General features: G+C 73.3%; 49 protein-coding genes and 4 pseudogenes (1 of these 53 running past the window's edge). 24 read left to right on the forward strand and 29 right to left on the reverse strand.

Annotated elements, in window-relative coordinates; genetic code table 11:
* Window positions 1–260: the beginning of a glycoside hydrolase family 65 protein gene (locus tag B086_RS0133910; RefSeq protein WP_018570889.1), read on the reverse strand. 2,128 nt of this gene lie to the left of the window's left edge; only the first 260 of its 2,388 coding nucleotides appear in the window; its start codon is at window positions 258–260; its stop codon lies beyond the left edge, outside the window.
* 284 nt (window positions 261–544) lie between these two features.
* On the opposite strand from B086_RS0133910, the gene B086_RS0133915 reads away from it, so the two are divergent.
* Window positions 545–754 carry a DUF2945 domain-containing protein gene (locus B086_RS0133915; protein WP_026253052.1) on the forward strand — a complete coding sequence of 70 codons (210 nt, stop codon included), beginning with the start codon at window positions 545–547 and terminating at the stop codon, window positions 752–754.
* Between the two features lie 4 nt (window positions 755–758).
* The gene (locus tag B086_RS0133920) at window positions 759–1,298 is read left to right on the forward strand and encodes a DUF488 family protein (RefSeq protein ID WP_018570891.1); all 540 of its coding nucleotides are present in this window, start codon (window positions 759–761) and stop codon (window positions 1,296–1,298) included.
* Here the strand turns inward: B086_RS0133920 and B086_RS0133925 are convergent.
* Window positions 1,288–1,920, reverse strand: coding sequence for a DUF1345 domain-containing protein (locus B086_RS0133925; protein WP_018570892.1), 633 nt, complete (start codon window positions 1,918–1,920; stop codon window positions 1,288–1,290). The genes B086_RS0133920 and B086_RS0133925 overlap by 11 nt on opposite strands.
* A 299-nt stretch (window positions 1,921–2,219) precedes the next feature.
* Between B086_RS0133925 and B086_RS0133930 the strand changes: the two genes are divergently transcribed.
* On the forward strand, window positions 2,220–3,200 hold the full coding sequence (locus tag B086_RS0133930; protein ID WP_018570893.1) for a S41 family peptidase: 981 nt from the start codon (window positions 2,220–2,222) through the stop codon (window positions 3,198–3,200).
* A 131-nt stretch (window positions 3,201–3,331) separates the two neighbouring features.
* Here B086_RS0133930 and B086_RS41445 read toward each other — a convergent pair whose 3' ends face one another.
* The 4 genes from B086_RS41445 to B086_RS0133950 form a co-directional block, all read right to left on the reverse strand.
* Entirely contained in the window at window positions 3,332–4,564 is a 1,233-nt protein-coding gene (locus B086_RS41445; protein WP_018570894.1) for an MFS transporter, read from the reverse strand.
* A gap of 2 nt (window positions 4,565–4,566) precedes the next feature.
* Window positions 4,567–5,178, reverse strand: a complete 612-nt coding sequence (locus tag B086_RS0133940) for a winged helix-turn-helix domain-containing protein (RefSeq protein WP_018570895.1) — start codon at window positions 5,176–5,178, stop codon at window positions 4,567–4,569.
* Window positions 5,179–5,227: 49 nt separating this feature from the next.
* Window positions 5,228–5,893: an SGNH/GDSL hydrolase family protein gene (locus B086_RS0133945; RefSeq protein ID WP_018570896.1), complete on the reverse strand. Its 666-nt coding sequence runs from the start codon at window positions 5,891–5,893 to the stop codon at window positions 5,228–5,230.
* Between the two features lie 77 nt (window positions 5,894–5,970).
* Window positions 5,971–7,506 (reverse strand): FAD-dependent monooxygenase, encoded by a 1,536-nt coding sequence (locus B086_RS0133950; protein WP_018570897.1) that lies wholly within the window; start codon window positions 7,504–7,506, stop codon window positions 5,971–5,973.
* A 192-nt stretch (window positions 7,507–7,698) separates the two neighbouring features.
* On the opposite strand from B086_RS0133950, the gene B086_RS0133955 reads away from it, so the two are divergent.
* Window positions 7,699–10,971 (forward strand): BTAD domain-containing putative transcriptional regulator, encoded by a 3,273-nt coding sequence (locus B086_RS0133955; RefSeq protein ID WP_018570898.1) that lies wholly within the window; start codon window positions 7,699–7,701, stop codon window positions 10,969–10,971.
* Window positions 10,972–11,019: 48 nt separating this feature from the next.
* Here the strand turns inward: B086_RS0133955 and B086_RS0133960 are convergent, their stop codons facing one another.
* From B086_RS0133960 to B086_RS45795, 4 genes and pseudogenes are all read right to left on the reverse strand, one after another.
* On the reverse strand, window positions 11,020–11,937 hold the full coding sequence (locus B086_RS0133960; protein WP_018570899.1) for a DUF6891 domain-containing protein: 918 nt from the start codon (window positions 11,935–11,937) through the stop codon (window positions 11,020–11,022).
* A 119-nt stretch (window positions 11,938–12,056) separates the two neighbouring features.
* Window positions 12,057–14,666, reverse strand: coding sequence for a YfhO family protein (locus B086_RS0133965; RefSeq protein WP_018570900.1), 2,610 nt, complete (start codon window positions 14,664–14,666; stop codon window positions 12,057–12,059).
* A gap of 147 nt (window positions 14,667–14,813) precedes the next feature.
* Entirely contained in the window at window positions 14,814–16,235 is a 1,422-nt protein-coding gene (locus tag B086_RS45790; protein WP_420712611.1) for a polysialyltransferase family glycosyltransferase, read from the reverse strand.
* 660 nt (window positions 16,236–16,895) lie between these two features.
* A pseudogene (locus tag B086_RS45795) lies at window positions 16,896–17,237 on the reverse strand (glycosyltransferase family 2 protein); the annotation flags it as partial.
* A gap of 461 nt (window positions 17,238–17,698) precedes the next feature.
* Here B086_RS45795 and B086_RS42165 point away from each other — a divergent pair.
* On the forward strand, window positions 17,699–21,073 hold the full coding sequence (locus tag B086_RS42165) for a trypsin-like serine protease (protein ID WP_158690448.1): 3,375 nt from the start codon (window positions 17,699–17,701) through the stop codon (window positions 21,071–21,073).
* Window positions 21,074–21,142: 69 nt separating this feature from the next.
* On the opposite strand, the gene B086_RS0133990 is transcribed toward B086_RS42165, so the two are convergent.
* The 5 genes from B086_RS0133990 to B086_RS41465 form a co-directional block, all read right to left on the reverse strand.
* Window positions 21,143–22,180, reverse strand: a complete 1,038-nt coding sequence (locus B086_RS0133990) for a hypothetical protein (protein WP_018570903.1) — start codon at window positions 22,178–22,180, stop codon at window positions 21,143–21,145.
* A gap of 147 nt (window positions 22,181–22,327) precedes the next feature.
* Window positions 22,328–23,458 carry a CynX/NimT family MFS transporter gene (locus B086_RS0133995; protein WP_234029423.1) on the reverse strand — a complete coding sequence of 377 codons (1,131 nt, stop codon included), beginning with the start codon at window positions 23,456–23,458 and terminating at the stop codon, window positions 22,328–22,330.
* Between the two features lie 137 nt (window positions 23,459–23,595).
* Window positions 23,596–24,306, reverse strand: a complete 711-nt coding sequence (locus tag B086_RS0134000; RefSeq protein ID WP_018570905.1) for a FadR/GntR family transcriptional regulator — start codon at window positions 24,304–24,306, stop codon at window positions 23,596–23,598.
* Between the two features lie 111 nt (window positions 24,307–24,417).
* Entirely contained in the window at window positions 24,418–25,023 is a 606-nt protein-coding gene (locus B086_RS0134005) for a response regulator transcription factor (protein WP_018570906.1), read from the reverse strand.
* Window positions 25,020–26,345: a sensor histidine kinase gene (locus B086_RS41465; RefSeq protein ID WP_078531294.1), complete on the reverse strand. Its 1,326-nt coding sequence runs from the start codon at window positions 26,343–26,345 to the stop codon at window positions 25,020–25,022. The genes B086_RS0134005 and B086_RS41465 overlap by 4 nt, the downstream gene beginning before the upstream one ends.
* Window positions 26,346–26,542: 197 nt before the next feature.
* Here B086_RS41465 and B086_RS0134015 point away from each other — a divergent pair, with 197 nt between their 5' ends.
* Together B086_RS0134015 and B086_RS0134020 are read left to right on the forward strand one after the other, a co-directional pair.
* Complete coding sequence (locus B086_RS0134015; RefSeq protein ID WP_018570908.1) at window positions 26,543–27,022, forward strand: hypothetical protein; 480 nt, start codon at window positions 26,543–26,545, stop codon at window positions 27,020–27,022.
* Window positions 27,023–27,153: 131 nt separating this feature from the next.
* Entirely contained in the window at window positions 27,154–28,065 is a 912-nt protein-coding gene (locus B086_RS0134020) for an aldo/keto reductase (protein WP_018570909.1), read from the forward strand.
* A 77-nt stretch (window positions 28,066–28,142) separates the two neighbouring features.
* Here the strand turns inward: B086_RS0134020 and B086_RS0134025 are convergent, their stop codons facing one another.
* Together B086_RS0134025 and B086_RS0134030 are read right to left on the reverse strand one after the other, a co-directional pair.
* Window positions 28,143–28,394 carry a hypothetical protein gene (locus B086_RS0134025; protein ID WP_018570910.1) on the reverse strand — a complete coding sequence of 84 codons (252 nt, stop codon included), beginning with the start codon at window positions 28,392–28,394 and terminating at the stop codon, window positions 28,143–28,145.
* A gap of 167 nt (window positions 28,395–28,561) precedes the next feature.
* Entirely contained in the window at window positions 28,562–29,287 is a 726-nt protein-coding gene (locus B086_RS0134030; RefSeq protein WP_026253056.1) for a peptidylprolyl isomerase, read from the reverse strand.
* Window positions 29,288–29,521: 234 nt separating this feature from the next.
* Here B086_RS0134030 and B086_RS0134035 point away from each other — a divergent pair, with 234 nt between their 5' ends.
* Window positions 29,522–30,418 (forward strand): LysR family transcriptional regulator, encoded by an 897-nt coding sequence (locus B086_RS0134035; RefSeq protein ID WP_018570912.1) that lies wholly within the window; start codon window positions 29,522–29,524, stop codon window positions 30,416–30,418.
* 31 nt (window positions 30,419–30,449) lie between these two features.
* On the opposite strand, the gene B086_RS0134040 is transcribed toward B086_RS0134035, so the two are convergent.
* Together B086_RS0134040 and B086_RS0134045 are read right to left on the reverse strand one after the other, a co-directional pair.
* A complete protein-coding gene (locus tag B086_RS0134040) occupies window positions 30,450–31,013 on the reverse strand; it encodes an RICIN domain-containing protein (protein WP_018570913.1) in 564 nt (187 codons plus the stop codon).
* 181 nt (window positions 31,014–31,194) lie between these two features.
* A pseudogene (locus tag B086_RS0134045) lies at window positions 31,195–31,520 on the reverse strand (metallophosphoesterase family protein); the annotation flags it as partial.
* Between the two features lie 28 nt (window positions 31,521–31,548).
* Here B086_RS0134045 and B086_RS41470 point away from each other — a divergent pair.
* The 3 genes and pseudogenes from B086_RS41470 to lysA all read left to right on the forward strand — a co-directional run bounded on the left by B086_RS41470 (window position 31,549) and on the right by lysA (window position 34,395).
* Window positions 31,549–32,308, forward strand: a pseudogene (locus tag B086_RS41470) (phosphotransferase).
* A 381-nt stretch (window positions 32,309–32,689) separates the two neighbouring features.
* Window positions 32,690–33,046 (forward strand): SAV_915 family protein, encoded by a 357-nt coding sequence (locus B086_RS0134055; RefSeq protein ID WP_018570914.1) that lies wholly within the window; start codon window positions 32,690–32,692, stop codon window positions 33,044–33,046.
* Window positions 33,047–33,060: 14 nt separating this feature from the next.
* Window positions 33,061–34,395: a diaminopimelate decarboxylase gene (gene lysA / locus B086_RS0134060; RefSeq protein ID WP_018570915.1), complete on the forward strand. Its 1,335-nt coding sequence runs from the start codon at window positions 33,061–33,063 to the stop codon at window positions 34,393–34,395.
* Between the two features lie 317 nt (window positions 34,396–34,712).
* Here lysA and B086_RS0134065 read toward each other — a convergent pair whose 3' ends face one another.
* Window positions 34,713–35,585: an aldo/keto reductase family oxidoreductase gene (locus B086_RS0134065; RefSeq protein WP_018570916.1), complete on the reverse strand. Its 873-nt coding sequence runs from the start codon at window positions 35,583–35,585 to the stop codon at window positions 34,713–34,715.
* A 136-nt stretch (window positions 35,586–35,721) separates the two neighbouring features.
* Between B086_RS0134065 and B086_RS0134070 the strand changes: the two genes are divergently transcribed.
* On the forward strand, window positions 35,722–36,165 hold the full coding sequence (locus tag B086_RS0134070) for a winged helix-turn-helix transcriptional regulator (RefSeq protein ID WP_018570917.1): 444 nt from the start codon (window positions 35,722–35,724) through the stop codon (window positions 36,163–36,165).
* A gap of 128 nt (window positions 36,166–36,293) precedes the next feature.
* Here B086_RS0134070 and B086_RS0134075 read toward each other — a convergent pair whose 3' ends face one another.
* Entirely contained in the window at window positions 36,294–37,142 is an 849-nt protein-coding gene (locus B086_RS0134075) for a helix-turn-helix transcriptional regulator (RefSeq protein WP_018570918.1), read from the reverse strand.
* Window positions 37,143–37,281: 139 nt separating this feature from the next.
* Between B086_RS0134075 and B086_RS0134080 the strand changes: the two genes are divergently transcribed.
* From B086_RS0134080 to B086_RS0134105, 6 genes are all read left to right on the forward strand, one after another.
* Entirely contained in the window at window positions 37,282–37,572 is a 291-nt protein-coding gene (locus B086_RS0134080) for an Atu4866 domain-containing protein (protein WP_018570919.1), read from the forward strand.
* Window positions 37,569–39,008: an MFS transporter gene (locus B086_RS0134085; protein ID WP_018570920.1), complete on the forward strand. Its 1,440-nt coding sequence runs from the start codon at window positions 37,569–37,571 to the stop codon at window positions 39,006–39,008. The genes B086_RS0134080 and B086_RS0134085 overlap by 4 nt, the downstream gene beginning before the upstream one ends.
* 95 nt (window positions 39,009–39,103) lie before the next feature.
* On the forward strand, window positions 39,104–39,889 hold the full coding sequence (locus B086_RS0134090) for an SDR family NAD(P)-dependent oxidoreductase (protein ID WP_018570921.1): 786 nt from the start codon (window positions 39,104–39,106) through the stop codon (window positions 39,887–39,889).
* 78 nt (window positions 39,890–39,967) lie between these two features.
* Entirely contained in the window at window positions 39,968–40,594 is a 627-nt protein-coding gene (locus tag B086_RS41475) for a TetR/AcrR family transcriptional regulator (protein ID WP_026253058.1), read from the forward strand.
* A 159-nt stretch (window positions 40,595–40,753) separates the two neighbouring features.
* Complete coding sequence (locus B086_RS0134100) at window positions 40,754–41,182, forward strand: hypothetical protein (protein ID WP_018570923.1); 429 nt, start codon at window positions 40,754–40,756, stop codon at window positions 41,180–41,182.
* A 25-nt stretch (window positions 41,183–41,207) separates the two neighbouring features.
* Window positions 41,208–42,353, forward strand: coding sequence for an epoxide hydrolase family protein (locus B086_RS0134105; protein WP_018570924.1), 1,146 nt, complete (start codon window positions 41,208–41,210; stop codon window positions 42,351–42,353).
* A gap of 46 nt (window positions 42,354–42,399) precedes the next feature.
* Here B086_RS0134105 and B086_RS0134110 read toward each other — a convergent pair whose 3' ends face one another.
* Entirely contained in the window at window positions 42,400–43,041 is a 642-nt protein-coding gene (locus B086_RS0134110; RefSeq protein WP_026253059.1) for an MBL fold metallo-hydrolase, read from the reverse strand.
* A 95-nt stretch (window positions 43,042–43,136) separates the two neighbouring features.
* On the opposite strand from B086_RS0134110, the gene B086_RS0134115 reads away from it, so the two are divergent.
* Together B086_RS0134115 and B086_RS41480 are read left to right on the forward strand one after the other, a co-directional pair.
* Complete coding sequence (locus tag B086_RS0134115) at window positions 43,137–43,562, forward strand: MarR family winged helix-turn-helix transcriptional regulator (protein WP_018570926.1); 426 nt, start codon at window positions 43,137–43,139, stop codon at window positions 43,560–43,562.
* 159 nt (window positions 43,563–43,721) lie between these two features.
* Window positions 43,722–44,990 (forward strand): annotated as a pseudogene (locus tag B086_RS41480) (MFS transporter); the annotation flags it as partial.
* On the opposite strand, the gene B086_RS43410 reads toward B086_RS41480, so the two are convergent.
* The 6 genes from B086_RS43410 to B086_RS0134150 all read right to left on the reverse strand — a co-directional run bounded on the left by B086_RS43410 (window position 44,978) and on the right by B086_RS0134150 (window position 51,978).
* Window positions 44,978–47,239, reverse strand: a complete 2,262-nt coding sequence (locus B086_RS43410) for a helix-turn-helix domain-containing protein (protein ID WP_324604708.1) — start codon at window positions 47,237–47,239, stop codon at window positions 44,978–44,980. The pseudogene B086_RS41480 and the gene B086_RS43410 sit on opposite strands and share 13 nt — an antisense overlap.
* Window positions 47,240–47,315: 76 nt before the next feature.
* Window positions 47,316–48,116 (reverse strand): 3-hydroxybutyrate dehydrogenase, encoded by an 801-nt coding sequence (locus B086_RS0134130; RefSeq protein ID WP_018570928.1) that lies wholly within the window; start codon window positions 48,114–48,116, stop codon window positions 47,316–47,318.
* A gap of 54 nt (window positions 48,117–48,170) precedes the next feature.
* Complete coding sequence (locus B086_RS0134135; RefSeq protein WP_018570929.1) at window positions 48,171–48,650, reverse strand: NUDIX hydrolase; 480 nt, start codon at window positions 48,648–48,650, stop codon at window positions 48,171–48,173.
* 79 nt (window positions 48,651–48,729) lie between these two features.
* Window positions 48,730–50,340 (reverse strand): apolipoprotein N-acyltransferase, encoded by a 1,611-nt coding sequence (gene lnt / locus B086_RS0134140; protein WP_018570930.1) that lies wholly within the window; start codon window positions 50,338–50,340, stop codon window positions 48,730–48,732.
* A gap of 193 nt (window positions 50,341–50,533) precedes the next feature.
* Window positions 50,534–51,076: a hypothetical protein gene (locus tag B086_RS0134145; RefSeq protein WP_018570931.1), complete on the reverse strand. Its 543-nt coding sequence runs from the start codon at window positions 51,074–51,076 to the stop codon at window positions 50,534–50,536.
* 116 nt (window positions 51,077–51,192) lie between these two features.
* Complete coding sequence (locus B086_RS0134150) at window positions 51,193–51,978, reverse strand: glutamate racemase (protein ID WP_018570932.1); 786 nt, start codon at window positions 51,976–51,978, stop codon at window positions 51,193–51,195.
* Window positions 51,979–52,047: 69 nt separating this feature from the next.
* On the opposite strand from B086_RS0134150, the gene B086_RS0134155 reads away from it, so the two are divergent.
* The gene (locus B086_RS0134155; RefSeq protein ID WP_106436200.1) at window positions 52,048–53,217 is read left to right on the forward strand and encodes a glycosyltransferase; all 1,170 of its coding nucleotides are present in this window, start codon (window positions 52,048–52,050) and stop codon (window positions 53,215–53,217) included.
* 23 nt (window positions 53,218–53,240) lie between these two features.
* On the opposite strand, the gene B086_RS0134160 is transcribed toward B086_RS0134155, so the two are convergent.
* Window positions 53,241–54,587 (reverse strand): TerD family protein, encoded by a 1,347-nt coding sequence (locus B086_RS0134160; protein WP_026253061.1) that lies wholly within the window; start codon window positions 54,585–54,587, stop codon window positions 53,241–53,243.
* Window positions 54,588–54,886: 299 nt separating this feature from the next.
* On the opposite strand from B086_RS0134160, the gene B086_RS0134165 reads away from it, so the two are divergent.
* The 3 genes from B086_RS0134165 to B086_RS0134175 all read left to right on the forward strand — a co-directional run bounded on the left by B086_RS0134165 (window position 54,887) and on the right by B086_RS0134175 (window position 56,953).
* Entirely contained in the window at window positions 54,887–55,315 is a 429-nt protein-coding gene (locus tag B086_RS0134165; protein WP_026253062.1) for a DUF6643 family protein, read from the forward strand.
* 42 nt (window positions 55,316–55,357) lie between these two features.
* The gene (locus tag B086_RS0134170) at window positions 55,358–56,182 is read left to right on the forward strand and encodes an MOSC domain-containing protein (protein ID WP_018570936.1); all 825 of its coding nucleotides are present in this window, start codon (window positions 55,358–55,360) and stop codon (window positions 56,180–56,182) included.
* A 165-nt stretch (window positions 56,183–56,347) separates the two neighbouring features.
* Complete coding sequence (locus tag B086_RS0134175) at window positions 56,348–56,953, forward strand: hypothetical protein (RefSeq protein ID WP_018570937.1); 606 nt, start codon at window positions 56,348–56,350, stop codon at window positions 56,951–56,953.
* Window positions 56,954–56,988: the final 35 nt, after the last annotated feature.

A 56,988-nucleotide genomic window follows, 5' to 3' on the forward strand; every position in this document is an offset into this window, starting at 1 on the left:
CCCGCCAGGCGGAAGCGCAGCGGCAGCCAGTTGGGGACGTTGACCATGTCCTCGTTCTCCACCTCGCGGCCCGCGACCCGGGAGACGAGCCGGTTGTAGCACCCGGCCACATAGGTGCCCGGGTAGTGCACGGCGTCCGCTGCGCACTCCGGGAGCGCCCCGCGGGTGGCGAAGCGGCCGTTGCCGAGGGTGCACAGCGCCTCCCTCAGGCGCTCGTCCTCGGGTTCGTAGCCGTCGTAGGCCCAGGTCAGCGCCTGCATCTCAGCATCACAGCGCCTTCGTCGCAGCGTTCTCTTCGTGGTCGATCACAGCGTTGTCGTCGTGGTCGCCGGTGGCCGGCGCGGCGCGGGTGCGTCCGCGCCTCCGCCTCCGCCGCGCCTCCGCCTCACGGCCATGGTCGCAGCCGGGCGGCACGGCCGCGAGCGGGAGCCGGGGCGCCGCGCGGGAGACCGCCGCCCCCGGAGCCGACGGGTGGCGCGGGCGCGGCCGGGGTACTCGTGCACGGTCTTCCGGCAGGCGGGAAAGGCGAGGAAGGGGTGCGGTGATGGCGAAGGAATTCACGGTCGGGGACCATGTCCGGTGGAATTCGGAGGCCGGATACGTGGAGGGTGTCATCGTCGGGAAGCACACGCACGACGTCGAATTCAAGGGCCGTACCCGCCACTGCTCGGCGGAAGATCCCCAGTACGAGATCAAGAGCGACAGGACCGATCACCTGGCGATGCACAAGGGAGGGGCGCTGACCAGGCTGTAGGGCGATGAACCGCATCCTCACGATCGGGCACTCGACCCGGGAGTTCGACGACCTGGTGAAACTGCTGCGGGACAACGACGTCACCTGTCTCGTCGATGTACGGTCCTTCCCCTCGTCGAGGAAGTACCCCCAGTGGAACCGGTCGGCGATCGTCGCGTCCCTGCCGCCCGACATCTCCTACCGTTGGATCCCCCGGCTGGGCGGCCGCCGGCACACGCCTCGGGGCGCCCCGAGCCCGAACGGCGCCTGGCGGGTGAAGGCGTTCCGGGACTACGCCGACCACATGGGTACCGAGGAGTTCGCGGAAGGGCTGCGGGAACTGCTGGAGCTGGCGGAGCACGAACGCCCGGCCGTCATGTGCAGCGAGGCGGTGCCCTGGCGGTGCCACCGCCGGCTGATCACCGACGCGCTGCTGGTCGCCGGGGCGCGGGTGGGGCACATCGTCTCCGGCTCCGCGGTGAAACCGGCGACGCTGAACGAGCACGCGCGGGTCCGTGACGGACAGCTGACCTATCCCGCCCCCTCCGGCGGGGTCAGCGCGTGACGATGCCCGCGACGAGGTTGATCGCCGTGGCGAGAATGCTGGTGCCGAAGACGTACGACAGCAGGCAGTGCCGCAGCACCATGGCCCGGATCGCCGGACTCGACACCCCGGTGTCGGAGACCTGGTAGGTCATACCGAGGTTGTAGCTGAAATAGAAGAAATCCCGGTACGCCGGTGGCCGGGGGGAATTGAAGTCGATTCCCCGGGTGGACTCCGGGTAATAGAGGAACGCGTAGCGGGTGGCGTACATGAGGTGCAGCGCGGCCCAGGCCATGAAGACACCGCCGAGCGCCGTCGCGGCGTGCACGGGATCGGAATTGCCGAGCAGCAGCACCGCTATACCCGCCAGACCGCACACGGCCGCCGCGACCACGACGAGTTCCTCGGCGACCGGGCGCAGATCCTCGCGCCGTGCGTGCACATGGGTCTCCTCGGCGTCCATGGGCCACAGCACGATCCATCCGGTCACCACGAAGAACGTCTCCGTCGCGGTGATTCCCGCCAGGACACCGAGCGGTGCGTCCGTCGGCATGGCGACCGCCGCCCCGATCAGCACTCCGGCGACCACCGCGCAGACGAGACGCGGGATCGCGGAGAAGAAGAGCGGAAACCGTCTGCTCATACGCCATGACGGTAGCGGTTTCCCCTATGCGCGGCTTCCGGAGGGATGTGCGGCTTCCGGAGGGCTTCCGGAGTCTCACCGCCTTCCGGCCGACGCTCCCGCCGCCGGACGCCGGTTTTCCACAGGCCGGAACGGCGGACGATCACCGGCGTTAGGGTGCCTTCCAGGACCGGGACCTGCGCGTCCCGGGCATCTGGCCGTGTGGTCATGAGGTCGTTCGGGGCATCAGGGGGGGGGACGGGATGAGGCGAGGACGTTCACCGCGGGTACCGGCGTGGGCCGTCCTGCTCGCGGTCGTCATGGCGGCGACGGCGTGCACCGGCGGCGGTGCGCGTGACTCGGCCGACGCCGCCATGGCGCCCGCGGCACGGACGTATCTGTCGAAGGCGCTGGACATCGTGGAGGAGCACTCGCTCCGCCGTCACCAGGTCGACTGGGCCGCCCTGCGCCGCAGCACGTTCGCACAGGCACAGGGTGCGCGCGGACCGGCGGACACCTACGAGGCGATCGAGGTGGCGTTGAGCCGTCTGGGCGACCGGCACAGCCAGTTCTGGGATCCGGCGCAGGCCAAGGAGCAGCTGGACCCCTCCGCGACGCCCGTCGAGCCACCCCGGAGCCGTTCACTCGGGCGCGGCGTCGGCTACCTCGCCCTGCCCGGCGTGGACGGCGCCCGGCAGACGTACGACACCTATGTGCGACAGGGCCGCGATGCTGTGGCGAGGACGGACCGTGCGGGCGCCTGCGGCTGGGTGGTGGATCTGAGAGGGTCGACCGGCGGCGGGATGTGGCCTGTCCTCGCGGTCGCCGGGCCCCTCCTGGGCGACGGCACGGTGGGCGCCTTCGTGGACGCCGACGGGAAGAAGTCCGTGTGGTCGGTCAAGGACGGCTCCCCGTACCAGGACGGCACGTCGGCCGGCTGGGGCGCCGCGAAGCCCCTCGCCCAGGCCGTGCCGCCGGTCGCGGTACTGACCGGAAGGGAGACGCGCAGCGCGGGCGAGGCGGTCGTGATCGCCTTCCACGGGCGCCCGCACACCCGGTTCTTCGGCGAACCGACCCAGGGCCTCCCGACGGGGAACGCGTCGTACCCCCTCCCCGACGGCGCGCTGCTCCTCCTCACCGGAGCCCGGGAGGCGGACCGGACCGGCCGCGTCCACGACGGCCCGATCCCGCCGGACGAGGAGGTCGTCAAGGACCCCCGCCCGGCGGCCCGCGACCGTGACGACGCCCTGGACGCGGCCCGCGACTGGCTGCTCACCCAAGAAGGCTGCCGCAGCTCATGACCCGACCGCCGAAGCCGGGCCACCGGGCCCGTCCCTCCCGGGAGGGACGGCGGCACGGCGCTCGCGGGCGCGCGGACCTGGGCCGCCCGGACGACCGGCGAGGTCATGCGCGCACGCTTGGTGAGGTCCCGTCAGGGACTCGTCGTGACGGGGTCGGGATGTGGTCCTCCGGTCGCCCGGCGAGCGGTACGAGTGGCCAGGTAGAGCGCCGCGGCCGATGTGAGCACCGCCATCAGGACGAGCATGACGCGGTAGTCGACGAGCGCGACCAGAGCGGCTCCGACGGCGATCGCCGCGGTCTGCGGCAGACCGATCAGTACGCTCAGCGCGGCGTCGGTCCGCCCCATCAGGTGGGCGGGCGTGCGCCGTTGGAGGAGGGTGGTGCCGCCCGCGATGATCCAGGGCAGGCCCGTCCCCATGAGCACGGTGCCGGGCACGACCGCGGGCAGAGCCGGGACGGCGGTCAGGAGGAACCCGGCGGCGGAGAGGACGAGACCGAACACCACCGTCCGGGTTTCCCCCGCGCGCCGCATGAGCACCGCGGCACCCACCCCGGCCACCACGGCCCCCGCGGCCTGCGTCGCCCCCAGCACCCCGACGAAGGCAGGCGGGCGGCCCAGCCCGGAGTCGACCACCGCGAAGAGCACCGACTGCGAGAACCCGAAGGCGATGACCGCGATCATCGTGGCGACGGTGAACCGGCGCAGGGCGGCAGTCCCCACGATGTGCCGGAATCCGGCGGCGAGACGGGCCCCGGTTCCCTGCCCTTCCGCCTCGGGCCCGGGGAGTCGCGGTCCGTTCTCCCGGAGGCGGATCAGGGCCACCAGCAGGGCCACGAGGGCGAAGGTCATGGCGTCGCCCACCACCAGCGGCGCCAGACCGAACACGGACAGCACGCCCGCCCCCAGGAGCGGCGCGATCAGGCGTACTCCCTGGAGCAGCGTCTGGAGAAGGCCATTGGCATCCCCCAGGCGCTCGGGCGGTATCAGCGCCTGGGTGAGCGCGGTCATGGCCGAGCCGGAGGTGCCGCTGGCCAGTCCGTACAGGACCATGACGGCGTAGCAGATCCAGATGCCGTGGCGGTCGTGCACCAGCAGCAACGGCAGCACCAGCACCATCGAGAACAGGTTCAGGGCGATCAGCAACGGCGCGCGGCGCGACCGGTCCACCAGAGCACCGCAGAGAGGTGCGCCCAGGGTCCCCAGGACGAAGGCGAAGAAGGTGAGACCGGCGGCCGAGTCGCTGCCGGTGAGTTCCTTGACGCGGACGCCGAGGGCGATCCACAAGGCGTTGCTCCCCGCCATGTCGATCAGCCGGGCCAGCATGAGCAGCAGGATGTCACGGCGGACGAGCAGGGCGCGCACGGTCAGTCCTCCAGCGGGCGCAGGGCGTCGGCGGGGAACGTGAACTGGATCAGCTCCATCGGGACGGTGCCTTCGGGGCGCAGCGAGGGATCGTCGAGCCGCTCGCGGTAGCGGTGGAGAAGCGCGGTCATCTCTTCCAGGAAGGACTCGGCTTCCTCCGGGGTGAGGTGGAAGACCGCGTCGGCGGAGCTGGTGATCCTGCTCCAGTCCCCGGAGAACCCGGCCCGCATCGCGCCGATCCTGCGGATCCGCTCCAGCCACGACTCCCAGAGCACCGCGCCGAGCGCGGCGGCGGCGGTCGTGGTCTCGGCGTCGCCGGCGTCGGCCGCGTCCTCGAAGCGGAAGCCGATGTGGGTGCGCCGCCAGGGGCGGCTGCGCCCCGCGCCGCCTCCCGCTTCCTCGACGAAGCCGTACTTCGCCAGCGTGCGCAGATGGAAGGCGCAGTTGGTCGGGGACTCGCCCACCATCCGGGCGGCCTCGGTCGCGGTCAGCGGCTCGCGGCGGCCGAGTGCTTCGAGCAGGGCCAGGCGCGTGGGATGGGCGAGGGCGCGCATGGCCTTCGGTTCGGTGAGGTCGCGGGGTTCGCGGGGAGCGGCGCCTGCTTCGAAAGACATGTTTCGAGACTCTACGCTCGAAACATGTCTTTCGAAAGAGCCCGGGAGGTCAGGCGACCAGCCTCAGCCACGCCTCCGTGAGGGCGGCGTGGCCCGCCGGGGTCGGGTGGATGCCGTCGGCGGCCCAGTGCGCCGGGCCGGTCGCCGCGGCGAGCTGGGCGAACATGCCGTCGGCGGCGAGCAGTCGGGCGCCGTAGCGGTGGGCGAGGCCGCGGACGGCCTGGATCTTGGGGTCCAGGTCGGCGCGCCACTGCTTCCAGTCGTCCGGGCCGATGTGGTGGTCGTCGTCGATGTCCAGGCTGTCGCTGTACGGCAGGAGGAAGGGTTCGACGAGGATCAGTCCGGTGCCCCGCTCGGCCAGCGGCGCGAGCAGGCGGTCGTAGCCGGCCGCGAAGTCCTCCACGGGGATCATGTGGCCGTCCGGGTCGAGGGTGTGCCAGCCGACGTCGTTGATGCCGACGAGGATCGACACCACGTCCGGACGGGCGTCGAGCACGTCGGTCTGCCAACGGGCCTCCAGGTCCATGACCTTGTGGCCGCCGACCCCGGAGTTCAGCCAGGTCACGGGCCGGTCCGGGTGCCGCAGGCCCCACTGCCCCGCGATGTGCAGGGGGTAGCCGGACCCGAGGCCGTCCTCGCTCGCCGACCGCCCGCTGTCGGTGATCGAGTCGCCGGTGAACATCACGGTGGTTCCCGGGCGCAGGGTGATCGTCATCTGTGCTCCTTGAGAGGTGAGTGGGTGGGAGGGAAAGGTCTTCGCAGGGTGCCGCCGCAGGGCGGCCACCGCCTCTGCTAGCGGCCGAACCACCGCTCGGCGGCCCGCTCGAACGGCCGCGGATCGACGTCGCGGCCGCCCGCGCAGGCGACGAAGCCGTCCGGGCGGACGAGGACCGCGCCCAGGCCGAGGTCGTTCCTCGCCGTGCCCGCCGCATAGCGCAGTCGGCTCGCCCGGCCGGTGGCCGTGCCGCGCAAGCGCCGGTCGGGGCTGAGGTCGAGCAGGACACCTCGGCCGTCCCGCAGCAACTCGCCGAGGCGGGTGCCGTCGTCGAGGCGGAGGTCGGGGGCGCTGCGGCCGGTCAGCGGGTGGTCGCCGCCGAGGTCGTAGCGGATCGACGTCCCGGACAGCTTCCCGAACATGTGGGTCGTGCCGTCGCGGGTCGCGAGCAGGTCGCCCAGCATCCCGCGCAGTGCGCGCCCGTGCTCGTCCGGCCGCATCGCCGCCACCTGGGCGCGCGAGCGGTCGAGCACGTCGGCGCCCACGGGGTGGCGTTCGCGGGTGTAGGTGTCGAGGAGCCCGTCGGGCGCGTGTCCGTGCACGGTCGCCGCGAGTTTCCACCCGAGGTTCATGGCGTCGCCGATGCCGAGGTTGAGTCCCTGGCCGCCGAGGGGCGAGTGGATGTGCGCCGCGTCTCCGGCGAGCAGGACGCGCCCGATCCGGTAGGTCGTCGTCTGCATCGCCCGGTCGGTGTAGGTCGAGACGAGCGAGACGCCGTTCAGCGTCACATCCGTGCCGGACACGCGGCGCAGCACGGACTGGAGGTGGCCGGTGGCCGGGGGCCGCGAGCGGTCGAAGGCGCCGCCGTCGAAGTCCATCATGCCGAGGTGCCCCTCGGCGGGCATCCGGAGGTACATGCCGTGCGGTGTGTGGTGGAACCCGGGGCGCAGCAGCTCGGGTTCGGCGACGTCGGCGAGCATGACGTAGCCGGTGAACTGCGGCCCTGAGCCGGTGAATTCGAAGCCCGCGAGTCCGCGCACCGTGCTGCGTCCGCCGTCGCAGCCGACGAGCCAGCGCGCCGGGTACGCCTGTCCGCCGGCTCGCGCGACCACGTGTTCGTCGTCCTGTTCGACGCCGGTCACCGTGACACCGCGCCGGATCTCCACGCCGAGCAGGGCCGCCCTCTCGGACAGGAGCGCCTCGACCGCTTCGAGACAGGTCATGACGCCGTCCCCGGCCGGGCCGGGCAGCCGGAACGGCAGGGCGGTGAGGTCGACCCGCGCCGGATCGAGCACGATGCCCGCGAAGTGGCCCACCGCGCGGGGAGGGGACGGCTCGTCCAGATCCGCGTCCGTGTCCGTATCCGTGTCCGTGTCGGGTCCTGGGCCGCCCTTCGGGCCCGATGCCGCACGGAGCGCGGGCAGCATCCCCCGGCGGTAGAACGCCTCGACCGATCCGGCGGACAGGCCCCGCATCCCGAGCGGATCCGCCCGCCACGGCGAGCCGGGCGTCGGCTCCCGTTCCAGGACCAGGACCGAGCAGCCCGCGAGACCGAGTTCGCCGGCGAGGAACAGCCCGACCGGACCACCGCCCACGATCACCACGTCATGCACGACAACCACCTCTCCGAAGCCGTTTCCCGCCCGGCTTCCGCACGCCTGGGCCGCGGTCCGTCCGCGGCCTCCCTGCGTCCCGGCAAGACTGGCGCGGGCCGCTCACACGGGGCGCACACGCCGCTGACACGCGGGCGCGCGGCGCCCCCGCGCCGTGAGCGGACCCGGTCAGCCGTGTGCGAGGATCGGGGAATGGACGGGGGTGCACGGCTTCGGGTCACACTGCTCGGCGCCTGCCAGGTGTCCCGTGGCGACACCGTCCTGCCGGTACCGGGCGCCCGGCTGCGGGCCCTGGCCGTACGGCTGGCCCTCGCCGGCGGGCACCCGGTCGGACCGAGCGGCCTCATCGAGGCGATCTGGGCCGAGGAACCGCCCACGGACCCGGCCCACGCGCTCCAGGCCCTCGTCTCCCGGCTGCGCCGGACCCTCGGCTCGGCCGACGCCGTCACGCAGCACGCGGACGGCTACCGGCTGGCCGTGGACGCCGCCGACGTGGACGCACTGCGGTTCGAGCGGCTCGCCGCCGAGGGCCGTGACCGGCTGCGCGCCGCCGATCCGCGGTCCGCGGCGGCGGTGCTCGGCGAGGCCCTCGCGCTGTGGGGCGACCGCCCCGGCGCCGAACCCCCGGCCGTCTCGGCGGTGGCACCCGCCGTCGCGGCCCGCCTCGCGCACGCCTCGACCGAGGCCGTCACCGACCTCGCGGATGCCGAACTGGCCCTCGGCCGCGCCGACATGGCCGCCGCCCGGCTGGCCCCGCTGCTGGCCGAACACCCCGTCCACGAGCGCGCCGCCGCGCTGCTCATGGACGCGCTCGCCGCCCAGGGCCGCCAGGCCGAGGCCCTCGCCCTGTACGAACGGATCCGCGAGCAGTTGGCCGACACCCTCGGCACCGACCCCGGCGCCGCCCTGGGCGAACGCCATCTGCGCCTGCTGCGCGGCGAGCGGCCCGCCGCCGACGCCACGCTGACCCGGCGGGACAACCTGCCCGCGCCGCTGACCAGCTTCCTCGGCCGGGACGCCGACCTCGCCCGGATCGACGCGCTGCTCGCCGCCGGACGCCTGGTGACGGTGCTCGGTCCCGGCGGGGCCGGCAAGACGCGCCTGGCCGTCGAGGCGGCCCGCCGCCACCGGCACGAGTACCGCGACGGCGTCTGGATGATCGACCTCGCCTCCGTCACCGAGCCCGCCAAGGCCGGCGCGGCGCTGCTGGCCGCGATCGGGCTGCGCGGCTCGGCACTCTTCGACGCCCCGGCCGGGCTGCGCGGCACACCGGCCGACGAAGTGGACGTACTGGCCGACCAGTTGGGCGGACACGAAGCGCTGCTCGTGGTGGACAACTGCGAGCACCTGGTCGACGCCGTGGCGCATCTGATCGCGGCCCTGCTGACCCGTTGCGCCGCGCTGCGGGTGCTGGCCACGAGCCGGGAACCGCTGGCGGTCGACGGCGAGGCACTGGTCCCGCTCGGTCCGCTCGCCCTGCCGGAGCCGGACGCGGACCTCGCGCGGGCCCGCGGTACGGCGTCGGTGCGCCTGTTCACCGAGCGGGCGGCGGCCGTACGGCCCGGATTCGGTGTCGACGAGCACAACCTCGCCGAGGTGCTGCGCGTCGTGCGCGGTCTGGACGGCCTGCCGCTCGCCCTGGAACTGGCCGCGGCCCGCCTGCGCACACTCTCGCTGACCGGCCTGGCCGACGGGCTGTCGGACCGGTTCCGCCTGCTCACCACCGGCAGCCGGACCGCGCTCCCCCGGCACCGCACCCTGCGCGCGGTCATCGCCTGGAGCTGGGACCTGCTCGACGCGGACGCCCGCACGGTCGCGGAGCGGATCTCCGTCCTGCCCGGGGGCGTCACGGTGGCCTCGGCCACCGCGCTCCGCGACGGCACCGCGGTGCCCGCCGCCGACGTCCCGGAGCTGCTCGCGGACCTGGTCGACCGGTCGCTGCTGCACCTCGCACCCGACACCGGCCGCCACCGGATGCTGGAGACCATCCGCGAGTACGGCCTGGAGCGCCTGGCCGAGCAGGGCGAGCTGACCGGCGTACGGGACCGGGCCGCCCGCCACTTCGCCGAACTGGTCGCCCGTCACGACCCGTTGCTGCGCGGCCCCGGTCAGCTCCCCGCGCTGCACGCGCTGCACGCCGAGTACGACAACGTGCTCGCCGCCCTGCGCCACCTCTGCGACACCGCGGAGACCGGTGCGCTCGCCCTTTCGGTGGACCTGATCTGGTACTGGCAGCTGCTCGGCCGGCACCGCGACGCCGCCCACTGGCTCGGCGAGGCGGTCGCGCTGCCCGCCGGAGGGCCGAGCCTGACCCGCGACATCGCCGAGGGGCTGCTCGCGCTCAACGTCTCCGCCACCCGGGGCGCGTCGGCCGCCGACTGGTTCGAGGAGCGGCGCGACGGACTGCGGGCGCTCAACCGCCGGCTGCTCGACCATCCCCGGCTGCCGGGCCCGAGCGGGGTGCTGACCGCGGTCTGGCTGGCCTCCCTCACCGGCGCCGAGGTACCGCCGGGCGTCCTCCAGCGGCTCGTCGAGGGGCCCGATGTGTGGGCGGCCGGTATGGCGTGCCTGGTCCGGGCCCAGCTCGCCGAGAACGACGGCCGTCTGGACCGGGCCCGTGACGATCTGCGCGTCGCGCTGGAGTGTTTCACCCGGGCGGGCGACCGCTGGGGCCTGGCCAGGGCACTGCCGTTGCGCGCGCTGGTGCGGCAGTACGACGGCGATCTCGACGGCGCGCTGGCCGACGTGACCGAGGCCAAGCGGCTGGCCCGCGAGTTCGGTTCGCTCGGCCTCAGCGACGAGATCTTCGTCGATCTGCGCCTGGTCGATCTGCGGGTGCGGCTCGGTGAGACCACGCAGGCCGCCGGGACGATCGCCGCGGCCCGGGAGCGCGCGCTGCTCTCGTCGACGCCCGAGACGGCGATCCTGCTCGATGTGCGGGAAGCCGCGCTGCGGACGCGGACCGGTGAGCTGGTCCGGGCGCGCGAGCTGGTCGAGTCGGTCGAGGCCGGACTGTCCACGCACGTCCTGTTCGACGGCGACCAGGGTCAGGCGCTGGCCGGGACGGTGCGGGGCGCGCTCTGTCTCGAACTCGGTGACGCGGCGGGCGCACGGGACGCGTTGGTGCGGGCGCACACCGCCGCGGCCGGCAGCGGGGACATGCCGGTGGTGGCGTCGGTCGCGGTGGCCGTGGCCGGACTCGCCGCGCTGCACGGGGACCACCGCGAGGCCGCCGTCCTGCTCGGCGCAGCGTCCCGGCTGCGTGGCGCCCATGACCGCACCGACCCGCAGGTCCGCGCGCTGAGCGAGCGCGGCCGGGCCGCGCTCGGCGACGAGCGCTTCGCCGAGGCGTACGGATACGGCCGACGGCTGGACATGGCGGCGGCCCTGGCCCGGACCGATCCGGCGCGGCTAAGCGGAGCGCCGCCGCTGCCGCTGCCGCACGACGGCGGGCACTCGGGCTGACGGTCACGGTGACTGCGACGCCGCCCGGCGCCGGGCGACCGGCGCCCGTCAGCCCACCAGGCGTCGGCGCCAGTCGAGCGCGGTGAGGTGGACGGCCCGGCCCGGATCGCCGTCCCAGGCGGTGGTCAGTCCGACGGCGTCGAGCGCGGCCACCACTTCGCGTCCCACCGCCGCGGTGGTCTCCTCCGAGCCGTCGAAGCCGCCGTACAGAAGCATCAGCCCGCGGCCTACGGCGGCGGAGTCGGTGCACTGGGTGTGGAAGTAGACGAAGCCGCGGGCGCCGGGCGCCGCCTCGGCGCCGATCTCCGCGTTGCCGCAGGAGCGACAGCAGGTGAAGTTCTCCCGGGCGGTGATCCCGGCGGCCTCCAGCGCGGTGAAGGCGCGGCTGAGCCGCTCGGGGTCGGTCTCGCCCTGCCAGCGGGCCTGCTCCTCGACGCGCTCCAGCCACAGCCGGTCGGCCAGCGCCCGCGCCTGGTCCTGCGAGAGGGGCCGACGGTCCTCGGTGACCAGGTACTCCTCGGCGACCTCGGCCAGTTCCTCGCGGGAGGCGTATCCGCCGACCAGCACCTCGCGGACCCGCCGCTCCAGTTCGGCGCGCTCGTCCGCGCCGAGGGCGAGCGGCGGGACGTCCCGCGCGGGTCCCATGTCGAGCAGGCGCCACTCCAGTCCCGCGTCCCAGCCGGTCTGTCGGCGGGCCCAGCCGGCCAGCGCCGCCGACACGGCTTCGGGACGGCCGGTCAGGGCCTGGAAGTGCCGGTCGGCGGCGCCGTCGCGGTGTTCCAAGGTGTAGTCGCCACCGGCCTCGTGCCAGACCTGGACGAAGACGTCGGGCAGGTCGGGTATCCGCTGGACGACCAGGAACCGGTCGCCGTCACCGCCGATGCGCCGCACCAGCGCGGCCAGTTCCTCGGCGGACACACGGAGGTGCCGCTCCTGGTTCTCCGTCTTCACCACGATCTCGAACATGCGCAGACTCTGGCACACCCCACTGACAAGACCCCACTCACAACGACGCCCCACTCACAACGCCCTGCTCACAACGCCCCGCTGACACGGTCCCGCTGACGAACTGCCCGGTGGCGGCGTCACACCACCGGTGGCGGGACGGGCGTCTCCTGCCTGCGGCGGGTGCGCCGGTACCAGAGCGCGGTCGCCGCGAGTCCGGCCAGGGCGGCCGCTCCGACCGCTCCGCCCTTCAGCAGGCCGGGCGGCCGGAAGTCGCAGCTGACGGAATCGGCCGTGCCGTCCAGGGGCACCGCGATCAGGCCGAGATAGGCGGCGGCCGGGCGCGCGGGGCCGTCACCGGCCGAGCACCTCCAGCCCTTGATCCGCGGGATCGCGAGGACCGCCGTGCCGGTGCTGCCGGCCGGTATCCGGGCGGTGACGGAGTGCCCGCCCACCTGGACCCGGGTGGCACCGGTGGCGCTCAACTGCTGGACGGCCCGCTCCAGTCGGCCGGGGACGAGACAGCCGATCGGCTGCTCCGGCAGGTCCAGCCATCCGGTGTGACGCAGTTCGACCCGGACCTTCCCGGAGGCCGGTACGACCCCGATGCTCCGCAGCGGAGGCCGCACGGCGGGCAGCTTCCCGGCGAACGCCACCGGCCGGCCGCCGTTCATGGTCGCGGTGCCGTTGAACGTCAGCGCCGAGAGGTACGCCCGGCTGCCGGGCGTGCAGGTGGTGGTGAGGGTGACCGAGCCCTTTCCGGCGCGGGTCCTCGTGGTCGGGGCCGGGGGATCGTAGACACGGGCGCCGAGCAGCATCTCCTGGTTGGCGAAGACGGAGGGGCCGAAGCGTGCCGTGCCGTCCGGCAGGCGCAGTCGGGGACGGACGGTCACCAGCGGCGGTACGTCGGTGGTGGTGGCCTGCGGCACCTTGCCGGGCCCTCCCGCCGGATCCCCGGCCAGGCGGATGCGCGTACCGACGGAGAACAGGGCGTCGGTCACGGGGTTGTCCAGGCTCACCGGGCGCCGGCCCTTGGCGAAGTAGCCGTAGCCCAGCGAGGTCAGCGTGTCCTGGGTGATCTGCGCGGTCAGGCTGCTGTAGTAGCCGCCGCTCTGGCCGCCGACGACCATCGGGTCGTTGCGTCCGGGGTCCTCGCCGGGGTCGGTGCGCGAGCGCGGCCAGTCGTCGGCGGCGGCGACCGCGTCCGCCACGGCCCGCTCCTGCCCGCCCAGCCGCGGCGACCAGGATCTGTGCCGCAGTTCCAGTTGCGCGACCCGCATCCCGGCCACGGCCGTCTCGCCCGCCTGGGCGGTCACCAGGAGGGCCACGGCCAGCACCGGCAGGACCCGGGCTCCCGCGCCGCCTCCCCGCAACCGGGGTGCGACGAGCGCGGCGCCCGCGGCCAGTACGGCCAGGAGCAGGGCGACGGCGAACACCGGGTACGACCACCGGTCGACGGCGTAGGTGCCCCGTGCCGCCAGGGCGAGGGCGGCCAGGACCGTCAGGCCCGCGGCGAGCGCGGCCGGCCGGGGCAGGCCGTCCGCGGTGGACAGCCAGGCCGCGATCAGCAGCAGACCGCACAGCACGAACGCCTGGCGGTCGGGGACGCCGTTGGGCTCGGCGCCCGCGTGCCAGAGCAGATGGGTGGGCCGCCAGTGCAGCGAGAGCGCGACGAGGCAGATCGCGGCCGGCCAGCCGAACCGTGTCCGGGCCGGCAGACCACGGTGGAACGGCATGGCCAGCGCCAGTGCGAGCGCCGGGGTGCCGATGTACAGCGCGGGTGACTCCGTGCTGCTGGTGGCGGGCAGCAGCCGGGCGAAGACGTCCGGCCAGGCGGCCGGGGAGAAGGTCACCGGCGGAGTGGGGTGGGCGGTCCTGGTGGCCGAGTAGATCACCAGGACCAGCGGGGCGGCGAGCCCGACGCCGATCAGCACGCTCCGGGCGGCGTGCAGCACGGCGGACGGCCGACGGCGGTCCTTGTCGTCGGTGAGCAGCCGGACCAGCAGGAAGATGGCGGCGCCGATGGTGGCCATGTAGGCGGTGTAGAAGTTCGACACCCAGGCCAGCCCCACGACGAGCGGCCCCAGCACGGGGCGCCGCGCGCCGCGCGCCCACTCGCCGACCAGGCACAGCAGCGGGAACGCGAGCAGTCCGTCCAGCCACATCGGTACGTAGGCGCCGTTGTCGAGCGTCCAGCCGCACAGCGCGTACGCCGACCCCAGCAGCGCCGCCACCGGCCACGGGCCGCGGCGCAGTCGCAGCAGGAGCACCGCCATCGCCGCCCCGGCCGCGGTGATCTTCGCCGTGGTGATGACGTAGAGGGCCAGCTCGACGCGGTCGGCCGGGAACAGCACCACCATCAGGTCGAAGGGGCTGCTCAGATAGGTGCCGACGTCACCGAGGAAGTTCGAGCCGTAACCGGAGCCCCAGTTCATGAACAGGTCGCCGTCGGCGCCGCCGAGCAGCACCGTGCGCCAGTAGGCGTGGAAGGGCACGTACTGGGTGCCCATGTCGACGACGTTGCGGCTGTGCGGGCCCAGCGGATAGCTGCCCGCGAGCAGATTCCCCAGGCAGAACACCAGGCACGACAGGACACCGGCGCCGAGGGCCGCGCGCAGCGGGACGCTGTCGCGCGACCGGTCGGCCAGTGCACGGAGCCGGGTGGGGAGACCGGCGCGCCCGCCGGATCCGGTTTCGCGGTCGTCGTCGGGTGCCGGACGGCCGGACGAGGGTCTGACGGTGACGGACACGGTTCCTCTCCTCGGGAATCTGGTACGGGCCCTCGCGTACGGAAGGCGGAACGTCCGTGTGTACGGAAGGCGGAGCGTCCGTCGCGGAGCCTCAGGGTGTCCGGGCGCCTGCCGGGGGCGGACGGCAGGTGCCGCCGGGACGGGTGGTCAGGACCGGGACGCCGCCTCGCGCAGGCCGCGCGGGAGTACCTGCCGCAGCGGGGCGCGCCGTTTGCGGCCGCCGGGCAGTTCCAGCTCGGTCAGCCGCTCGGTGTCGAAGTACGCGGCACACGGCCCCGCCTGGACCGCGCCCGCGTCTCCCGCGGCCTGCGACAGCACGCGCACGGCGCGCGGCCGCAGCCAGGGGTACCGGGTGGGCTGCATGCCGTACCCGACCGCTTCCAGCAGCGGCTGGAGGGTGGCCGGGTCCTCGGGCGGCCGGGGAGCGGCACCGGCTTCGAGACCGGGGACGACGCGGTCGACGATCACCAGCGGCACGCGGTTGCTGTTCTCGTAGGGTGCGAGCCGCCGCAGTACCGTCCCGGTGCCGACGCGGGCGGTGGGGATGCCGTGGTAGACCGCGGCGGTGAGCAGCGCGGTGGAGAAGCAGCCGACCACCAGTTCCAGCGGGAGGTGGTCGTAGAAGACCTCGGCGAGCAGTGTCCCGCCGAGTTCCGTCAGGCGCACTCCGGCCTTGTCGGCCTCGCGCCGCAGGGCCTCGCCGTAGCGGACCGGCGCGGTGGGGTGCGGCTTGAAGGCGACCGACCGGTGACCGGCCTCGGCGGCGGCGCGCAGCATCCGCACATGCAGGTCCTCTTCCTCCTCGGCGGTGAGGATGTCCAGGGCGGCCAGATACTGGCCGAGCAGCAGCGCGGTCGGCGCGGCCTCGGCGGCCCGCGCGACCTCGGCGTCGCCGGACGCGGCCCGGGACAGCTCGGACAGCACCGCGCGGAAGGCGTCGTCCGGGACGAGTTCGGCCTCGACACCGAACTCCGAGAGCAGCAGCGGGCGCAGGCCCGGCACCAGGTCCAGGTGCAGCAGCCGCTGGACCCGTACCGCGACGGAGTGCGGCGGCTCGTCGCGGGTCGGGCCGTAGCTCATCAGGCCGTCGGCGTACACGTGCACCGGGGCGCCCGCGAACACGGCGGCGAGGCTTCTGGCCGGGCTGACCTGGATCGACTCCACCACGAGCGTCACCGGTCCGGTGCCGAGCCGCCACCGGGTGCGCAGCACCCGCTCCCACAGCGGCACGTCGTCCGGGCGCGGCTGCCAGCCGCCCGGGTGGTGCGGGGCGATGGCCTCGTTCCAGTCCTCCACCTGGTCGAAGCGGGCGGCGATCTCCTGAAAGCCCGTCATGTCGCTCATGTGCGGCGCCACTTCGGGGACGGCCGCGTTGTTGGTGAGCAGCAGCACGCGCCGGGCCCGGTCGGCGGGTCCGAACCGGCCGGCGTCCAGGGCCGCGGCCAGCGTGGCGGCGCCGTACAGCGTGGACGCCTGGAAGATCTGCACCGGCGTCGTGCCGTCGGAGCGGCCGGCCGGGTCGGGGACGCCCGTGTCGGCGGGGGTGGCCGCGGTGCGCGGCGCGCGCAGGACCGGGGGCGGGACCACCACGGCGGCGGCGCGGGCCGGACGGGACTCCCCTGTGTCGCGCAGTCGGCGCAGCAGCGTGCCGCGGGCGGGGTCCATGGTCGCCAGGGTCTCGTCGAGGACCTGCCGGGGCATCCGGTGCAGCGCGGCCGTCGACTCGGCCTTGAGCTGTCTGGCCACCTGGCTCTCGTACTGGTCGGACTTGTTCATGTGGAAGGCGATCATCGCGCAGTAGGTGCGGACCGCCTTCGGTATGAAACGGTCCCCCTCGGGATCGTCGGCCAGCTCGCGCAGGACGGTGTCGTAGGCGGGGATGAAGTCCAGCTGGCGGGTGTCGGAGATCTGGGTGAGCGACGTTTCGACGCCCCGCCGGTAGAAAGCTCCGTGCAGGTCGAGCGCCGCGTAGCTGCGGGCGCGCAGATGGAGCCGCCACACCCACAGGCGGTCCTCGGCGGTGCGCAGCCGTGTCTCGAACCGTCCCTCGCCGTCGGCGAACAGCCGGGAGCTGTAGATGCCGAACGGGACGAAGGGGTAGTCCACCATCGTGGCCATGTGCGCGGGCGCGATGCCGTCGCGCGGGTCCATCACGACGTCCCGCAGCCGGGCCGGGGCGTACCGGATCTGCCGCTTCCGGCCGGTGGCCAGCACATGGTCGGTGCGGGCGAAGTCGCATCCGAGCCGGGACATGCGGTCCACCAGGGCGCGCAGATGGCCGGGGGCGTACCAGTCGTCGCCGTCCAGGAACGTCACATGGTCGCCGGTCGCCTCGTCGAGTCCGGTGTTGCGGGCCTGCGCCACTCCCTGGTTGGTCTCGTGGTGGATGACGCGCGCGTTCGGCACCTTGCCGATCATGTCCTCGATGATCTGTCCGGTGCGGTCGGTCGAGCAGTCGTCGATCAGCAGGAACTCGAACTCCGGGGCCGCGTTGGCGGCCAGACTGCGCATCGTTTCCGCGACATACGCCTCGACGTTGTGGCACGGGACGATGACGGAAAGTGTGGACATGTACGAGCCCCCCAGGGGATTTCATTCCAGGAACCTGCGCATGCTATCCACCCCCAAGGGTTTTCCGTGACCCGCAAATGAACAGCCGCCGACAGGGCGGTTAAATGCGATCGCCACTGCCGCGGCAATTTCCGCCGACGCCCTCGCGTGGCGGAAAGAATCCCGAATAGTTCTTGTGCCGTATTTCCGGGCGCCGAGCATCTCCCGGCCGAGTCGGTCTGCTTCCGTTCCGGTGACCGAGCGGTCCTGGCGCCGCCGGTCCCGTCGAGTCGAGCGGTGTGAACTGACGCCCCGTTCAACGCTGTTGACAACCGGCCCACCGTTCCCGCTCCCACCTGCGCGTTCGCCCTGCGTACCGGCGCATTCTGTGAACGTCGTGGAACGTCCACGAGGGAGGTCCTGTGCGGCCCGCGGGTCACTAGCTTGGCGCGGTGTTTCCCATCCCCCATCTTGGAGGCATCGTGTCACGATTGCCGATAGCGGCGCGGACGGCCGCGGCGGCGGCCTGTCTGGCCACCGTGGCCGCGCTGGCCGCGGCCATACCCGCGGCGGCCGACCCACATCCCAGAACGTCGCTGGGAGCCGCCGGGTCGGCCCCGGCGGGCGCGCACCGGCTCGGTGCGACGGCGGCCGGCCGCACGATCGACGTCGCGCTGTCGCTCAGACCGCACGACGAGGCCGGGCTCGACGCGTTCGTCGCGTCGGTCAGCGATCCGGCGTCACCGCACTACCGCCACTACCTCACCAGCGCGCAGTACAACGAGCGGTACGCGCCCCGGGCGTCCGACGTCGCCGGGGCGAGCGCCTTCCTGAAGTCCAACGGCCTGCGTGTCACGAGGGTTTCGGGCAACCGGCAGGTCATCGACGCGACCGGCTCCGCCGAGCAGGTGCAGGCCGCGTTCGGCACGTCGATCGGCGACTACGCCGACGCCGCGGGCAGGCACTTCTACGCGAGCGACAAGGCGCCTTCCGTACCGTCCGCGCTCGCGTCCACCGTGCGGGCGGTGACCGGTCTGACCGACCGGCCGGTGGCGCACCGGGCGGGCGGCGGACCGGCCGGGCACAGCGGCAGGGCACCGGGCGCCACGCCCGCGCGCGGTCCCGCCGGTCCGGCCGGGCCCGCCGGCGGATACACGCCGGCCCAGTTCCGTACCGCCTACGGCATGAAGAATCTGTCCGCGTCGTACAACGGCTCGGGGCAGACCGTCGGACTGATCGAGTTCGACGCGTTCAAGCAGTCCGACGTCGACGCGTGGACGAAGTACTTCGGCCAGCCGTCGGTGAACGCGCGGGTCGTCCCGGTGAACGGCGGTGTCCGCAGCCCGGGGAGCGACCAGCTCGAAGTCACCCTGGACGTGGAGTCGGTGGCCGCGACGGCGCCGGGCGCCGCCCAGATCGTGTACGAGGCGCCCAACTCGGACAACGCCTGGGTCGACGAGATGGCGAAGATCGCGAGCGACAACCAGATCACCGTGCTGTCCGGCTCCTGGCTCAACGGCGAGAAGTGCGAGTCGGCGCCCATCCAGGCGTCGCACGACTCGTACACCCAGATGGTCGCGCAGGGGGTCACCCTGCTGTCGGCCTCCGGTGACTGGGGGGCGACCGGCTGCGGCTACCAGGGCGACAACTCCACGGTGCAGGCCGACTATCCGCCGAGCGACCCGCTGTTCACCGGGGTCGGCGGAACGCAGCTGCGGACCAGCGACAGCGCCGGGACGTACCAGTCGGAATCCTGCTGGAACCAGGGCAGCTCCGGCAACACCCGCTCCGGCGGCGGCTATTCGCAGATCTTCGCCAGGCCGGACTGGCAGCCCGGGACCAACAAGTACCGGTCGGTGCCCGATGTGGCGCTCGACGCGGACTACGGCGCCGGCGCCGTGTCGGTCTACATGAACGGCGGCTGGCAGGACGTCGGCGGGACCAGCGCCTCGGCGCCGCTGTGGGCCGGCTACATCGCCATGGTCAACCAGAAGGCCGGGGCCGCGGGCAAGGGCAACCTCGGCGCGATGAACCCGACGGTCTACGCCGTCGCGCAGTCGTCCCGGTACGGCTCGGCGTTCCACGACGTCACCACGGGCGACAACGGCACGTACAAGGCGGGCACCGGCTACGACCTGTGCACGGGCTGGGGCTCGATGCAGGGCGACAACCTCGCCGACCCGCTGATCGACGGCGCGACCCCGCCCGCGGCCGACGACTTCTCCATCAGCGCCGGACCGCAGTCGGTGAGCGTCGACCCGGGCAAGTCGGTGACCACCACGATCAGCACCGAGGTCGTCAAGGGCAGCGCGCGGTCCGTGGCGCTGTCGGCGTCCGGGCTGCCCGCGGGGGTGAGCGCGAGCTTCGACCCGGCGTCGGTGACGGCGGGCGGCTCCTCCACGCTGACGCTGACCGCGGCGTCCTCGGCGTCGCCCGGACGGAGCGACGTCACCGTGACCGGCAAGAGCACCGACGCGACCCACGGCACCCCGGTGTCGCTGACCGTCAACGGCTCCGGGCAGGGCGACTTCTCCATCGGCGTGAACCCGGGTGCGGCGACGGTGACCGCCGGGCAGTCGGCGACCGCGACCGTGAGCACCGCGGCCGCGCCGCGGGCGGTCCGGCACCCGGCGGCCGGAACGACCGACGGCACCACGGCAGCCCACGGCGTCGGCCCGGCGGTCGTGGGCGGCAGCCCGACCACGGTCGACACGTATCCGTTCATGATCTCGATGCGCAGGAACGGCAGTTCCTTCCCCGGGCAGCAGTCGTGCAGCATGGCGCTCACCGGCCCGCACACGGTCGTCGGCGCGGCACACTGCTGGCTGGAGAACTCCGGCGACAAGTGGTTCGTGTACGGGGCGACCCACCTGAACGACACCGGGTTCCGCGCCGACATCAAGAGCGTGTGGACCGACCCGGACTACCAGGGCTGGCAGACCGGCCACGACGTCGCCGTCTTCACCCTGGCGCAGGACGTCCCGGTGCCGTCCGGCATGGTCTACCCGACGATCGCGACGGACACCTCGGTCAACACACCCGGCACGATGGGCAAGGGCATCGGCTGGGGCAGGACAGGCGCGAACACGTACTCCGACGTGCTCCGCACGGTCGACCTGCCGGTGGCCGCTGATTCGGCGTGCGCGCAGCAGCCGGTGCTGTCGTCGAACTGGAAGGGCGACGGGTCGATGCTGTGCACCGGCTACGCGGACGGCCACGCGGGTGTGTGCGTCGGCGACAGCGGAAGCCCGTTCCTGGAGGGCAACCAGATCGTCGGGTTCTTCTCCTGGATGTCCAACAACTGCGACACCTACGGCGTGTACACACGTGTGACGACGTACGCCGACGAGATCAAGGCCCATCTGCCGGGCGGCACCCCGCCCTCGGGTGACATCGCGCTGTCGGTGAGCGGTCTGCCCTCGGGCGCGACCGCGAGCTTCGATCCGTCGTCGGTGAGCGCGGGCGGCTCGTCCACGCTGACGGTCGCCACGAGCGCGTCGACGCCCGCGGGAACGTACGAGCTGAGGGTCAGTGGCAAGAACGCGACGGCCGGCCATGACGCCGCGTTCACGCTGACGGTCCAGGGCGGAACACCGGCAGCGGTCACGGTGCAGGACCCCGGCTTCCAGTTCACCCAGCACGGGACTGCGGTCGGTCTGCACCTGCGCGCGAGCGGCGGGAGCGGAACGTACACCTGGTCGGCGACGGGTCTGCCGCCGGGGCTCTCGGTCGACAGCCGCACCGGTGTGGTCAGCGGCACCGCGTCGCAGGCGTCGAAGGTCTTCGACGTGACGGTGACGGCCACCGACAGCGGCGGCCGGAGCGGGAAGGCGGGGTTCAGCTGGTTCGTGTACTGAGGGGTACCAAGGACTGCCCTGGCCTCCTCGTGAGGTGAGGGGCTGACCGGTGGTTCGCCGAGCCGCCGGTCAGTCCCATTCCCAGGCCATGCCGACGATGCCGGGGCCGCTGTCGGTGATCACCAGGTGCGCGGTGCCCGACGGCCCGATCCACAGCGGGGCGCCGACGTGCCGGGGCGCGTGCACACCGGCCTGCCGGAACGGCACGCAGCTCACCGGAAGCCGCCCGGAGAACTCGGTCTGAAGGACGTACTGCCGGATCGGCCGGGTGAACCGGTGGTGGTAGAAGGTGAGTTCGGGTCCGGGCGGAAAGTGCGAGGTGAACTCCACGACGCTCCGCTCGCCCGCGGCGAGGCGCTGTTCCAGGAGCAGTTCGCACACCGTGGCGCCGGTCGCGTCGTCGGCCCGTACCCGGCCCACCCGGCCGTACTTGACGTCGGACGGAACGGCGGCGGCCGAGTCCTCGGCCCAGAGCAGGACCACACAGCGGTCGACGCGGTCGGCCGACGCCTCGAACACCATCCGGGTGCGCAGGCTCGACAGCCGGTGGTCCTCCCCCACCAGGACGTGCTCGTGCACATCGAGTTTCCTGATCCGGTCGTCGGGCAGCGCGCCCATCGCGGCGAGCAGCGGCCGGTGGGCGGGCCACAGCCGACGCCGGTCGATCGCGTCCGGCTCGGCCTTGCGGCACCGTCCGCGCGGCCGGGGCGGACCGAGCCGCGACACCAGCGAGGCGGCGGGCAGGCCGAGTACGGCCTCCAGTCCGCGGACGGCGCGCAGCGACTCGGCGCGCTCGGGACGGCTGCGGCCGTGCCGCCAGTAGCTGAGTGCGGCGCGGCTGACCCGGACGCCCTGCGCGGCGAGGTGGTGCTGCACGCGTTCCAGGCTCAGACCGCGGTGGTTGAGCGCGTAGTCGAGCACCTGGGCGAAGGTGCCGTCCCGCAGGAGCCGCCGCAGCTCACGGTCGATCGGCCGGTCCCCGGGAGCGCCCGGGTACGCGAGCACGGGCGAACCGGCCGGTCCCGCCGGACCGGGGGCCGGCGGGTGGCCCGTACGGTCGCTGTCCGCCGGCCGACCGGCGGGAACCGAGGGCGAACCGCTCGCCATCGCGTGCCTCCCTCCGCCCCTGACGGCATCCGGTCCACTATCGGCGCCTCCCCGTCAAAGGTCCAGAGCGAGGTCCGCACCGGACGGTACGGGCGGGGCCCGCCGAGCGGGCCGGTCCGCCTCCCCCTCCGGCGCGGACCGGCCGTCTCAGTGCGCGGGCTGATGCAGGTGCCGGTCCTGTCCCGCACCGTGTCCGGCGACCGCCGTGGCGACGCCGAGGACGGCCAGGACGACGAGCGGAAGCGTCCAACTGTGCGTGGTGTCGTGCAGGATGCCCAGGAGCAGGGGCCCGGCCGCCGCCACGAGGTAGCCGATGGACTGGGCCATGCCCGCCAGCGCGGCAGCCTCGCCGGAGCTCCCGGCGCGCTGGCTCTGGAAGGTCAGCGCGAGGACGAGGCACGCTCCGCCGCCGAGTCCGAGCAGGGCGCACGCCAGGACGGACAGCGCGGGGGCGGCGACCAGTACGGTGAAGCCGCCCGCCACGAGGACCGAGGCCCCGGCCGCGGTCCAGCGCTGGTCGTGGCGGCCGCGGGTGAGCAGGGGCAGGAGACTGCTGGCCGCCAGGGACACCACCTGGTAGAAGAAGAGCATCCATCCGGCCGTGGTGCTGCTCGTGCCGCGGTCGATCAGGATGCTGGGCAGCCAGGCGACGGCGGTGTAGAAGGCCAGGGACTGAAGGCCCATGAAGAAGGTGACCTGCCAGGCCAGCCGCGACCGCCAGGGCACCGGGCTGTGCGCCGCGCCGCCGGACTCCTGCGGCTTGTCACCCCGGATCCGGGGCAGCCAGGCGAGGAACGCCGCGACGGTGAAGACGACGCCCCAGGCCAGCGCGGTGCGCCAGGAGCCCGGCACACTGTGGGCCAGCGGCGCGGAGACGCCGGAGGACACCGCGGCCATGAGGCCCATGACGGTCACGTAGAGCGCGCTGACGCCCTGGATACGGTGTGCGGGCACGCTCCGCCTGATCAGAGCGGGCAGCAGTACGTTGCCGAACGCGATGGCCGCGGAGAGGATCACCGTCCCGGCGAACAGGCAGACGACGGAGGGAAGGGAGCGGACCACCGTCCCGACGGCCAGCACACCGAGCGCCGCCACCAGCAGCCGCGCGCTCCCGAACCGGTGGGACGCGCGGGCGACCAGGGGCGACGTCGCGGCGAACGTCAGCAGCGGGAGGGTGCTCAGCAGGCCGCCCCAGCTCGCCGTCAGGCCGCTGCCGTGCTCTATCTCCGGCAGCAGCGCGCCGACGCCGGTGAGGGTGGTGCGCAGGTTCGCCGCCACGAGACAGACGGCGACGAGGAGCCCCACCGGCACGGCGGACCGGGCGGGACCGGAGGCGGCCGGGCCGGACGCCGATGAACCGGATGCCGATGATCCGGGGGCGGAATGCTGACGGGACATCGATGCCGGACGTGTGCTCACCGGTCCTCCGCTGCTCGTGTCGTGGTGGTCCCGTGGTCATGGGTGAGCCGGACGATCGCGGCCGCGGCGTCGCGGGCGCCGCCCTGGTCCCGGGCCTCGATCGCGTCGACGAGCCGCCGGTGCAGACGGGCGTGCTCCCCGGCGTGCGCCGCGTCCCAGGGCAGACCTCCCAGGGACGAGGTGAGCGCCGTGCCGAGGTAGTCGTACACCTCGATCAGCAGGTCGTTCCCGCTCGCCCGGACCACGGCCCGGTGGAAGAGCGCGTCGACGCCCGTGGCCGCGGCGGTGTCCTCACCGGCGCAGGCCGCGTCGGCGTCGGCCAGCAGCTCCCGCAGCTGCCGCAACTGGCTCTCGCTGCGGCGCAGGGCCGCGGTCCCCGAGGCGTACTCCTCCAGGACGGTCCGCAGCTCCAGGACGTTGTCCCGCTGCGCGGAACTCGCCCGCCGCACCATGACCGACTGGAGTTCGCTGGAGGAGCGGACATAGGTGCCGTCACCGGCCCGGGGCTCCAGCAGGCCCAGGTGCACCAGCGCGCCGATCGCCTCCCGCAGCGTGCTGCGTCCGACCCCCAGCTCCTCGATGAGGGCCTGCTCCGGGGGGATCCGCGTCCCCACCGGCCAGCCGCCGGACTCGATGTGCGAGCGGAGACTGTCCACGAGCTGAGCGGACAGGCTGGCCGTCCGCCGTGGTGCGCTGATGCGTTTCATGGGAACACCGTACACAAACATCAGACGTTTGAACATCGCAGGTTGTGGCCGGTCGTGCCCAGGGCGCCGCCGGGCAGCGAGCCCGGGTGTGTCACTCCACGAGGGCGGCGGTCACAGCCAGCCGCTCTCCTCCGCGAGCCGGGCCGCCTCGGCGCGGGTACGGGCCTGCGTCTTGCCGATCGCCGACGACAGGTGGTTGCGCACGGTGCCCTGGGACAGCCGGAGCACTCGGGCGATGTCGGCCACGGTGCCGCCCTCGGCGGCGGCGCGCAGCACGTCCGCCTCGCGTCCGGTCAGCGGGCTCGCGCCGCCGGCCAGCGCTTCCGCGGCGAGGGCCGGATCCACGAAGCGCAGTCCGGCGTGGACGCGACGGATCGCGTCGACCAGTTGTTCGGGCGGGGAGTCCTTCACGACGTATCCGGCGGCGCCCGCGGACATCGCCCGCGCGAGGTAGCCGGGCCGGCTGAAGGTCGTGCAGATGACGGTGCGGCAGCCGGGCAGCGCCCGCCGGAGGTCGGCGGCGACGGTCAGACCGTCCCGGCCGGGCATCTGCACGTCGAGCAGCGCGATGTCGGGCGTGGTCCGCTGCGCGGCGGCCAGTACCTCGGTGCCGGTGCCGATCTCGGCGACCACGTCGAGGTCGGGTTCGAGCCGCAGCACGGCCGCCAGGGCGCCGCGTACGAGTGCCTGGTCGTCGGCCAGCAGGACACGGATCATGTGGGCTCGTCTCCTGTCGGGTCGGTTCCCGTCGGCTCGGTTCCCGGCCGCCCGGTCCTCTCTGAAGGCCCCGGAGGTCGCGAAGGCTGCGGAGGTCGCGGAGGCTGCGGAGGTCGCGGAGGCGCGGGACGGAGCGCCGGGTCCGGCCCGCGGGCGACGACCCGGAACCCGCCGCCGGGGGCGGGCCCGTGTCCGAGGGTGCCCGACACGGCGGCCATGCGTTCGGTCAGTCCGGTGAGCCCGTTCCCGGCGGTGGCATCGCCGGTCGGGCTGCCGTCGTCGGTGACCTCGACCCAGTCGGGCCCCACCCGGACCGTGCACCGTTCGGCGTCGGAGTGCCGCAGCACGTTGGTCACCGCCTCCCGCACGACGTAGCCGAACACCTCGCGCAGTCCGGGGCGCACGGCATCGGTCGCGGCGGGCAGATCGGCCCGCACTCCGGCGGCCCGCAGGGCCAGGCGGGCGCCCGCGAGCTCGCTGTCCAGCGACAGGGTGCGGTAGCCGGAGATGGTGGCGCGTACGTCGGACAGCGCTGTGCGCGCCATGGTCTCCAGCTCGGTGACCTGGCCGACGGCGAGGGCCACGTCTCCGGTGGACTCCAGGATGCGCCGGGTCAGCCCCAGTTTGACGGTCATCGTGGAGAGACTGTGGCCGAGGACGTCGTGCATGTCCCGGGCGACCCGTTCCCGCTCCTCGTTCACGGCCAGCCGCCTGACCTGCTCGCGCGCGGCGCGCAGATGGCCGATCGTGAAGTTGAGCGCGAAGACGGTGCCGAGTGCCGCGGTCACACCGACGAGGATGGCCACCTGCGCCCAGGCCACCCCGCCCTGCCCGAGCCGCATCCAGAGGATCTGCCCCAGCACCGTGCCGAGGCCGAGGAGCAGGGCGTGGCGCAGCGGCAGCAGCATGAGCCCGATCGCGAGGGCGTACGTCAGATCGGTCAGGTGGTACGGCGACGCCAGGAGCACCGCCGGTGCCGCCCCGAGCAGGAACATCACGGCCACGATGGCGACGCGCCCGCGCCGCAGCGCCATCGGCCCGTACCAGGACGCGGGCAGGCAGCCGACGCCGTAACAGACGACGAGGCCGATCGCGAGCCAGGTGAGCGGCGCGGGACCGGTGCCGTGCGCGATGTCCACGGCCCGTGCGATCAGAGCGAGGGAAGCCAGCGCCGTCGCCGCGGCGACGACCACGCGCCCCCGGTTCCTGCCCCGGCCCCGGCCGTACGCCTCGGGACCGTCCGGCTGTTCCTTCCAGAAACTCCAGTCGGGCCACCGGTCGGCGGAGAACTCGTCCGGATCGCGTGCGCCCACGTCGAGCATGCTACGCCCGGCCGCCGCGGGGGCGCCGGAGCGGCCGCCCGGTGAGTGCCGCATGAGTCGCACGAGTCACATGAGTCACATGAGTCATGCGGAAAAGCGTGCCCCGCCCGGGACCGGCGCCCCCGCCCGGGTTGTCACCGGGTCATGCATGACAAATGGCATGGGTACGACCGGCGGGCCGGTGGTGCAGTGGAGACATGCTGCACGCGAAGAGGATCCATGTCCCGGCCCAGGAGTACGAGCTCACCGAGGACGGCCGGGCGCTGACGACGTTCTCGTTGCGCGGAGGCCGCGTCGGCGCGCGGTTCACCCTGGGCGGCGTCGGCCATCTCGTCCGCGTTCACCGCTTCAGCGGTGTCTGCGAACTGCTCGACGCCGACGGGAACACCGTCGCGACCACGGACCGGGTGCGCCGCAGCTGGAACCTCACGTCCTCCGGACGGGTCGTCGCGTTCCGGCAGACCGCGGCGGCCGGCCGGGAGTACACCATGCTCGGCGGCGACGGTGAGCCCGCCGGCACCATCCGCCGCACCGGACACCTCCACACCGAGGCGACCGCCGACCTGCCGGGCATGGACCCCCTGCTCCAGGTCTTCGCACTCGTCGTCGTCCTGCTGCGCGGGCGGCGCAAGCGGGCCGCGGCAGCCGTCCGGACCGCCTCCCTCGCGGGCGGCTGACGTCCCCCTCCCCCAATTCCCGCTGTCACAGCGCCACTTGGGCCGAAGCGCCGGTGCTGCGCCCGTACACCTCCCGCACGCCATCAGTAGAGTGTTCGCACGCCGTTCACAGAGCTCGACAAGGAGTGCCCATGGCCGAGGACCAGCCTCTCGGGGACCGCGTCAACCACGCGTCCGGGACCATCGAGATCGCCGGAAAGACCGTCCACAGACTCGGCTTCGGGGCCATGCGCCTGGTCGGGCCCGGCGTCTGGGGGGAACCGGCCAGCCGTGACGCCTCGGTGCGGCTCCTGCGGCGCGCGGTCGAGCTGGGCGTCGACTTCATCGACACCGCCAGCGTCTACGGGCCGCACATCAGCGAGGAGATCATCCGCGAGGCGCTGCACCCCTTTCCGGAGCACGTGCTGATCACGACCAAGGGCGGTCAGACACAGTCGGGTCCGGGTTCCTACGCCGTCCTCGGGCGTCCGGAGTACCTGCGGCAGGAGTGTGTGCTGAGCATGCGCCGGCTGGGCGTAGATCACATCGACCTCTACCAGTTGCACCAGGTCGACCCTCTGGTGCCGTTCGAGGACCAGATCGGTGAGCTGAAGAGGCTGAAGGAGGAGGGGAAGATCGGCGCGATCGGGCTCAACGAGGTGACGGTGGAGCAGATCACCGCCGCCCGGGAGATCGTCGAGATCGCCTCTGTGCAGAACCAGTACAGCATCACGGAACGCAAGCACGAGGACGTACTCGACCACTGCACGCGCGAGGGGCTTCCGTTCATCGCCTGGTTCCCGCTCGACATCGGCGCCCTGGCCCGGCCGGACAGTCCGCTCGGCGGCCTCGCCGCGCGGATCGGCGCCACACCGGCTCAGATCGCGCTCGCCTGGCTGCTCGCTCGGGCCGAGAACATGGTGCCGATTCCCGGTACGGCGTCCATGGGCCATCTGGAGGAGAACATCGCCGCGGCGGCGGTACGGCTGGACCCGGCCCAGATCGAGGAGTTGAACGCGCTGGCCGGTGGACGGCACACGGAGGAGGCCCTCCGGCAGCGGTGACGTCGCGTGCCGTCGGGGCGGGCAGGGCGCGCGCGAGCCGGGGCGTGCCCTGCCCGCCCCTCCTCCCGGGCGCTGTCTCAGCCGCGGCGGCGGGCCAGGAGCGTCGTCCCGGCGACCACACAACCGATGGCCAGGATCTTGCCGGCCCCGTAGTAGCGGGACCAGTCGTCGTCCGCGTCGGCTCCGCGCAGCACCAGCCAGAGCAGCAGCCCCGCCCCGCACACCGCGAGGACCGCACCTCCGACCGGCCCGAGCCCGGCCCACCAGGGGCCGTCTTCATCGGACGCGGACCCGGTGTCCCGGTCCCGGTCCCGCTCGCGGTCACTCACCTTGCGTCCCCTCCCAGACCATGATCTACAACAGGAGAGACGCGCCCCGTCCCCGAGAAGTTCCACGAGCCGCTTCCCGGACTCCTCGTGGCTGCCCGGCCCGCTCCCGGTCATGCCGAGACGGTGAGCGCGACTTCTGTCCGCTGCCGGGCAGGACCGGGCACGGGCTAGCTTGTCCGGCAGGACGGCCGGACGCTGAGCAGTTCGCTGCGCAGCACGGGTGTGCCGTCGACAGGCGCCGGGTCCTCGGCAGTCGGTTCGATGCCGCCGGCGGCGATCTTGTCGAGCGTCTTCAGGCCGGCGGCACCGACCGTGCCGAACACCGTGTAGTCCGGTCGCAGCACGGAGTCGCCGTAGACGACGAAGAACTGCGAACCGTTCGTGTTCGGACCGGCGTTGGCCATCGCCAGCAAGCCGCGCCCGTAGACGCGGCGGACACCGGTCGGATCGCTCGGTGCCTGCGGCAGGTCCACCGGCAGCTCGTCCTTGTACTTGTACCCCGGCCCGCCCTCGCCGGTGCCGGTCGGGTCGCCGCACTGAAGGACCTTCAGCGTCGGATACGCCGTCAGCCGATGGCACACCGTACGGTCGAAGAACCGGTACCGCGCCAGGTGCGTGAAGCTCTGCACCGTGCACGGCGCCTTCGCCCGGTCCAGCCGCAGCGGGAGCGGGCCCTGAGTGGTCCGGACAGCCGTGTCGACGGTGCCGCGGCTCGGGGTGCGCCGCGGATCGGGCGGCAGGGGAACCGGCCGCGCCGCCGGTTCGTCCGGCGTCCGGGTGTACTGGCAAGGACCGTGCGTGGTCCGCGGCGGGGCATCGGAAGCGGAGGCGATACCGCCCCCGGACACGACCAGCGCCGCTGCCGCCAACGCGGTCATGAGAGTTCGGCCCATCCTGCACACCCTCCAGAAGATCGCCGGATTTCGGAGCGGTCGAAGTCTAGGGCGCGTCCCGACCGGCGAGAACCCTCCCGCAAGCCACATCCGCCCTCCCGGCCTTCGGCCTTCGGTCCGCGGCCACTGCTGTCGGTGGGTCCGTGTACAGTGCGCGTCGCCGATCGCGACGGGCGGTGCCCCGCGGGGACTCGCGGCTCGGCACGGGGAGAAGGACGACGGGGGGCGCCGGCGGTGGAGTTGCGGGACATCGAGATCTTCTTGGTGCTGGCGGAGGAGTTGCATTTCGGGCGGGCCGCCGAGCGGCTGTACGTGTCGCAGGCACGGGTCAGTCAGGCCATCGCCAAACAGGAACGGCAGCTCAACGCCGTGCTCTTCGACCGGGGGAACCGGCGAGACGTACGGCTCACGGCCGTGGGCCGCCAGTTGCGCGACGATCTGCTGCCGGTCCAGGCGAGCATGCGCGAGAGCCTGGAGCGTGCGCGGGTCGCCGCGCGCAGAGTCGGCAATTCCCTGAGCGTGGGCATGATCCCGGGGAACGTGCACCATCTGCGGGGCTACTGGCAGGAGTTCCGCTCCCGGCATCCGGAGGTGAACCTGCGGTTCCGGCACGCCCCCTTCACCGACCCCTTCGGCGCGCTCCGGAAGGGGGAGTTGGACGTCCTGGTCACCTGGCTGCCGGTCGTGGAGGACGACCTCACGGTCGGTCCCGTCCTTTTCGTGGACGACCGGGCCGTGGCGGTGTCCTGCGATCACCGACTGGCCGCCCGGGGCAAGGTCTCGGTCGAGACGCTGGCCGACTTTCCGGTCACCAGCGCGCAGATGCCCCTCTACTGGGGCGAGACCATCGTCCCCTCGCACACCCCCGCCGGGCGGCTCATCGAACGCGGGCCGCTGGTCACCGACATGGGGCAACTGCTCTCCCTGATCAGCCACGGCGAGGTCTTCCACCTCTTCCCGGCCCACTCCGTGCCCTACTGGTCCCGCCCGGACCTCACCTGGCTCCCCGCGGACGGCCTGCCCTCACTGACCTTCGCCATGGTGTGGCGCACCGGGACGGAGGGCGCCGCCATACGCTCCCTGGCCCAGGTCGCCTCCGACCTGGGCCGACTTCCCGCGGCACTGTGCTGACGCCCGCGGCACGCCTCGTGCAGGGCCCGGCTCAGCCGGGCAGAACACGGTCGTCGTACCACCACTGGTCCGCGTAACTCTGCACGGTGCAGGAGTACTGGAACGCAGGGCTTCCGTTCTGGGCGCCCTGAATCACCACGCACTTGCCGCTGTTGCGGTTCGACAGACCCTTGAGGTAGAAAGCCGCGCCCGAACCGAGGATCACCGCGTGGTCGTAGTTCCACTCCTGGTTGCGGTTCCCGGTGCAGTCCCACTGGCGGGCGGGGGCGCCGTTGTCGGTACGCCAGTCGGCGATCTCCAGGCACTTGCCGCTGTTCTTGTTCACGAGGGTGGTGCCGATGCCACTGCTGTTGGTGACGTACCACAACTGGTTGTCGCCGCCGGTGCAGTCCCACTGGCGGGCCGGGGCGCCGTTGTCGGTGCGCCAGTCGGCGATCTCCAGGCACTTGCCGCTGTTGTAGTTGGTGATCCTGATCGCGTCGGCCGGTGTCGGCGGCAGCACACCGGCCGACGCGGGCGCGGCTCCGGCGAGCAGCCCGGTTCCGGCGAGCCCGGCCGTCGCGGCCGCTGCTGCCACGGTCCTGCGGAAGAACATGTTTCCCCTTCGGTCGCGGACCGCGGAGCGGTCCCGCTGTGGTGCGTGCGGCGCGACCACGGGTCTCCAGGACCGGCCGGGCACGCCGTGATCAACCCTCTCCGAGCGACGGGAGCGGATCAACGCCGGTTTCGCACGGTCTGCGATCACTCATGCTTATGACGCGGCGACGCCCTCCAGCGAGCCGGCCGTGGGCGAGGCGGACGACGGCATGTGCGTATGTCCGCGGACCACCGTGCGGACCTCGGGGTCGAGCCCGCCGAAGGCCTCTCGCCGGCGGTCGGGACGTGAGTCCACCGGGACGACCTCTTCGTCGTCCCGTGGGGTGGCGTGGCAGAACAGCACCTTGCCCAGGCCACGCACGGGCAGAGTGAGCGAGCGGGGCAGCCGGCCGAGCAGGTCGAGGTGGTCCTCGCGCGGAGCGTGTACTTCTGGTTCGGCGAGCACGGCCTCCAGGGCCGGCCGGACTCCATGGATGTCTGACAGGACGGCCACTCGGCTCGGCATGATCACCGCCCCGGTACTGTGTCTGCACATGAGCGGCACGGAGACCGAGATCACCGCGGACCTGGTGCACGACCTGCTGCGGGAGCAGCATCCGGACCTCGCCGGGCTGGCCGTCCGTGAGGTGCCGGGCGGCTGGGGCAACCAGATGTGGCGTCTCGGCGACGAGCTGGCCGTCCGGATGCAGCGCATGGACCCCACTCCGGAGCTTCAGCTGAAGGAGTTCGATCAGCCGCGGCGTCCACGCGGCCGACACGCTGGCTGCCTTCCTCCGGGCACTCCATGTGGAGGCGCCCGCGGACGCCCCGGTCGCCGCGGACCGCGGTGCCCATCCCCGGAACTGCGCTGACGGCTTCGACCGGCTCTTCCAGGCGGTTGTCCTCGACGGCACCGGCGACGGCGTACGGGCCGTCTGGGACGACGCGGTCGCGGCCGGGGCGTGGGAGGGGCGGCCGGTGTGGGTGCACGGCGACCTCCATCCCGCGAACGTCGTCGTCTCGGACGGCACGCTCGCGGGCGTCGTCGACTTCGGTGACCTGTCCGCCGGCGATCCGGCGTGGGACCTCGCCGCCGCCTGGGTGCTGCTGCCGTCGGGCGCGGCCTCACGGTTCTTCGACGCCTACGCGCACGCGGACGAGGCAGCGGTCCGGCGCGCCCGCGGGCTGGCCGCGATGAAGAGCCTCTTCCTGATGCTCATAGGCCAGAACGGAGACCGGGGTCTTCCCGGTGGCAAGCCGCACTGGGGGCCTCTGGGCCGGGCGGCACTCGGCCGTGTCCTGGAGGGCGTCTGACGCAGACGGCGTAGCGGGCCACGCCCTCCGCCAGGCCGCACATCCGCACACCGCCACACCCCCATATCGGCGCATCGGCTCATCCGCGCATCCGCGCATCCGCGCATGAGCCTCCCGAGGCGGCGCGGGGCGCCGCCGCTCCTGCGGAGGCGGCGGCCTGTCACCGGAGTCCCGCCCGCACGTCCCACCCGTCGCCGGAGCGGTCCGGGCGACTCCGGGCGCCCCCCGGCGCGTCATCATCGCGTCAAGGTCCCCCCGGTCCCGGTCAACATCTCGTCAGGGGCGGCCGGGACCGGACGCGGGCGGGCATAGCTTCGATGGCGAGCCCCGGTCAGCCTCCCCGCGTCCGGGGCCTCTCAGCTCCCTTTCCGGAGGCATTCCATGGAAGAACTCCTGTCCGCCGAGGACCCCGAGCCGTCCGATCGGTTCCCGGCCGGTCCGCTGTACGTCCCGGTCCGGCCGGGCCCCCGCGGTTGCGCGGCCCGCCTCTTCCGCACCCCGCTCGGCGACCGCACGGCCGTCGGCTTCACCTCCGAGCGCAGGCTCGCCGCGACGCTCGGCGCCGGTCAGGCATGGATCCGCCTCGCCGAGCCCGCGCTGCGCGCACTGGCCGCCCCGCTCGGCGCCGCCACCGTCACCGTCGACCCGCTGTTCACGGCCCCGCCCCCGGGCATGCCCGGCCCGGCGCCGGCCGTCCTGGAAGCGGCACTGGCCGCCCCGGCCCAGCGCGTCGGCTGAGAGGAGAGCAGGCGATGACCACCGTTCACGAACCCGCCCTCCCCGAGGCCCCTGCCGCACTGCGGGTGTGGCCCGCCTCGACCACCGCGCCGCGCCCCGGCGAGCTGGCCGTGGGCGGCGTACCGCTCGCGGAGATCGCCGACCGCTTCGGTACGCCCGTCTACGTCCTCGACGAGGCCGAGGTGCGGCACCGCTGCCGGACCTACCGGGACGCCTTCCCGGACGCCGAAGTCCTCTACGCCGCCAAGGCGTTCCTGTGCCGGGCCATGGTCCGCTGGATGGACGAGGAGGGCCTCGGTCTCGATGTCTGCTCGGCCGGTGAGCTGGAGCTCGCCGTCACCGCGGGCTTCCCGCCGGAGCGGATGGTGCTCCACGGCAACGCCAAGTCCCCGCGGGACCTGGAGACGGCTCTGCGGCTGGGCGTGGGCCGTATCGTCATCGACAGCCCCTCGGAGATCGCCCGGCTGGCCGCCGCGGTGGGTCCGAGCGGCAGCCAGAAGGTCATGGTGCGGGTGGTGCCCGGCATCAGCGCGGGCGGCCACGAGAAGATCCGCACCGGCACGGACGACCAGAAGTTCGGACTGTCCATCGCGGACGGCTACGCCCAGCACGCCATCGCGCGCGTCCTCGGCCAGCCCCAGCTCCGCCTCACCGGCCTGCACTGCCACCTGGGCTCGCAGATCACCAGCGTCAAGCCGTATCTCACGGCCGTACGCCGCATGGTCGGTCTGATGGCCCGGCTGCACGAACAGCACGGCCTGGTCCTGCCCGAACTCGACCTCGGGGGCGGACACGCCATCGCCTACCGGCCCGGCGACGACGCCCTCGACCTGACGTCCCTGGCACGCAAGGTCCGCACCGAACTCGCCGACGCGTGCGCCTCGGCCGGGCTCCCCGTCCCCCGGCTGGTCATCGAACCGGGCCGGGCGATCGCCGGTCCCGCCGGAGTCGCCCTGTACCGCGTCCTGGCCGTGAAGCACTCGGGCGGGAAGGTGTTCGTGGCCGTGGACGGCGGCATGAGCGACAACCCCCGGCCCGCCCTGTACGGTGTCCGCTACGCACCACGCCTGACCGGCCGGAACAGCACCGCGGCCCCGGCGCGGGTCACCGTGGTGGGGCGGCACTGCGAGGCGGGCGACATCGTGGCCTCCGACACCGAACTCCCCGCCGACGTCCGCCCCGGCGATCTCCTCGCGGTCCCCGCGGCCGGCGCCTACCACCTGTCCATGGCCTCCGGCTACAACCTGGTCGGCCGCCCGCCCGTGGTCGCCGTACGCGACGGCCTCGCCCGGCTGCTGGTGCGCCGGGAGTCCATCGAGGACATCCGCAGCCGGGACGTGGGCCTGTGACCACGTCCGAGAAGCGGCGGCGGGGACCCGCCACCACACCGTGCCCGCACGTACGTACGTGCGTACGCCATGACCGTGCCTTCGCCCTGGTGGCCACCTCGCCGTTGATCGGGTGGCGGCGACAGGGGTGAGGGCGTCCGCGACCGGGCGCGGATGTGGACCGTCGACGGCGCGTGGCGACAGCGGCCCGTCCGCGTGTCCCGCGCCCGGGGGCGGGCGGGGGCACCGCCACATGCCCCTGCCGCCCGGCCGGTGGACGATGTGGCCCGGTCCCGGCCGGTGGACGATGTGCGGTCCGTGCGCGGCCCGCGCGCCGGTCAGTGGTCGATGCCGTCCAGCTCGGCCACATCCGCGCCCGAGAGGGAGAGACCAGCGCCGGTGATGTTCTCGCGCAGGTGGGCGGCGGACGAAGTGCCGGGGATGAGGAGGATGTTGGGCGAGCGCTGCATCAGCCAGGCCAGCGCGACCGCCATCGGAGTCGCCCCGAGTCGGGTCGCGACCCGCGAGAGAGCCTCGGACTGCAACGGCGTGAAGCCTCCCAGGGGGAAGAACGGCACGTAGGCGATGCCATCGGCGGCGAGGTGGTCCACGAGATCGTCGTCGTCGCGGTGGGCGAGGTTGTACATGTTCTGCACACACACGATCGGGGCGATGCCGCGCGCCTCGGCGACCTGCTCCTCCGTGACATTGCTGACGCCGAGGTGGCGGATCAGGCCCTCGTGCTGAAGGCCGACGAGCGTCTCGAACGCTTCGGCGAGCGAACCGGGCCGGGGGCCCTGGGCGTCGCCCATGCGCATGTTGACCAGGTCGAGGGTCTCGACGCCGAGAGATCCGAGGTTCTCCTGGACCTGCCTGCGCAGGTCTTCCGGGCGCCGGGCCGTGGGCCAACCGCCCTGCGCGTCCCGCGTCGCACCCACCTTGGTGGCGATGAACAGCGACTCCGGATAGGGATGCAGCGCTTCCCGGATCAGCTCGTTCGTGATGCGCGGTCCGTAGGCGTCGCTGGTGTCGATGTGGGTGATCCCGAGGCTGACCGCCTCACGCAGCACCGCCAGGGCGCCGTCGTGGTCGCCGGGCGGCCCCATGACCCACGGGCCGGAGAGCTGCATCGCGCCGTACCCGAACCGGGTGACGACCGCGTCACCCAGCGTCCAGGTTCCGCCGGGAAGGGTGGTGGAGGGCGTGTTCATCGTGGTGCCTTTCACTCCATGTCAGGGGTGGTGTCTCCCGCCTCTGTGCACCAGCATGGGAGAGAAGCTTCCCATGGGGAAGCAGGCACTCAGAAGTGCGTAACCACCCAGAAGGTGAGAGGCGAGGTCAGGGGCGATGCAGGCAGACAGGGCGGACAGGGCGGACAAGAAGGCGCAGGAAAAGGCGGAGTACAACGCGTTCCTGGCGGTGTGCCCCAGCCGTCGGCTCCTCGACCGGATCTCGGACAAGTGGGTCGTCCTGATCCTGTGCGCACTGGGCGGTGACGCGCCCGGACAGCCCGGTGCCTCGCACGCCGCGAAAGCGATGCGCTACTCCGAACTGGCCCGGCTGCTGGCCGGCGTCAGCCAGAAGATGCTGACCCAGACCCTGCGCTCTCTCGAACGCGACGGCTTGCTCACCCGCACCGTGACACCGACGGTCCCGGTCACCGTCACCTACGAACTGACCGACCTCGGCCTCTCGTTGCACCACCTCACACGCGGGCTCAGGCAGTGGGCCCAGACCCACATGGAACAAGTCCTCGCCCATCGCGAGAGCCACGATGCACGGGCTTCCTAGCGCGGACGGCCTTCACCCTCTCAGCCACCGGCCGAGAGCTGCCTGCGCAAGCAAGAGTGTGACACGGCGGACGCGACCCCGATCGCCCGGCGGACACGGCCCCCGGTCGAAACGCCCCGGCGCGGGAGTCACTCCACAGTGGAACGCGACGGGGCTCGCCCTCCGTCGGCGTGCAGGGAGCCGAGGAGGGCCAGGGCCTGGGCGGAGGGGCTGCCCGGTTCGGCGTGGTAGATGACGAGTTGCTGGCCCGGGGCGTCGCGGACGTCGAAGGACTGGTAGGTGAGGGAGAGCGGGCCGACCTCCGGGTGGAGGAGCCGCTTGGCGTCCTGGGTCTTGCCGCGCACGCTGTGCCGCGCCCACAGCCGCCGGAACTCGGCGCTGTCTTCGGCCAGTACGTCCACGAGGCGGCGCAGACGCGGGTGCTCGGGGTCGAAGCCGCTCGCCTGGCGCAGATTGGCCACGGCGGCCTGCGCGGCCCGGTCCCAGTCCTGGTAGAACTGCCGTCCGGCCGGGTCGAGGAAGGTCATACGGGCCAGGTTGTCCGCGGGGGCGAAGGGGGCGTGGAGCGCGTCGGCCAGGGCGTTGGCGGCCAGGAGGTCGAGGGTGCGGCTCATGACGAACGCCGGGGTGTGCGCGTAGCCGTCCATCAGCTGGCGCAGCGCGGGACTCACCCGCTCCGTGGCGTGGAGAGAGCCGCCCCGCGGTGCCACCCCGGCCAGGCGGTGCAGGTGGGCGTGGGCGTCCGGGCCGAGCAGGAGGGCACGGCCGAGGGCGTCCAGCACCTGGGGCGAGGGGTGCCGCTCGCGGCCCTGCTCCAGCCGCGTGTAGTAGTCGGCGTTGACACCGGCCAGGACGGCGACCTCCTCGCGGCGCAGTCCGGCGACCCTGCGCACGCCGTGATCGGCCATGCCGACGTCCTGCGGCCGCAGGCGGGCGCGGCGCGCGCGGAGGAACTCCCCCAGGTGGTTGTCGTCCATGGGTCCCAGGCTAGGCGGTGTCCGCGCGCGCTTCCTGGGTGTGCCGCACCCAGGCGGAGAGGACCCTGGTACCCCTTTCGCCGAGCTGCGCAGACTCGGTCGGGCACGACAGCTGACGCCCACCGACGAAGGGAATCCGATGACAGGCGACGCGCGCGGCGGCGACCGCACCCGCGGGAACGCCGACGTGGTCGGCATGTGGGTGACCGCGGACGGTCACATCCGCCAGGAGCTGCTGCCGGACGGGCGCTACGACGAGGCCCGGGGAGACCGGCGCAGCGCGTACACCGGCCGGTACACGGTGACCGGCGACCATCTCGACTACGTCGACGACACCGGGTTTACCGCCACCGGTGACATCCGCGACGGCGTGCTCCACCACGAGCACCTCGTGCTCCACCGCGAGGACCGGGCAGAGAAGCCCTCGTGAGGAAGCACAGCGACAGCGCCCTCGTCGCCCGTACCGACCCTCACGGCTACGCGCGGGTCTCCCCCGCACCCGGCCGCCCGGCCCTGCTGGTGCTGTGCGCGGCTCATTTCATGGACGCCATCGACCTGTCCGACGTGGGCGTGGCCCTGCCCGCGATCCAGCGCGACCTCGGCATGGCGTCGGGGTCCCTGCAATGGGTCGTGTCCGCCTACGCGCTCGGCTACGGCGGGTTCCTCCTGCTGGGCGGCCGGGTGGCCGATCTGTTCGGCCGGCGCCGCGCCTTCCTGACCGCGGTCGCCGTCTTCGGCGTGGTGAGCGTGCTGGGGGCGCTCGCGCCGACCGGCGGCCCGCTGGTCGCCGCGCGGCTGGTGAAGGGCATAGCGGCGGGCTTCCTGGCACCGGCGGCCCTCTCCCTGATCACCACCGGCTGGCCGGAGGGCCCGCGGCGCGGCCGTGCTCTCGGGTGGTACGCCACCGCCGGTGCCTGCGGCTTCGTCGGAGGGCTCGTCCTCGGCGGCGTACTGACCGAGGCGTCGTGGCGGCTGGTGCTCGCGCTCCCGGTGCCCATCGCGGTGGCGGCGCTGCTCGCCGGACTGCGGCTGCTCCCGGCGGACTCCCGGGGCGGCGCCCGCGAGAAGCTCGACATCCCCGGCGCGCTGACGGCCACCGGAGCACTGGTGCTCCTGGTCTACGCCCTCACCCGGGCTCCCTCGCACGGCTGGCTGTCCCCCGGCACCCTCGTCCTCTTCTGCGCCGCGGTCTGCCTGCTGGTCCTGTTCCTCCGCGTCGAGGCCCGTGCGCACCGGCCCCTGGTGCCGCTGTCCTTCCTCACCCGGCGCGCGACCGCCGGCGCCAATCTGACGATCTTCGCCATGTGGGGCGCGTACACGTCGTTCGCGTTCCTCGCCACGCTCTACCTACAGAACGTGCTCGGCTGGACCCCCTTGCAGACCGCCGGGGCCTTCGTCCCGCTGGGTCTCGTCAACGGCGCGCTGGCGCCGTTCGCGGGGCGGATCGCGGCCCGGCTGGGTACACGCAGGGTCATCGCCGCCGGGATGCTGCTCCTCGCGCTGTCCTACGCCCTGTTCTTCCGGATCGGCCCCGGCAGCCCCTTCCTCACCGTGGTCCTGCCGGTCATGGCCGTCAACGGGATCGGCACCGCCGCGACCTTTCCCGCGCTGAACATGAGCGCGGTCGCCGACGTGCCCGACCGGGACCAGGGACTGGCGGGAGCCCTGCTCAACACGTTCATGCAGATCGGCGGTGCCGTCGTCCTCGCCCTCGTCACCGCGGTCGTCGACGCCGGGCGGCGGACACACCCTGGCGACCCCCTGGCGGGCTACGGCCCCGGCACCGCGGTCATCGTCGCCACCGTGCTGGCCGGGCTGGGCGCCACCGTCCTCATCCGGCACCGGCCCGGCGGCCGGGCCCGCTGACGACGGTCCCGTGTCCCGCACCCCACCGTCCCGTCGTCCGTGAGCGCCGACCACGTACGGACACCCGCCCCGATCCCACCAGGAAGCGCACCCGAATGACATCCACGACACCGTCCGCCGAAGCCGGCGAAGCCGCCGAAGCCGCCGAGTTCGCCGGGAGGACGGCCCTCGTCACCGGTGCCGCGCGCGGCATCGGCAAGGAGACCGTCGCCCTCCTCCACGCCCGCGGCGCACACGTCGTCGCCCTGGACACACGTCCCGAACTCGCCGTGCTGCCGGACGAGTTGCCGGGGGTCGTCACCGTGACCGGCGACGTCACCGCGGAAGAATCCGCCACCCGCGCGGTAGGTGCCGCCGTCGACGCGTTCGGCGGCCTGGACATCCTGGTCAACAACGCCGGCCGCACTCTGAACAAGCCCGTCACGCACACCACCGCCCAGGACTGGGACAGCGTCATGGACGTCAACGCCCGCGGCGCCTTCCTCTTCGCCCGCGAGGCCTTCCGCGCCATGGAGCAGCGCGGCGGCGGCGCCATCGTCAGCACCGGTTCCTACGCGTCCACCGTCGGCCTGCCCGCGGGCGCCGCGTACAGCGCGTCGAAGGGGGCCCTCGCCCAGCTGACCAAGGTGCTGGCCCTGGAGGGCGGCCCCCTGGGCATCCGCGCGAACCTCGTCGCCGCGGGTGTCGTCGAGACCGACTTCCTCGACACCTTCCGCCCCGACAGCCGCGCCTACCTGGCGTCCTTCGCGGACGTCCATCCCCTGGGCAGGGTGGCGCGGCCCCGCGAGATCGCCGAAGTCCTCTGCTTCCTCGCCTCGCCGCGGTCCTCCTTCGTCACGGGCGCCGTACTCGCCGCGGACGGCGGGTTCACCGCGGCCTGATCCGCCGTCCGCAGGTCGCGGGTCGCCGCGCCGCCCGGATAAGAACGTTCGTTCCTAACGTAGTGTACGTTTGTTCTTATGCAGGAGAGAGAAGAACCCGGAGGGCCTGGAGAGCCTGGAGGGCACGGGGCGGCGGGCGGTGCGGGGCGCCGCTCCCGCCGCCACGATCCACGGCGACGGGAGCGCGTACTCGACGCCGCGCTGGACGTGCTCGTCGAGGACGGCGCAGCCGGAATCACCCACCGCAAGGTCGCCGCCCGCGCGGACGTGCCGCTGGGCTCCGTCACCTATCACTTCGCGAGCCTGACCGAGCTGTGCGCGCAGGCGTTCGCGCGGTACGTCGAGCTGCGGACCGCCGAGTACGAAGCCCTCTTCACCGAGGTGTCCTCGCGCGAGGAACTGATCGACGTCCTGGTGGAACTGGTGCGGGGCGGGCCGTCCCGGGACCGCAGCGCGGTACTCGGCTTCGAACTGCATCTGGCCGCGCTGCGCGATCCCGCGCTGCGCGCGCTGACCCAGGAGTGGACCAGGTCGAGCCGCGCGGTGCTGGCCCGCTTCACCGGGGCCGGGACCGCGGCCCGCCTCGACGCCCTCCTGGAAGGCATGATCATGCACACGTTGCTGTCCACGGAGCGGGAACCGCGTGCGACGACCCGGGCGGCCATCGTGCAGACGCTCGGTCCGGCCACCGGACCCGGCACGTGAACACCCGGTACGTGAACACCCGTCCCCCGGACCCGCGCGCCGCCAGGACGGCGAAGGCCGTCCGCTCGACGCGCCCGGCCTTCGCCCTCCTCGGCCTGGCCGAGTCGCGGCCTGGCCGGGTCGACCTGGACGTCCCGCCTGCCGCAGATCCAGGAGCGCATGGGCCTGGACACCGCGTCGGTCGGCCTTCTGCTGCTGCTCCTGGCGGGACTTCTCGTCCTGGGCACCGCCACGGGGTTCTGGGACGTCGCGGTGAGCGTGCACGCGGCGGCCCTGGAACGACGGCTCGGGCGGGCCGCCCTGATGCCCCGCTTCTTCGCGGGATTCAGCGTCGGCACCGTGGCGGGCGCCTGCCTCGGCGCACTGCTGACGGCGCTGCGCGTTCCGGTGCGCCTGCGCATCGGGGCGGTCGCCCTGCTCGTCGCCCTGGCGACACCGGCGGCCGTCCGGCGCTTCCTGCCCCGCCCGGCTCTCCCGTCACCGTCCTCACCCGGCGACGCGCGCGAGTCCGGCGCACCCGCCTGGCGCGACCCGCGCACCACGCGCCGGGACGCGCCCGACACCGCAGCCGTCACACCCACCCCCTGAGCACCGACCCGCCAAGGAGCGCACCGTGCCGACCACCACCCCCGTCATCGAGGTCAGCGACGCCGGCCTGGAGGATCTCCGTGCCCGGCTGCGCGCCACCCGGTGGCCCGAGCCCTGGCCGGTCGACGGCTGGGAGGCGGGCACCGACGCCGCCGAACTCCGCCGCCTCGTCGCGTACTGGGCCTCGGACTACGACTGGCGGACCCACGAAGCCGCCGTCAACGCCCTGCCGTCCCGCTTCGCCGACATCGACGGCACCCCCGTGCACTACCTCCGATACGACGCCGAACATCCGGACGCCCTGCCGATCGTGCTCACCCACGGCTGGCCGAGCACCGTCCTGGAACTCACCGCCCTCGCCGAGCGGCTGGCCGCCCCGTCCCGCCATGGTGGTGACGCCCGGGACGCGTTCACCGTGATCGTCCCCTCGCTGCCCGGTTTCGCCTTCTCCCCCCAGCGGCCCGCCCTCACCGGCGCCGAGCAGACCCACGAGCTCTGGCACCGGCTGATGCACGGCCACCTCGGCTTCCGGCAGTACGCGGCCCACGGCGGAGACCTCGGCGCCGGCATCACCTCCCGGCTCGCCGAGGCCCACCCCGAGTCCGTCGTCGGCATCCACCTGCTCGCCGCAGCGGCACCGGCCGGGCACGACCCGGCCTCCCTGACGCCCGAGGAGCAGGCCCATCTCGCGTCCGCCGCGGCCTGGCAGACGGAGGAGGGGGGTTACCTGCACCAGCAGAACACCCGCCCCCTCACCCTCGCGCCCGCCCTCAGCGACTCACCCGCCGGACTGCTCTCCTGGATCCTGGAGAAGTACCGCGCGTGGAGCGACTGCGGAGGCGACCTGCCGAGCCGCTTCAGCGACGACTTCCTCCTCACCCAGGCGTCCCTCTACTGGTTCACCGGCACCATCTCCACGTCCTTCCGCCCGTACTACGAGTACGCCCGCCATCTGACCCGCCGGGTACGGCGGGTGGATGTCCCCACCGCCCTCGCGCTGTTCCCCGCCGACCTCTCCCTGCCGCCGCGGAGCTGGGCCGAACGCACCTACCGCCTCACGCGCTACACCCGCATGCCCCGCGGCGGACACTTCGCCGCCCACGAGGAACCCGCTCTGCTCGCCGACGACATCACCGCGTTCTTCCGTGATCTCCGCCCCCACCGCCCGTGAGCCGCACGGTCGAGGGAGAGAGGGAGGGAGGCGCCTCCCCCACCCGTCAACCGATCCGGGCGCTCATGCCCGGGGCCAACCGGCGGTAGCGGGTCGGGACTCCGGGACCGCGCTCGCCGAGAAAGCCCTCGACCATGGCGGTGCCGGTGTCGTTGAGGGCGCCGTCGTGCACGGCGTAGGCATCGCGGGGAGCGACCTCGCGCAGATAGTCGATCAGGTCGCCGACGGTGGACCAGGGAGCGTGCACCGGCAGCAGGAGCGTGCCGACCGGAGCGCCGGGGACGGTGAGAGCGTCGCCGGGATGGAAGAGGGCTCCGTCCACCAGGAAGCCCACGTTGGGGATGCGGGGGACATCCGGGTGGATGACCGCGTGCCAGGCCCCGTGAACAGTGATGTCGAAGCCCGCCGCGCTGAAGGCGTCCCCCTCCCCGGTGACGGCGACCTGCGTGCCCAGGCCGTCCAGTCGCTTCGCGACGGAGGAGTTGGTCCAGATGCGCAGCCCCGGACGCGCGGCGGCGGCCCGGCGCAGCGCCTCCTCGGAGAAGTGGTCGAAGTGCTCATGCGTCACGAGCACGGCGTCGGCCCCTTCCCACGCTCTCTGGTCGGTCAGACCGCCCGGGTCGATGACGAGGCGACGCCCGTCCTTCTCCAGCCGCACACACGCATGACCGAATTTGGTGAGTTCCATGACCGGCATACCGCTCCGCCTTACCTCAACTTACTTGCACAACCAGACTGTACAATCAGACTGTACAACTGAGTAGCGCGGGCTAGGATGCCCCCATGGACGAAGACGCGCTGGCCGAGGAACTGCGGCGGTCGCTCGGCGACCTGGTCCGGGCGGTGCGGACCGTGGACACCATGCCGCCCGGCGAGGCCGCCGTTCTCGGGTACCTCGACCGTGACGGCCCCCTGACCACAGCGGACCTCGCCCGCCTGCGCGGCGTCACACACCAGTCGGCAGCCAAGTCGGTGAAGAACCTCTCCGCCGAGGGCCTGGTCCGCGGCGAGCGACACCCCGACGACGGCCGCAAACTGCTGCTGCACCTCACCGACGACGGCCGCTCCCGCCTCCAACGGGAACGCACGCTCCGCGCGGACGCCCTCGGTGCCGCGATCCGCGAGGTCTTCACACCCGACGAAATGCTGCGACTCGGCGCGTCCGTCACCCTGCTGTCCCGCCTGACGGCCCACCTCACCGGGAACTGACCGTCCGTCGCAGTTCCCCGCCGCCTCCATGGTGTACACGCGCACTCCGGCACCCAGAACTATGGTGTCCCACCACATACGCCTCTGACCTGCACGTTCCTACGGTGTGGCGACACGCGACACGTAGTCGTCCCCCGCCGAACGCCAGGAAGTGGTGCCATGTCCTCCCCCGCGACCGCTCCGCCACCCCCTTCGAACCTGCCCCGGATCGTCGCCGCCAGCCTGATCGGCACGACGATCGAGTGGTACGACTTCTTCTTGTACGGGTCCGCCGCCGCGCTCGTGTTCAACAAGCTGTTCTTCCCGGACTCTGATCCGCTGGTGGGGACGCTGTTGTCGTTCCTGACGTACGCGGTCGGGTTCGCGGCGCGGCCGCTGGGCGCGCTGGTGTTCGGGCACTACGGCGACCGGCTGGGACGCAAGAAGCTGCTGGTGCTCAGCCTGCTCATGATGGGCGGGGCGACGTTCGCCATCGGGCTGCTGCCCACCCACGCGAGCGTGGGCTCGGCGGCCCCGGTGCTGCTCACCACCCTGCGGCTCGTGCAGGGGTTCGCGCTCGGCGGGGAATGGGGCGGGGCCGTGCTGCTGGTGTCGGAGCACGGGGACGCGCGGCGGCGGGGCTTCTGGGGCTCCTGGCCGCAGACCGGCGCACCGGCGGGGCAACTGCTCGCCACGGGTGTGCTGTCGCTGCTGACCGCTGTGCTGTCCGACGACGCCTTCGGCAGTTGGGGCTGGCGGATCCCGTTCCTGCTGTCCGGGGTGCTCGTCATGGTCGGTCTGTGGATCCGTCTGTCCGTGGACGAGTCACCCGTGTTCCGTCAGGCCCTGGCACAGGCCGAGGCGCGCAAGGCGGCACGGGCGGACGATCCCGGCGCCCAGGAGGAGAAGCTGCCGCTCGTCTCCGTACTGCGGCACCACTGGCGTGACATCCTGATCGCGATGGGCGCACGCATGGCGGAGAACATCAGCTACTACGTCATCACCGCCTTCATCCTCGTCTACGCCACCACGTCCGCCGGAGTGTCCAAGCAGACCGCGCTCAACGCCGTACTGATCGCCTCCGCCGTGCACTTCGCGGTGATCCCCGCCTGGGGCGCCCTCTCCGACCGGATCGGACGCCGCCCGGTCTACCTGCTGGGCGCGGCCGGTGTCGGCCTGTGGATGTTCCCGTTCTTCGCCCTGATCGACACCGGCGGCTTCGGCAACCTCATCCTCGCGGTGACCGTGGGCCTCGTCCTGCACGGCGCCATGTACGCCCCGCAGGCCGCCTTCTTCTCCGAGATGTTCGCCACCCGGATGCGCTACTCGGGAGCGTCCATCGGCGCCCAGTTCGCCTCGGTCGCCGCGGGCGCGCCCGCCCCGTTGATCGCCACGGCCCTCCTCTCCGACTACGACAGCTCGACCCCGATCTCCCTCTACGTCATCGCCGCGTCGGTGCTGACGCTGATCGCCGTGGGCGTGGCGAAGGAGACCCGGCACCGTGATCTCGCCGCCGCCGAGGACGCCGACGCCTCCTCCGATGCCGTCGGCGAGGGCGCCGCTGCCAGTGCCGGTTCCGGTGCCGTGAAGGACGGTGAGCCCGCGACGGATGGCGCCGACACCGCCCGCACCGTCTGACTCCGCCACTCTCCCCTGGGGGGGTCCCCTCCCCCCTCCCCTCCCCTCCCCTCCCTCCCCCTCTCCCCTCCCTCCCCCCGTGCAGGCGAGGACAGCCGGTGCAGCCGCAGGGCGAGTTGGATCTCCAGCACGCGAGCGGGTGTCTGCCAGTCCTCGCCGAGCAGGCGGCCGACGCGTTCCAGGCGCTGGGCGACGGTGTTGACGTGGACGTGGAGTTCGTCCTTGGTGCGCACGGGGCTCATGCCGCAGGCGAAATACGCCTCCAGGGTGCGGACGAGGTCCGTGCCCCGGCGGTCGTCGTAGGCGGTGACCCGGCCTATGGTGCGGTCCACGAACCCGGCGACGTCACGCTCGCCGGCCAGGAGAAGGCCGAGGAACCCGAAGTCCTCGGCGGCGGCGCCGTCGCCGGTGCGGCCGAGCAGGCGCAGGGCCTCCAGGCTGCGCTGGGCCTCGGCGTAGGCGGCCGTGGCCGTGCCCGGGTGGGCGGCCAGGTCGCCGACGGGCGCGGAGGCGCCCACCGTGACCGCCTCGTGGACGGCGGTGCCCAGGTGCCGGGCGGTGCGGCGGGCCAGTTCCGTCGCGGTGGCGCCGCGCTGGAGGGGCAGCAGGAGAACCGTGCCGCCGTCGCGGGCGGCGGCGAGGCCGTGCCGGGTGGCGGCCAGGTGGGAGGCGGCCGACCACAGCCGGCGGCGGGCGTCGGCCTCCTGCTCCGCGTCGGCGGCGGGAGTGTCGAGGCGGGCGGCGAGGACGACGTACGTGGCGTCCAGGTCGGCGTGCAGCCGGGTGGCGCGCTCGCGCAGCAGGCGGGGGTCGCGGTCACGGGCGTCCAGGAGATCGTCGAGGAGTTCGCCGCGGACGCGCTGCTCGGCCTCGGCGGCGGAGCGGCGGGCGAGCAGGAGCAGGGAGGTGACCATCGCGGCGCGCTCCAGGGTGCGCTGGTCGACGGGGTCGAGACCGCGGTGGCCGCGGAGCACGAGTGCGCCGAGCAGTTCGCCGCCCGTGGTGACGGCGGCGACCCAGTCGTCGCCGTGGCGCACCGCGTGTCCTTCGGCCCGGGACGCCTCCAGGGCGTCGGCGGGTGCCGTGGCGGCTTCGCTGAACTCGACGGTGCCGTTCTCCAGGACCTGGGAGACGGCGGCTGCCACGTCGTGGACTCCGCCGCCGCGCAGGACCAGTTCGGCGAGGCGGTCGTGGACGTCGGAGGCGCGTTCGATGACGGCGCTGCGGTCGCGGATGATCTCGTTGGCGCGTTCCAGGCCGGCGAGGGCGGCGCGGGTCTCGGTGAGCAGGTTGGCGCTGTCGATGGCGGCCGCGGCGAGGGCGGCGAAGGAGCCGAGCAGGGCGATCTGCTCCCGTTCGAAGACCCGGGCCCGGCGGTCGGCGGCGAACAGTACGCCGATGACGTGCGGGCCGAGCATGAGCGGGACGCCGAGGATGGCGACCAGTCCTTCGTCCTGCACGCCCGCGTCGATGGTGCCGGTGTGCTGGAACCGGGCGTCCTCGAAGTAGTCGTCGGTGACGTACGGGCGGGCCGTCTGGGCGACCAGGCCGCCGAGTCCTTCGCCCATGCCCAGGCGCAGTTGCTGGAAGCGGGCGGCCACCGAGCCCTCGGTGACCCGCATGTAGGTGTCCTTGCGGGCGGGGTCGTTGAGCGTGAGGTAGGCGACGTCGGTGCCGAGGAGCGACCGGGCGCGCTGCACGATGGCCTGGAGCACCGCGTCGAGGTCTCTGAGGCCGGCCAGGTCGTGGGCGGTCTCGAACAGGGCCGACAGTTCGGCCTCGCGGCGTCTGCGTCCTTCCAGTTCCGCGCGTACGCGCAGGGCGAGCAGTTTGGCGTGGTCGAGGGCGGTGATCCACTCGGCGGACCGGCCTTCGGCGCGGGCGAGCAGCACCGGTTGTTCGTAGGCGGTGGCGGGTGCGCCGCGGGCCAGCAGTTCGAGGAACGGGGTGCCCGCGCTGCCGTCGGGCGGGGATGCGGCGCCGGGCAGGGCGGCGGTGCCGGTCGGCGGGCCCGCGTCGGCGGCGGGGCGCCCGGCGGACTGCGCGTGATCGCTGGACATGCTCACAGGATTCCCCATCGGCCCGTGGTCCGCCGGGCCCTGTGGAAAACTCCGTTCTCGGTGACGACGGTGCAGGTCAGTGGGCGGTCCAGCCGCCGTCGAGGACCAGCGAGCTGCCGGTGACGAAGGAGCCGTGCGGGCCGCACAGGTAGGCCACGGCCTCGGCGACCTCTTCCGGTTCGATCAGGCGTTTGACGGCGCTGTCCTTCAGCAGGATGTCGGACAGGACCCGCTCCTCGGGTACGCCGTGGGCCTCGGCCTGGTCGGCGAGCTGCCGTTCGACCAGGGGGGTGCGCACATAGGCGGGGTTGACGCAGTTGGAGGTGACTCCGTGCGGGGCGCCTTCGAGGGCGGCCGTCTTGGACAGACCTTCGAGGCCGTGCTTGGCGGCGACGTACGCCGACTTGTAGGCGGAGGCGCGCAGGCCGTGCACCGAGGAGATGTTGACGATCCGGCCCCAGCCCTGCCCGTACATGTGCGGCAGGGCGCCGCGGATGAGCCGGAAGGGTGCTTCGAGCATCACGGTCAGCACGGTGTGGAAGACGTCGGGCGGGAACTCCTCGATGGGGCGTACGAGCTGGATCCCGGCGTTGTTGACGAGCACGTCGGTGCCCGCCGCCGCGTGCTCGGCGGCGTCGAGGTCGGTGAGGTCGAGGACGTGGGGTTCGAGGGCGCCCGGGAGACGAGCGGCGTGTGCGGCGAGTGCGGCCAGGCCCTCCGCGTCCCGGTCGACGGCTCTGACCTCGGCTCCCGCGGCGGCCAGCCGGAGCGCGCAGGCGCGGCCGATCCCGCCGGCGGCGCCCGTGACGAGCGCGGTGCGACCGCCGAGGTCGAGCGGAGGGCCTTGTGGGGCAGGATGCGGGCTGGGCGAGGTCATGTGTCGACCTTAGGCAGGCCCCCCGCCCCACTACATGTGGGCGCGACCCACACTTCAGCCAAGGTCCGTAGTGTCGAACCACGTGGGGGCGTCGGACAGGGCCTGCTTGATCCGGAACAGGGCGAATTCGTCCAGCTCGGGCAGGGCGTCCACCGTGAACCAGTCCACCTCGAGTGATTCGTCGTCGTTGACCCGGGCCTCGCCGCCCACGGCACGGCAGCGGAAGGTGATGTCCATGTACTGGCAGACGTCGCCGTTGGCGTAGGTGACGGGGGACAGCGCCTGGACCAGGACCACCCGTTCGGTGACGCAGTGCACCGCGGTCTCCTCGTGCACCTCGCGCACGGCGCAGGCGGCGGGCTGCTCGCCGGGCTCGGGGATCCCGCCGATCACCGACCACCTGCCGGTGTCGGAGCGGCGGCCCAGCAGGACCCTGCCCTCGTCGTCGAAGACCACGGCGGTGACCCCGGGCAGCCACAGCAGCTGGGTGCCCGCCGAGGCCCGGATCGTGCGGATGAAGTCAGGAGTAGCCATGGGGCCGACCCTAACGGGCGGACGTCCCAGGTCACCGCCCGATCCGCGGGGCGGCCGGGCGCGTCCGCCCGGCGTACGGTCACACGTCCCGGGCGCGCCGCCCGCGCACACCGGCTCCGATCGCCCAGCCCAGGCCGCCCGCTGCGACCAGGACGAGGGCGAGTTCCGGCAGGACGCCCAGCTCGGTGGCGGGCGTGCGCGAGGAGCGCAGGGGCACCTTCTGGACGAGGTGGGCCGGGACGAACATGCCGGTCTTCTGCGTGATGCGGCCGTCGGGCATGATGACCGCGCTGACGCCGCTGGTCACCGGGACGGTGACGGTGCGGCTGTGCTCGACCGCGCGGACGCGGGACATCGCGAGCTGCTGGTAGGTCATCTCGCTGCGGTCGAAGGTCGCGTTGTTGCTCGGTACGGAGATCATCTGCGCGCCGTGGGTGACCGTGTCGCGCACGGCCCAGTCGAAGGCGGCCTCGTAGCAGGTGGCCAGGCCGATCCGGGTGCCGCCGACGGTGAACACGCCCGGCTCGGTGCCCCGGCTGAAGTCCTGCCGGACCATGGAGGTCCAGTCGCCGTTGATCGCGCCGAGCAGCGAGCGCAGCGGCAGGTACTCGCCGAAGGGCTGGATCTGCCGCTTGTCGTACGTCTGGAGGGGGCCCTTGACCGGGTCCCAAAGGATCTGTTCGTTGTACAGCCTGCCGTCGCGTTCCACGACGCTGCCGATCGAGACGGGCGCCCCGATCGCCTTGGCGGCCTGGTCGACGACCAGGCGCGCGTCCGGGAACTCCAGGGGGTCGATGTCGGAGGAGTTCTCCGGCCAGAGCACCACGTCGGGCCGGGGCGCCTTGCCCTCCTCGACCTCAGCCGCCAGCCGCTCGGTCTCCCGCGCGTGGTAGTCGAGCACGGCGCGGCGCTGGGCGTTGAACTCCAGGCCCGCGCGCGGCACGTTGCCCTGGATCAGCGCGACGGTGGCGGTGCCGTTCTCGGCCTTGTCGCTGACCAGGGTGCGGGCCGCCAGCGCGCCGCCCACCGGCACGGCCACGCTCAGCAGCGCGACGGCGGCGGCCGGACGCCGCAGGGTCCCGGTGCGCCGGCCATGGACCGCCAGGCGTACGGCCTCGCACAGGCCGAAACCGCACAGGACGACCGCGAAGCCGAGCACGGGGGTGCCGCCGACCGCGGCCAGCGGCAGGAACACGCCGTCCGCCTGGCCGAAGGCGACCTTGCCCCAGGGGAAGCCGTGGAAGGGCACGCGCGCGCGTGCCGCCTCGCCGGTGATCCACAGGGCCGCCGCCCACACCGGCCAGGCGGGCAGCTGGGAGACCGCCGCGACGCCGACGCCCACCAGGGCGACGAAGAGTGCCTCCACGGCGGCCAGCGCCAGCCAGGGGCCGGGGCCGACCTCCACGCCGGTCCACACCAGCAGGGGCAGCAGGAAGCCGAGGCCGAAGAGGTAGCCCAGACCGAGCGCCGCCTTCCAGGTGCGCCCGCGCAGTACCCAGCCGAAGGCGGCGAAGGCCGGCAGGGCCAGCCACCACAGGGTCCGCGGCGGGAAGCTGACGTAGAGGAGGAGGCCGGACAGTGCCGCCACGACGGCGGGTACGAGCCGGACGAGTCGCGCGGGCCAGGGTGCGCGGGCGGAGGGCGGGCCCACCCGGTCCGACTCGTCGACGGAGGTTGCGGTGACGGTCACCCCGGGAGTGTACGGCGGCTTTCCTGCCCCTTGACAGCACGGTGCACGGGCGTGAACCGGTGTCCGGGCCGTCACCGGCGCGCGTACGGCGGACGGGAGCGGCGGGGGGCGGAATCACGGGCTCCGGACCTGGGGCCTCCGGGAGGCCGCCCCGGTCGTGGCTCCGGGGCCCGCGCGGCGGTGGCCCGCGGGCTCAGGCCGGGCCGGGTGCCGGCGGGCGCAGCCGGGCCCTGATCACCCGGACCGCCGATTCGGCGTTGTCGACGGTGATCGTGAAGGTGTGGCCGTCCCACAGACGCAGCACGACGCCCTCGCCACGCCGTACGACCACCGCGGTGCCCTTCTCGGGCCGCCAGCGGTACCCCCAGCCGCCCCAGTGGCGCGGGGTGACATGGGGGACGAAGTCCGCGCCCGCCACATGGGCCAGCGGAATACGGCGGCGCGGCAGACCGATGTGGCCGCAGCGCACCTCCAGGGACTCCTTGTCGACCTTGAGGGCGACATGGACGAAGGCGAGGGTGCCGAAGAGGACCAGCAGTCCGGCCGCGATGCAGCCCACGACGGACATCACCAGCGCGAGAACGCCGGAACTCCAGGCGGAGTCGACGGCCAGCTCGATGCCGAGCGCCAGGCAGGCGGCGCCGACGAGCGCCAGCAGCCACTGGAACCGGTTGGTGGCCCGCCCTGTCCACACCTCGGGATGCGGGCCGTTCTCGACACGGGAAGGGTCCCTCATGCCTTCGAGGTTACCCAGGTTTCGCCGCCTGGGTAGCGCGTCGCACACGGGGAGTGTCCCGGGCGCTCGCCCGCGCGGGCGCACGACCGGCCCCGGGCGGCGGCGGGGGCGGTGCGTCAGCGGGCGGGGGTGGCCGCCCGCAGGAGGCGCCCTTCGGCGTAGGCCAGGGCCGGGGCGGGCAGGGCGCTCTCGGCGCCGTTGAGCAGCACCGTCACGGTGCCCTCGGCCGGGGCCGCGGGCGCGGGACGGCCGCCGATCCGGCGCAGTGCCTGGGCGGCGACGGCACCGGCGGATCCGTGCAGGACCAGCGGGGGGTGCCCGGGGCCCTGCACGGCGTGCCGGATGCGCTCGGCGACCAGTTCGTAATGGGTGCAGCCCAGGACGACGGTCGTCACCTGGTCGGGGGTCAGTGCGGCGGCGGCGGTGACGGCTTCGTCGATCGCCGTCTCGTCGGCGTGCTCGACGGCCTCGGCCAGGCCCCAGCAGGGCACCTCGGTGACCGGCACACCGCCGGCGAAGTCGCGGATGAGGCCCTGCTGGTAGGGGCTGCCGGTGGTGGCGGGTGTCGCCCAGATGGCGACCGGTCCGCCGCCGGCCGCGGCCGGCTTGATCGCGGGGACCGTGCCGATGACCGGGAGGTCCGGCTCCAGGAGTTCCCGCAGCGCGGTGAGCGCGTGCACGGTCGCGGTGTTGCAGCCGACGATCAGGGCGTCCGGGGCGTGCGCGGCGGCGGCCTCGGCGACGGCGACGGCGCGAGCGGTGAGGTCCTGCGGGGTGCGGGGGCCCCAGGGCATGCCGGCCGGGTCCAGGGACAGGACGAGATCCGCGTCGGGGCGCAGGCGCCGTACCGCGGCGGTGGCCGCCAGCAGCCCGATTCCGGAGTCCATGAGCGCGATCTTCACCCGGCCACGATAGACGATCCCCTCGAACCGGCCGTCCGGGTGGGGCAGACTGCGGGGGTGAGCGTGATCATGTGGACCGCCCTGGGATCCCTCGCCGCCTGGCTGTGGCTGCTGCTCGGCCAGGGGTTCTTCTGGCGTACGGACGTGCGACTGCCCGCGGGACGGGAGCCGGGACCGCAGGAGTGGCCGGCCGTCTGCGTCGTGGTCCCGGCGCGGGACGAGGCGGCGGTCCTGGGCGAGAGCCTGCCGTCGCTGCTCGCGCAGGACTATCCGGGGCGGGCGGAGGTGTTCCTGGTCGACGACGGCAGCTCCGACGGCACCGGGGAACTGGCCCGCGAGCTGGGGCGGCGCGGCGGCGGGCTGCCCCTGACGGTGGACTCGCCGGGTGAGCCGCCGGACGGCTGGACCGGCAAGCTGTGGGCCGTGCGGCACGGCATCGCGCTGGCACGCGCGCGTGCGCCGGAGTACCTGCTGCTGACGGACGCGGACATCGCGCACGCCCCGGACAGCCTGCGCCGGCTGGTGGCCGCCGCGCGCACCGGGGGCTTCGACGTCGTCTCGCAGATGGCCCGGCTGCGGGTGGAGAGCCTGTGGGAGCGGCTGGTCGTACCGGCGTTCGTCTACTTCTTCGCGCAGTTGTATCCGTTCCGGTGGATCGGGCGGCGGGGCGGGCGGACGGCGGCGGCAGCGGGCGGCTGTGTGCTGCTGCGCGCCGAGGCGGCCGAGCGGGCGCGGATCCCGGACTCGATCCGGCACGCGGTGATCGACGACGTGGCCCTGGCCCGCGCGGTGAAGGGCGGCGGCGGGCACATCTGGCTGGGACTGGCCGAGCGGGTGGACAGCGTGCGCCCGTATCCGCGGCTGCACGACCTGTGGCGGATGGTCTCGCGCAGCGCGTACGCGCAGTTGCGGCACAACCCGCTGGTGCTGGCCGGGACGGTGGCGGGGCTGGCGCTGGTGTATCTGGTGCCGCCGGTGGCGCTGGTCGCGGGGCTGTGGTGGGGCGGCGCGACGACGGCCGCGGCCGGGGGCGGGGCGTGGCTGGTGATGGCGGCGACGTATGCGCCGATGCTGCGGTACTACCGCCGGCCGCTGTGGCTCGCGCCGCTGCTGCCGTTCACGGCGTTCCTCTATCTGCTGATGACGGTGGACTCGGCCGTGCAGCACTACCGGGGGCGGGGTGCGGCCTGGAAGGGCCGCACCTACGCGCGTCCGGACGCCCTGCCCGAGGAGGGCTGAGGGCAATCAGGGAGGGGCCGGGCTCACTTGCGGCCGGGGGTCCAGTTCATGCCCCAGCCGTAGGCGTGGTCGACGGTGCGCTGGGGGCTCACCCCGCGCGCGGGGACCAGGTAGCGGGCCTCGCGCTGGACGACGAGGTCGCCCCCGGTGTTGGTGATCAGGGCGAGGGCGCAGACGGTCGAGGGGACCGTGCACTCGTCCAGGGAGAAGTCGACCGGGGCGCCGTGCTGCGGCTGGAGGGTGACCGTGGCGTGCAGGTCGGCGAAGGACCGGGCCCCTTCGTAGATGGTCACGAAGACGAGGACGCGCCGGAAGTCGTGGGTGTGGTCGAGGTTGAGGGTGAGGTTCTCGCCGTCGGTCACGGCACCCGTGCGGTCGTCGCCGTCGAGGTGGATGTACGGGGGCCGGTGCAGTGCCCCGAAGGCGTTGCCGAGGGCCTGGACGACTCCCTTGCGGCCGTCGCTGAGTTCGTAGAGGGCGCACAGGTCGAGGTCGAGGTCGGAGTGCATGGCGGTGGCCCGCCCGCGCTTGCCCGTCCAGCCGGAGAACTGCTTGCGCACCTGCCAGTTGAGGTTGACGCGCATGGTGCCCGAGGTGCCGCCCTGCTTGGCCAGCGAGACGGAGGGCGCCGCCTTGGTGAGCGTGACCTTGGTGAGGCGCACCGGGGGCGCGGCGGGAGCCGGGGGCGGCGGGGGCACGGCGCCGGTGGCGCCGACGGGCGGCGGCAGGGGCGCCGGGGGGCCGGTCGGGGGCGGCGGCGCGAGGGGGGCGGCCGTCGCCGGGGCCGGGGGCGGGAACGCGGGCGGTGCCGGGGTGCGGCCCGCCGGGGGCGGCGGCGCGGCGTGCTGCGGTTCGTCGACGGTGATGCCGAAGTCCGTGGCCAGGCCCGCCAGTCCGCTGCTGTATCCCTGGCCCACGGCCCGGAACTTCCAGGCGCCCTGGCGGCGGTAGAACTCGCCCAGCACGAAGGCGGTCTCGACACTGGCACCGCTGCTGTCGAAGCGGGCGACGACGGTGTCGGCCGCCGCGTCCCGCACCTCGATGTACAGGCCCGGCACCTGGCCGAAGGCGCCGCCGTCCGCCGACGCGGCGAGCACGATCCGGTCGACGGCCGCCTCCACGCGCGCGAGGTCGGCGACGAGCGTGTCCGTCACCTGCCCGGCGGCGTCCCGCTTGCCCTCGTGCCGTACCGCGCCGGAGGTGTGGGCCGGCTGGTTGTAGAAGACGAAGTCGCCGTCCGAGCGCACCTTCCCGCTCGGTGCGAGCAGCAGGGCGGAGGCGTCCACGTCGGGGACGCCGGGACCGGAACGCCGGCCCACTTCGACGCGCAGGGCCGTCGTCGGCACCGGCGTGTTCGATCCCTTCGGCATGGACATGTCGCGCCCCCATCACTTCGGCCAGGCGGTTTCCCGGCTCACGGCAGTTCGTCGGCTCACTCCCCGCCCAACCTATGCCCGGCGGCGCACAACTCCCACAGCGAGCGGCGGAACCGACCGGGGCGACCGCCGGTAACCCCCCAGAACCCTGCTCTTTTACAGGATCCGAGCCGTCCGCGGCGCCCCTTTTTGTCAATTTCGCTCGTATTGGGGATCCCACGTCACCGCCGACACGGAAAACAACCCTCTTATCGGTCTCCCCAACCAGCACATCGTGGGCTTAACTTATGGCCATGACCTCCCCCCGCTCCACTTATGGCGGCGGCTATTACTCCGCCTCCTTCCCGGACACCCCGATCTACGACTCCCTCGTCGCCGAGCGGGGCACCCCGCAGATCGCCCCGATCCGGGTCCCCGCGCCGTACGACACGGGAAGCCACCTGCCCGCGCTTCCCTCGGCGCTGCCCGCCCTGCCGGCAGCCCCGTCCCAGCCCGCCTACGGCTACCCGCAGGCGCAGCAGCCCGCCCCCCTCCAGCAGGCCCCCGCCGCGTACATCCCGCAGCAGGCCGCCGCGCCGCGCGGCTACCCGGGCCCGCAGCAGCAGCTGCCCCGCCCGATGGTCAACGGCACCGGCTACGAGGCGATGCGCCCCGCGGCCCCGCGCCCGGCCGCCGCGCCGTACCAGGACCCGTACAACAACCAGCAGTACCGCGGCTACTGATCGTTCTCCCCGGCTGTCCCTGCCACCTGGCAGGATGAGGTCATGGGGACTGCGGAACTGCGCTCGATACACATCCACCCGGTCAAGGCGTTCCGGCCCGTGGGGCTGCGGGAGGCCGTGGTGGAGCCCTGGGGACTGGCCGGGGACCGGCGCTGGGTGCTGATCGACGACGGGGGAAAGGTCGTCACCCAGCGTCAGCGGCCGCATCTCGCACCGGCCGTCGCCGAGCTGCTGCCCGGCGGCGGCCTGCGGCTGTCCGCGCCCGGACACGAGCCGCTCACGGTCCCCGTGCCGGTACCGGGGACGACGGTCACGGTGGACATCTTCGGCGACAAGGTGGAGGCCGTAGCGGCAGGCGACGCCGCGCACGCCTGGTGCAGCGCCCTCGTGGGCGCCGAGGTGCGCCTCGCGCACATGGACGACCCCGCCACCCGCCGGCCCGTCGACCCGGCCTTCGCGCGCCCCGGCGAGACCGTGAGCTTCGCCGACGGCTTCCCGCTGCTGCTCACGTCGCTGTCCTCCCTCGACTCCCTCAACTCGCTGATCGCCGAGGGCGACCGCGCGGAGGAGGGCCCGGTGCCGATGAACCGCTTCCGGCCCAGTGTCGTGGTGGGCGGCACCGCCGCCTGGGCCGAGGACGACTGGCAGCGCGTCGCGATCGGAGAGGTCTCCTTCCGGGTCGCCAAGCCGTGCGGCCGGTGCGTGGTCACCACCACCGACCAGGACACCGGCGCCCGCGGCAAGGAGCCGCTGCGCACCCTCGGCCGGCACCGCCGGTTCGGCGGCTCCCTGGTCTTCGGACAGAACCTGGTGCCCGAGACGACCGGCACCATCCGTCTCGGCGACCCGGTCACGATCCTGGAGTGACATCCGCCCCGTCCCGGGAACCCCCGGCGGCGGCCCGCTCGTTGGGGTTTCGTGAGAGGTTCGTGAGAGTCCCCGTGCGGGGTGATGTACCTCTCTCTTCGACCGGGTTCGCGGACGAACGGCTCCGCCGGGGGTTATCACGGAGCGGGAAGGGGGTGCGGGAGCGTGCGAGCGATCTGCGGACTCTGGCGCTGGCGGCACAACCCGCTGCGGCGCACCACCGATCTGGTCGAATCCTGGCTGGCCCTGGCCTCGTTGCTGCTCGTCCTGGTCGCCGCCCCCGTGCTCGGTTCGTTCGTCGGCTCCGTCACCCAGGAAGCCCTTCAGCGGACGGTGCGCGACCAGCACCGCACCCGGCACCTGGTCTCCGCCGTCGTCGTCCGCGGACTGACCGCGTCCGCTCCGGCGCCGGATCCGGAGATCGCGACGGGCCGGGAGATCCGCAGCCGCGTCCTCGCCGACTGGACCGGTCCCGACGGCACCCGGCAGCACGGCCCGGTCAGCACCGACCTCAGACACCCGCACCCCGGCGACCGCTTCGGCCTGTGGACCGACCGGCACGGCCGGACCGTCACCCGCCCCCTGGACACCGCCACCGCCACCACCCACGCGGTGCTGGCCGGACTCGGCACCGCCCTGCTGGCGGCCGGCCTGACCGAGTGCATACGCAGACTGGTCCTGTGGCGCCTGGTCCGCCGCAGGTACGCCCGCTGGGACCAGGCATGGGACCGTGCGGGTCCCGACTGGGGCCGCACCGGCGCCGGCAGCTGACGGCGTCGCGACTCCGGTCAACCGACCGTCCACGC

The sequence above is a fragment of the Streptomyces sp. PsTaAH-124 genome, assembly GCF_000373685.1.
GTDB lineage: Bacteria > Actinomycetota > Actinomycetes > Streptomycetales > Streptomycetaceae > Streptomyces > Streptomyces andamanensis.

Coding starts and splice junctions, on each gene's coding strand:
- B086_RS0134090 (WP_018570921.1), top strand. CDS start 39,104: ATGACATCCACGACACCGTCCGCCGAAGCCGGCGAAGCCGCCGAAGCC.
- B086_RS0133990 (WP_018570903.1), bottom strand. CDS start 22,180: ATGGCGAGCGGTTCGCCCTCGGTTCCCGCCGGTCGGCCGGCGGACAGC.
- B086_RS0134065 (WP_018570916.1), bottom strand. CDS start 35,585: ATGAACACGCCCTCCACCACCCTTCCCGGCGGAACCTGGACGCTGGGT.
- B086_RS0133930 (WP_018570893.1), top strand. CDS start 2,220: ATGGCGGCGACGGCGTGCACCGGCGGCGGTGCGCGTGACTCGGCCGAC.
- B086_RS0134145 (WP_018570931.1), bottom strand. CDS start 51,076: ATGAGGGACCCTTCCCGTGTCGAGAACGGCCCGCATCCCGAGGTGTGG.
- B086_RS0133945 (WP_018570896.1), bottom strand. CDS start 5,893: ATGACGATCACCCTGCGCCCGGGAACCACCGTGATGTTCACCGGCGAC.
- B086_RS0133920 (WP_018570891.1), top strand. CDS start 759: ATGAACCGCATCCTCACGATCGGGCACTCGACCCGGGAGTTCGACGAC.
- B086_RS41475 (WP_026253058.1), top strand. CDS start 39,968: ATGCAGGAGAGAGAAGAACCCGGAGGGCCTGGAGAGCCTGGAGGGCAC.
- B086_RS0134100 (WP_018570923.1), top strand. CDS start 40,754: ATGGGCCTGGACACCGCGTCGGTCGGCCTTCTGCTGCTGCTCCTGGCG.
- B086_RS0134165 (WP_026253062.1), top strand. CDS start 54,887: ATGACCTCCCCCCGCTCCACTTATGGCGGCGGCTATTACTCCGCCTCC.
- B086_RS0133940 (WP_018570895.1), bottom strand. CDS start 5,178: ATGTCTTTCGAAGCAGGCGCCGCTCCCCGCGAACCCCGCGACCTCACC.
- B086_RS0134160 (WP_026253061.1), bottom strand. CDS start 54,587: ATGCCGAAGGGATCGAACACGCCGGTGCCGACGACGGCCCTGCGCGTC.
- B086_RS41465 (WP_078531294.1), bottom strand. CDS start 26,345: ATGCTCGACGTGGGCGCACGCGATCCGGACGAGTTCTCCGCCGACCGG.
- B086_RS0134070 (WP_018570917.1), top strand. CDS start 35,722: ATGCAGGCAGACAGGGCGGACAGGGCGGACAAGAAGGCGCAGGAAAAG.
- B086_RS0134030 (WP_026253056.1), bottom strand. CDS start 29,287: ATGGGCCGAACTCTCATGACCGCGTTGGCGGCAGCGGCGCTGGTCGTG.
- B086_RS0134110 (WP_026253059.1), bottom strand. CDS start 43,041: ATGGAACTCACCAAATTCGGTCATGCGTGTGTGCGGCTGGAGAAGGAC.
- B086_RS0134130 (WP_018570928.1), bottom strand. CDS start 48,116: ATGACCTCGCCCAGCCCGCATCCTGCCCCACAAGGCCCTCCGCTCGAC.
- B086_RS0134020 (WP_018570909.1), top strand. CDS start 27,154: ATGGCCGAGGACCAGCCTCTCGGGGACCGCGTCAACCACGCGTCCGGG.
- B086_RS0134075 (WP_018570918.1), bottom strand. CDS start 37,142: ATGGACGACAACCACCTGGGGGAGTTCCTCCGCGCGCGCCGCGCCCGC.
- B086_RS0134055 (WP_018570914.1), top strand. CDS start 32,690: ATGGAAGAACTCCTGTCCGCCGAGGACCCCGAGCCGTCCGATCGGTTC.
- B086_RS0134115 (WP_018570926.1), top strand. CDS start 43,137: ATGGACGAAGACGCGCTGGCCGAGGAACTGCGGCGGTCGCTCGGCGAC.
- B086_RS0134040 (WP_018570913.1), bottom strand. CDS start 31,013: ATGTTCTTCCGCAGGACCGTGGCAGCAGCGGCCGCGACGGCCGGGCTC.
- lysA (WP_018570915.1), top strand. CDS start 33,061: ATGACCACCGTTCACGAACCCGCCCTCCCCGAGGCCCCTGCCGCACTG.
- B086_RS0134170 (WP_018570936.1), top strand. CDS start 55,358: ATGGGGACTGCGGAACTGCGCTCGATACACATCCACCCGGTCAAGGCG.
- B086_RS0134080 (WP_018570919.1), top strand. CDS start 37,282: ATGACAGGCGACGCGCGCGGCGGCGACCGCACCCGCGGGAACGCCGAC.
- B086_RS43410 (WP_324604708.1), bottom strand. CDS start 47,239: ATGTCCAGCGATCACGCGCAGTCCGCCGGGCGCCCCGCCGCCGACGCG.
- B086_RS0134155 (WP_106436200.1), top strand. CDS start 52,048: ATGTGGACCGCCCTGGGATCCCTCGCCGCCTGGCTGTGGCTGCTGCTC.
- B086_RS0133915 (WP_026253052.1), top strand. CDS start 545: ATGGCGAAGGAATTCACGGTCGGGGACCATGTCCGGTGGAATTCGGAG.
- B086_RS0133955 (WP_018570898.1), top strand. CDS start 7,699: ATGGACGGGGGTGCACGGCTTCGGGTCACACTGCTCGGCGCCTGCCAG.
- B086_RS0134135 (WP_018570929.1), bottom strand. CDS start 48,650: ATGGCTACTCCTGACTTCATCCGCACGATCCGGGCCTCGGCGGGCACC.
- B086_RS0134005 (WP_018570906.1), bottom strand. CDS start 25,023: ATGATCCGTGTCCTGCTGGCCGACGACCAGGCACTCGTACGCGGCGCC.
- B086_RS0133960 (WP_018570899.1), bottom strand. CDS start 11,937: ATGTTCGAGATCGTGGTGAAGACGGAGAACCAGGAGCGGCACCTCCGT.
- B086_RS0134000 (WP_018570905.1), bottom strand. CDS start 24,306: ATGAAACGCATCAGCGCACCACGGCGGACGGCCAGCCTGTCCGCTCAG.
- B086_RS0133925 (WP_018570892.1), bottom strand. CDS start 1,920: ATGAGCAGACGGTTTCCGCTCTTCTTCTCCGCGATCCCGCGTCTCGTC.
- B086_RS0134015 (WP_018570908.1), top strand. CDS start 26,543: ATGCTGCACGCGAAGAGGATCCATGTCCCGGCCCAGGAGTACGAGCTC.